This window comes from Lysobacter antibioticus HS124 (assembly GCF_000336385.2).
GTDB classification, from domain to species: Bacteria; Pseudomonadota; Gammaproteobacteria; order Xanthomonadales; family Xanthomonadaceae; genus Lysobacter; species Lysobacter firmicutimachus.
Map to the genome: position 1 here is coordinate 1 of NZ_HG424473.1, position 53986 is coordinate 53986.

Sequence of the window (53986 nt, forward strand, 5' to 3'; positions counted from 1 at the left end):
CCGCGCGGCGTGGCCGGCGCCCGGCGCGAACGCAGGCGCGGCGGCCGGCGGCGGAAACCGCGGCCCGCAAACGCGAACGGCCCGGGATCGCTCCCGGGCCGTCGCCGGAACCGCGGCGGTTCGGCGCGAAGCCTTACGCCGACAGGATCTTGTTCCACTCGGCGACGCGGTCGGCCTTGGCGGCCAGCGCGGCGGCGGCGTCGCCTTCGATCTTGACCGACTTGATCTTGTCGCCCTGCTTGACCGCATCGACCACGTCCAGGCCTTCCACGACCTTGCCGAACACAGTGTGCTTGCCGTCCAGCCAATCGCAGACGATGTGGGTGATGAAGAACTGGCTGCCGTTGGTGCCCGGGCCGGCGTTGGCCATCGACAGCACGCCGCGCTGGTGGGTCAGGCCGTTGCGGGTTTCGTCCTCGAAGCGATAGCCCGGGCCGCCGGTGCCGGTGCCCTGCGGGCAGCCGCCCTGGATCATGAAGTTGGCGATGACGCGGTGGAAGTTCAGGCCGTCGTAGAAGCCGCGCTGGGCCAGGTTGACGAAGTTGGCGACGGTCAGCGGCGCCTTGTCGGCGGCGAGTTCCACGCGGATGGTGCCGCGGTCGGTGTCGAAGTTGGCGATCAGGCTCATGGTCCGGACTCGGTTCGGTGAGGGAGCCGCATAGCATACCGCCATGCCGGCCCCGGGCTGGCCGGGCCGCCGCCGTCGGGCGCAGGCCGCCGGCGCGAACCGCCAGCACGGCCCGCTCGGTCAGGCGTACGGCCCTGTGCGGCGCCCGTACCGGGCCAGCCTGCCCTGCGCCAGCGCGGCGGATTCAGGCTCCGCGCCGCGCAGGGCGGCGCCCGCGGCTTCGCGGAGGCCGGTTCCGACGGAGCCCGCTGCGGCCTGACCCGCTACGGTTTGACCCGCAGCGGTTTCGCCCCCACCAAGCCCCTGCCGGCCCAGCCCGCTCTGGCGAACCCTCTCGAACAAAGCCTGCCCGGGACCGGGCCGGTTCGACCGGGGAAGCCCTCAGAACCGCCGCCCCGCCGCCCCTTTTGCAGGGTGGAGGAAGGACCCTTTCGTACCCTTCGCCCGCACCTTCCGGCCCGCGAATCGCCCCCCTTCCGACGACGATCCGCCTCCGCCTCCCCCGCCCGGCCCGCCTCAACCACCCGAACGTGGCCCGTTTCGGTTGCCGATGCCGCCGCATTGAGCGGACGGTCACCGTTGCCGGCTATAATGGTCGGCTATCTTCCTCAGCTATCGCGCCTCGCGGCGTCCCCTTCGCATGTCCATCGAACGCCTGCGCAATATCGCCATCGTCGCCCACGTCGACCATGGCAAGACCACCCTCGTCGACTGCCTCCTGAAGCAGTCGGGCACCCTGTCCGAACGCACGGTGCTGGCCGAGCGCGCGATGGACAGCAACGACCAGGAAAAAGAACGCGGCATCACCATCCTGGCCAAGAACACCGCCATCACCTGGCAGGGCAACCGCATCAACATCGTCGACACCCCGGGCCACGCCGACTTCGGCGGCGAGGTCGAGCGCGTGCTGTCGATGGTCGACTCGGTGCTGATCCTGGTCGACGCGATGGACGGCCCGATGCCGCAGACCCGCTTCGTCACCCAGAAGGCCTTCGCGATGGGCTTCAAGCCGATCGTGGTGGTCAACAAGATCGACCGCCCGGGCGCGCGTCCGGACTGGGTCATCGACCAGGTGTTCGACCTGTTCGACAAGCTCGGCGCCACCAACGAGCAGCTCGACTTCCCGATCGTCTACGCCTCGGCGCTGCACGGCTACGCCAGCCTCGACGACGCCGCCCGCTCGGGCGACATGACCCCGCTGTACGAAGCGATCATGAAGCACGTGCCGCCGCCGCAGGTCGATCTCGACGGCCCGTTCCAGATGCGCATCAGCCAGCTGGACTACAGCAACTTCGTCGGCCTGATCGGCATCGGCCGCATCCAGCGCGGCAAGGTCAAGAAGAACATGCCGGTCAGCGTGGTCGACCGCGAAGGCAAGAAGCGCCAGGGCAAGATCGTGCAGGTGCTGGGCTTCATGGGCCTGGAACGCATCGAGGCCGAGGAGGCCGAGGCCGGCGACATCGTCGCCATCGCCGGCGTCACCGACCTGTCGATCTCCGACACCGTGTGCGCGCTCGACGCGCCGGAAGCGCTGCCGGCGCTGACCGTGGACGAGCCGACCATCAGCATGACCTTCCAGGTCAACAACTCGCCGTTCGCCGGCCACAAGGAATACAGCGGCGGCAAGTTCCTCACCAGCCGCCAGCTGCGCGAGCGCCTGGAACGCGAGACCCTGCACAACGTCGCGCTGAAGGTCGAGGAAGGCTCCGACCCGGACAAGTTCCTGGTCTCCGGCCGCGGCGAGCTGCACCTGTCGGTGCTGATCGAGAACATGCGCCGCGAAGGCTTCGAGCTGGCCGTGTCGCGTCCGGAAGTGATCATCAAGGAAATCGACGGCCAGCTGATGGAGCCGATCGAACAGTTGGTGGTCGACATCGAAGAGCAGCACCAGGGCGGCGTGATGGAGAAGCTCGGCATCCGCAAGGCCCAGCTGAAGAACATGGAACCCGACGGCAAGGGCCGCGTGCGCCTGGACTACACCATCCCGGCGCGCGGCCTGATCGGCTTCCAGAACGAGTTCCGCACCCTGACCCAGGGCTCGGGCCTGCTGTTCCACGTGTTCGACCATTACGGCCCGAAGGAAACCGGCGCCATCGCCAAGCGTCCGAACGGGGTGATGATCGCCAACGCCGCCGGCGCCACTCCGGCCTACGCGCTGGGCCCGCTGGAAGAGCGCGGCCGCCTGTTCGCCGCCGAAGGCGACAACGTGTACGAAGGCCAGCTGATCGGCATCCACTCCAAGGACAACGACCTGACCGTCAACGCGATCAAGACCAAGCCGCTGACCAACATGCGCGCTTCGGGCAAGGACGACGCGATCAAGCTGACCCCGGCCATCAAGTACACCCTGGAGCAGGCGCTGGACTTCATCGAGGACGACGAGCTGGTCGAAGTCACCCCGAAGGAAATCCGTCTGCGCAAGAAGTTCCTCACCGAGAGCGATCGCAAGCGCGCCTCGCGCGCGGCCTGATCCTCGCTACCGTCGCCTTGCCCGCAAGGCGACCGGGCCCCGCCTCTCCCGCCCGCGCGGGGAGGCAGGGGCCAGGAAACGCGCGCTCCGGCGCGCGTTCCGGTTTTCGCCGCCGGCGCGATCGACCCGACACAATCGGCGCCGCCAGCGGGAACCCCCACCGCGCCACGAAGATCGAACGCCGCATGCCCATGCACGATCTGATCGCTCCCGCTTCCCGCCGGCGCCCGCCGCCCGGCCCCGCCCGCGCCTGCGGCGCGCCGCCGCGATGACGCCGGCCGATCCCGCCTACGACCACGATCCCAAGGCCCACCCGGGCCTGCACGCCATCGCCGCGCTGGAAGCGGCCAAGGGCGTGCTGGCGCTGTCGGCGGCGAGCGGCCTGGAACTGCTCGGCCCGGCGCCGTTGCGGCGCTGGATCGACGAACTGATCCGCCATTTCCACCTCGACCCGCGGCACGGCTCGCTGGCCTGGCTCGCCAACGGCATCGGCCCGGATTCGATCCACCTGGCCGCGGCGATCGCGTTCGGCTACGCGCTGCTGCGCTTGCTCGAAGCCTGGGGCCTGTGGAAGGCGCGCGCCTGGGCCTCCTGGCTGGGCTGCATCGGCGCGGCGATCTACCTGCCGGTCGACCTGTACGCGCTGTGGAAGCACCCGGGCTGGCTGTCGATCGCGGTGCTGGCGATCAACGTGATCGTGGTCTGGATTCTCGCCCGCGACCTGGTCAAGCGGCGTCGCTGAGCGCGCCGCGACCGCCGCCGGCGGCCATGCGCGAGGCCGCGATCCGGCCGTCAATCACAGGCGCGGCCGCGGATCGCGGTGTATCGTCGGCAAGTCGCGGCCGCTGCGCCGCGACCGGCCCACTCCCCAACGAGGAACGCTCATGAAGACCTGGTCCAAGCCTCAGATCCGCGAGATCTCGGTCGGCTGCGAAATCAATTCGTACTCGTCCGGCGATCTGTTCTGAGCATGTCCGCTTCCGCCGCCGCGACGCGCGCGAGGCCCGGTGCCGATGCCCAAGGCCGGCGATGATGCGCATCGTCGTGCTCGGAGCGGCGGCCGGAGGCGGCTATCCGCAGTGGAACTGCAACACCCCCGGCAGCCGCCAGGCCTGGCGCCAGGCGCCGGGGCATAAGCGCCGCACCCAGGCCAGCATCGCGGTCAGCGCCGACGGCGAACGCTGGCTGCTGATCAACGCCTCGCCGGATTTCCGCCAGCAGGTGCTGGCCGCGCCCGCCTTGTGGCCGCGCGACGGCCTGCGCCATTCGCCGATCGAAGCGGTGCTGCTGAGCAGCGGCGAGATCGACCACATCGCCGGCCTGCTGTCGATGCGCGAACGCCAGCGTTTCGACCTGTGGGCCAGCGCGCGCGTGCATCAGCTGCTGCGCGACAACCCGATCTTCGACGCGCTGGACCCGGCCTACGTGCGCCGGCGTGCGCTGGCGCTGGACGCGCCGCTGGAGATCGACGGCCTGGAGCGCCCGCTCGGCCTGCGCGTCACCGCCTTCGCCGTGCCCGGCAAGGTGCCCTTGTTCATGGAGTCGCGGGTCGCGGACCTGGCCGGCGACGCCGAGCACACGCTGGGCCTGGAGATCGACGACGGCCGCGAGCGTTGCTATTACATCCCCGGCTGCGCGGCGATGACCGACGCCCTGCGCGAACGCGTGCGCGGCGCCGCGCTGGTGTTCTTCGACGGCACCGTCTGGCACGACGACGAACTGATCCGCGCCGGCGTCGGCAGCAAGACCGGCGCGCGCATGGGCCACATGAGCGTGGCCGGCGAGCGCGGCACCTTGGCGGCGTTCGCCGACCTGGCGGTGGCGCGCAAGGTCTTCGTCCACCTCAACACCACCAACCCCCTGCTCGACGACGCCTCGTCCGAGCGCGCGCACGCCGCCGCGCAAGGCTGGGAAGTCGCCGAGGACGGCATGGAGATCCAGCTGTGAGCGCCCGCCCCGTCCCCTCGCCGCTCGACCGCTCCGACGCCCGTGCCGATACCGATGCCGCCCGCCCGTTGAGCGCGGCGGAACTGGAGGCGCGGCTGCGCGCGATCGGCGCCGAGCGCTACCACGACCGCCACCCCTTCCACGCCCTGCTGCACGGCGGCCGGCTCGACCGCGGCCAGGTCCAGGCCTGGGCGCTGAACCGCTACGAGTACCAGCGCTGCATCCCGCTCAAGGACGCGGCCTTGCTGGCGCGGATCGAGGATCCGCAGCTGCGCCGGGTCTGGCGCCAGCGCATCGTCGACCACGACGGCGACGGCCCCGACGAAGGCGGCATCGCCCGCTGGCTGCGCCTGACCGACGCGCTGGGCCTGGACCGCGAGCTGGTCGAATCCGGGCGCGCCCTGCTGCCGGCGACCCGCTTCGCCGCCCAGGCCTACATCCGGTTCGTGCGCGAGCGCAGCCTGCTCGAAGCGATCGCGTCCTCGCTGACCGAACTGTTCGCGCCGACCATCATCGGCCAGCGCGTCGCCGGCATGCTCGCCAACTACGACTTCGTGTCCAAGCAGGCGCTGGCCTATTTCGACTCGCGCCTGCACCAGGCGCCGCAGGACGCGAACTTCGCCCTCGACTACGTGCTGCGCCACGCCCGCACCCGCGAGCAGCAGGAGGCGGTCTGCGCCGCGCTGCGCTTCAAGTGCGATGTGCTGTGGTCGATGCTCGACGCGCTGCACTTCGCCTATGTCGAGCCGCGTCTGCCGCCGCCCGGCGCGTTTTTGCCGCAGGCATGCTCGCCGGAGTCGGACGCATGAGCGCGCTGCCGCAAACGCCGGCGCCCGACGCGATTCCGCGCTTCCCGCCCGGCGTGCGCCTGCAATACGACCGCGCGCGCGATCAGTGGGTGCTGCTCGCCCCGGAGCGCGTCGTCGAGCTCGACGAGATCGCCCACGCCGTGCTCGCGCGCGTGGATGGCGCGACCCGCGTCGACACGATCGTGGCCGCGCTCGCCGCCGAATACGGCGCCGAGCCGTCCGAGGTCGGCGCCGACGTCGGCGAGTTGTTCGCGACCTTGCTCGAGCGCCGCCTGCTGGCCCTGGCGCCGGCGACATGAACGCCGTGCCGTCGGCGCCGGACCCGATCGCGCGCCGCGCGCCGGCACCGCCGCTGGCGGTGCTGCTGGAACTCACCCACCGCTGCCCGTTGGCGTGCCCGTACTGCTCCAACCCGCTGCGCCTGGTCGGCCAGCGCGAAGAACTTGCCACCGCCGACTGGCTGCGCGTGCTCGACCAGGCGGCCGAACTCGGCGCGCTGCAGGTGCACTTCTCCGGCGGCGAACCGACCCTGCGCCGCGATCTGCCCGAACTGGTCGCGCGCGCCCGCGCGCTGGGCCTGTACGCCAATCTGATCACCTCCGGCATCGGCCTCGACCGCACACGCCTGCAAGCCCTGCAGCAGGCCGGGCTCGACCATTTGCAACTGAGCCTGCAGGACAGCGAAGCCGCCGGCGCCGACCGCATCGCCGGCTACGACGGCGCGCACCGGCGCAAGCTCGCGCTGGCGCAATGGTGCCGCGAGTTGGACCTGCCGCTGACCCTCAACGCGGTGATCCATCGCCACAATGCCGGACGCGTGGCGGCGATGATCGAACTCGCGCTCGAACTCGGCGCCGGCCGGCTGGAAGTCGCGCATACCCAGTACTACGGCTGGGGCTTGAAGAACCGCGCCGCGCTGATGCCGACCCGCGAACAGCTCCAGGCCGTGACCGCCGCCGTCGAAGCCGCGCGCGAACGCCTGCGCGGCCGCCTGACCATCGACTACGTCACCCCCGACTATTACGCGCGCCGGCCCAAGGCCTGCATGGGCGGCTGGGCGCAGCGTTTCGTCAACATCAGTCCGGAAGGCAAGGTGCTGCCTTGCCACGCCGCCGAAACCATCGACGGTCTGCGCTTCGAATCGGTGCGCGAGCGCAGCCTCGGCGAGATCTGGCGCGAGTCGGAAGCGTTCGCGCGCTTCCGCGGCAGCGACTGGATGCCCGAGCCGTGCCGCGGCTGCGAACACCGCGAGCGCGACTGGGGCGGCTGCCGCTGCCAGGCGCTGGCGCTGAGCGGCCGCGCCGATACTCTCGACCCGGTCTGCGAGCGCTCGCCCGACCATGCCCGGGTGCGCGCGCTGGCCGAACGCGAGTCGCAGGCGCCGGCGCCGGACTTCGTCTACCGCCGCCCGTCGCGGCCGGTCGCCGCCGTGGACGACGACGCGGACGGCGACGCGCCCGCCTGAGCGCACGGCCGCCCGGCGCCGGGCATACTCGACGGCGAGCCACGCAGGGGAGCGCTCGCATGCCCAGCCCGTCCTTCGTCCTCCGCCTCGGCGCCTTGGCGCTGGTCCTGGGCTTGGCCGCTTGCGCCAGCGCGCCTTCGACCGCGCCGCGCACCGGCGCCGCCGAGCCGGCGGCCGGGCGGGCACCGGCCGACCCGCTGCGCATCGTCGAAGCCGACCTGGCGACCTTGAGCGCGCGCATGGCCGGCGGCGACCTCAGCAGCGCGCGCCTGACCGAGGCCTACCTGGACCGCATCGCCGCGCTCGACGACGCCGGTCCGCGCCTCAATGCGGTGATCGAACTCAATCCCGACGCGCTCGGCGAAGCGCGCGCGCTCGACGCCGAACGCAAGGGCGGGCAGGTGCGCGGGCCGCTGCACGGCATCCCGGTGCTGCTCAAGGACAATATCGACGCGCTGCCGATGGCCAACTCGGCCGGCTCGCTAGCCCTGGCCGAACACCGCCCGCGCCGCGACGCGCCCCTGGTCGCCGCGTTGCGCGCGGCCGGCGCGGTGATCCTGGGCAAGACCAATCTCAGCGAGTGGGCCAACTTCCGTTCGACCCGCTCGACCTCGGGCTGGAGCGCGCGCGGCGGCCAGACCCGCAATCCGTACGCGCTGGACCGCAGCGCCTGCGGCTCCAGTAGCGGCACTGGCGCGGCGATCGCCGCCAGCCTGGCCGCGGTCGGAGTCGGCACCGAAACCGACGGCAGCATCCTGTGCCCAGCGGCGATGAACGGCCTGGTGGGCTTCAAGCCCAGCGTCGGTCTGGTCAGCCGCGCCGGCATCATCCCGATCTCGTCCAGCCAGGACAGCGCCGGGCCGATGGCGCGCAGCGTCGCCGACGCCGCGCAGTTGCTCAACGTCCTCGCCGCGGCCGAGGCCGGCGGCGACCGCGCCGCACAGGCCGCCGCCGGCAAGCGCGCGCCGGACTACGTCGCCGCGCTCGACGCCGACGCGTTGCGCGGCGCGCGCTTGGGCCTGTTGCGCGACAGCGGCGTGCGCAGCCACCCGGACCAGGACGCAGCGCTGCAGCGCGCGCTGCAGCGCATGCGCGAAGCCGGCGCGACCGTGGTCGAGGTGCGCATGCCGACCCAGGGCAAATGGGACGGGCCCGAGTTCGAGGTGCTGCTGTACGAATTCAAGGACGGCCTGCAGCGCTATCTGCGCGACAGCGACGCGCCGATCAAGACGCTGGACGAATTGATCGCGTTCAATCGCGCCCAGGCCGAGCGCGAGATGCCGTTTTTCGGCCAGGAGCTGTTCGAACAGGCAGCGAAGAAAGGCCCGTTGACCGAGCCGGCCTATCGCAAGGCCGCGGCGCGGGCGCGCCAACTCGCCGGCACGCAGGGCATCGATGCCTTGGTGAACAAGCACCGCCTCGACGCCTTGATCGCGCCCGCGACCACCCCGGCCTTCATGGCCGACCCGGTCAACGGCGACGCCTTCGGCGGCGCCAGCTGGGGCGCGGCCGCGGTCGCCGGGTATCCCAGCCTGACCGTGCCGATGGGCGAAGCCCAGGGCCTGCCGGTCGGCCTAGCCTTCATGGGCCCGCGCTGGAGCGACGCGCGCCTGCTCTCGCTCGGCTACGCCTTCGAGCAAGCCACCGGCACCCGCCGCGCGCCGCGGTATCCGGTCAGCGTCAATCCGTAGCAGCAAGAGCACATCGACCCGGCGTTCTCCCAAACCCGAGACAGCGGCAGCCGAGCGAGACGGACAGCCCATCGGCTGTCCGCATCTCTTCCCGGAGCCCAAGCCGCAAATGCAATTCGAACCGTCGCTCCAAGCAATCCCCAATCCCCAATCCCGCCCAAAAGAAAAAGCCCGCCGAAAGGCGGGCTGTTTTCTCGGGGCATCCGGTTCAGGCCGGCGCCGCGATCTGCGCCTGCTTGCGCACGATCAGCATCGCCACCTCCAGCGCCTGCTCGTAGTTCAGGCGCGGATCGACGGTGGAGCGGTAGGCGCGTTCCAGATCGCTCTCGGTCAGCTCGCGCGCGCCGCCCAGGCACTCGGTGACGTCCTCGCCGGTCAACTCCAGGTGCACGCCGCCCAGGCGCGTGCCGGCGGCCGCGTGCAGCTCGAACGCGGTCTCGATCTCGGCGCGGATATTGCGGAAGCGGCGGGTCTTGTAGCCGTTGCTGGTGCTCTCGGTGTTGCCGTGCATCGGATCGCACACCCACAGCACGCGGCGGCCGTCGCGGCGCATCGCGTCGAGCAAGGTCGGCAGCTTGTCCGCGATCTGGCTCGCGCCCATGCGATGGATGAAGGTCAACCGGCCCGGCTCGTCGTCGGGGTTGAGCAGGTCCACCGTGCGCAGCAGCTGGTCCGGCGTGACCGACGGGCCGACCTTGAGCGCGATCGGATTGCGGATGCCGCGGAAGTACTCGGCATGGGCGCCGTCGACCGCCGCGGTGCGCATGCCGATCCACGGGTAATGGGTGCTGAGGTTGAACCAGCCCCAATGGCGCGGCACCTGCCGGGTCAGCGACTCCTCGTACGGCAACAGCAGGGCTTCGTGCGAGGTGTAGAAGTCGACCCGGTTGAGGTTGTGCACTTCCGAACCCGACAGGGTTTCCATGAAGCGCACCGCGTCGCCGATCGCGTTGACCATGCGCCGGTACTCGTCGGCCAGCGGCGAGTGGCCGACCCAGCTCAGGTTCCAGTACTCGGGGTGGTGCAGGTCGGCGAAGCCGCCGTCGATCAGCGCGCGGACGAAGTTCATCGTCATCGCCGAACGCGCGTGCGCCTTGATCATGCGCCGCGGGTCGGGCTTGCGCGCGGTCTCGTTGAAGGCCGGGCCGTTGACCATGTCGCCGCGGTAGCTCGGCAAGGTCACGCCGTCGATGGTCTCGGTGTCGGCCGACCGCGGCTTGGCGTACTGGCCGGCGAAGCGGCCCACGCGCACCACCGGCTTGCGCATGCCGTGCACCAGCACCAAGCTCATCTGCAGCAGCACCTTGAGCCGGTTGGAGATCACGTCCGAGCTGCACTGGTCGAAGCTCTCGGCGCAATCTCCGCCCTGCAGCAAAAATCGCTTGCCTTCCTGGGCTTCGGCCAGTTGCTGCTTCAGCGACAGGATCTCCCACGAGGTCACCAGCGGCGGCAGCTGCCGCAGCTCCTGCAAGGCGCTGTCCAACTCGGCCGCGTCCGGATAGCTCGGCAACTGCAGTGCGGTGCGCTCGCGCCAGGAGGTCGGGCTCCAGTCGGCGGGCAGATTGACGGCACGGAGGTTGCTGCGATCGGAGGCGCTCATTTCCTTGGATTCCGTTTGGGGCTTGCGAGGGAGGGAGTGGTCGGGTGAATGGGAGGGCGGCGGGACGGGTAGCGGGAAAGCGTCGGTACTACTGGGGTCAACGGCCGCGGAACGCGGCATAGGCCGCCCACACGGCCAGCACGATGAAGCAGATCAGGCTCCAGGCCGGCATGGCCAAACCGAGGAAGGTCCAGTCCACCGCCGCGCACTCGCCCGAGCCGGTCATGACCTTGCGGATGACGCCGGCGATCGGCATCGCCTCGAGCATGTAGTCCAGGCCCGGGCCGCAGGCCGGCACCTGACCCGGCGGGAGGTGCTGCAGGCGGACATGGTTGCCGGCCACGGCGATGCCGGCCAGCGCGGCCAGCAGGCTCAGCACGCCGTAAGCGCGGCGGCCGCCGGGCTTGCGCGGGCCGTGGATAGCGCCGAGCAGGAACACCAGGCCGAGAGCGAAGAACGCCACCCGCTGGAAGATGCACAGCGGGCACGGCTCCAGATGCTGGTAGAGCTGGAGATAGAAGGCGTAGGCGAGCAGACCCGCGCAGGCCAGGAAGCCGAGCAGGAATTGGATCCGGAAGGAGGCTTTGAAAGGGTTCATGTACACACCATACGGGTCGGGGTTGGGTCGTGCCAATGTCCAATCGGCATGAATTCGAGCAACGCTGCGTCGCGCCGCAGCCCGAATGGACTGCGCCGGCGGCACGAAAGTTGCCGCCCTGCGACGATTCGTCCTCGCAGCCGATGCTGCGGATCGATGCGACCGGATTCCCGTCTGCCCAAGCCCTCTTGTAGTCCCAGGTCGGACCATACCGGCTCGCGACATTTACCGTGGTAACCGTTGCCGGCGTAACCGTCGCCGGAAAGCAAAAACCCCGACCTCTCGGCCGGGGTTTTCGCTCGCATGGGCCCCGACCGTCGTGCGGCCGAGACCCAGTGTGCTGGCTGTTCGTCGCGCCGGCTACGGCGCGGACGTCTTACTCGGCCGCCGCTTCCGGACGGTCGACCAGCTCCACATAGGCCATCGGCGCGTTGTCGCCGGCACGGAAGCCGCACTTCAGGATGCGCAGGTAGCCGCCCGGACGGCTCGCGTAACGCGGGCCCAGGGTGGTGAACAAGGTGCCGACGGCTTCCTTGTCGCGCAGGCGCGAGAAGGCGAGGCGGCGGTTGGCGACGCCGTCCTGCTTGGCCAGGGTGATCAGCGGCTCGGCGACGCGGCGCAGTTCCTTGGCCTTGGGCAGGGTGGTGCGGATGAGGCCGTGCTTGATCAGCGAGGCCGCCATGTTGGTGAACATGGCATCGCGGTGAGCGCTGGTGCGGCTGAACTTGCGGCCGGCTTTCTGGTGACGCATGGCTATGATTCCTGATGAATGTTGGGACGGTTGGACTTCGCTGTCGCCATCCAGGCGTTGGAGCATTGGACTGCGGGTGGTCCGAACCGGCCATCCTTGACCGGCAGGCCGCGGACTTCGGTCCGTCGGCGGTGGTGCGGTGGTGCTGGACTACGGTGTCGCTTGAATCAAGAATCCACGCTTCGGCTGACCTCGGCGTGGACTCTTGTCGTTCCCCGGCCCGGCGCACTGCGTCGGGCGTTCGCCCCGGCCGCGCGGCGGCGCCGCGCAGCGAGGCTTGGGCTCACCCCATCATCCCGTGCGAAGCGATACCGGCCGGCGGCCAGTTCTCGAGCTTCATGCCGAGGGACAGGCCGCGCTGAGCCAGCACTTCCTTGATCTCGGTGAGCGACTTCTTGCCCAGGTTCGGGGTCTTGAGCAGCTCGACTTCGGTCTTCTGGATCAGATCGCCGACGTAGTAGATGCTCTCGGCCTTGAGGCAGTTGGCCGAACGCACGGTCAGCTCGAGGTCGTCGATCGGGCGCAGCAGGATCGGATCGATGCCGCTGGTGGCCGGCTTCTGCGCACCGCGGTCGCGGTGGGTGAAGTCGCCGAACACCGACAGTTGATCGGTGAGGATGTCGGCGGCGGTGCGCACGGCTTCCTCGGCGTCGATCGTGCCGTTGGTTTCGATGTCCAGCACCAGCTTGTCGAGGTCGGTGCGCTGTTCGACGCGCGCGGCTTCGACGGCGTAGGCGACGCGACGGACCGGCGAGAAGCTGGCGTCCAGCATCAGGCGGCCGATGGCGCGGGTTTCTTCGTCCGGACGACGGCGGGCGGCCGCCGGCTGGTAGCCGAAGCCGCGCTCGATCTTCAGACGCATGTTGATCGCCGTGTCCTTGGTCAGGTGGCAGATCACATGGTCGGTGTTGAGGATTTCGACGTTGTGGTCGGTCTTGATGTCGCCGGCGGTGACGATGCCGGGGCCCTGCTTGGCCAGCGACAGCGTCGAGGACTCGCCGGTGTGCATGCGGATGGCGACGTCCTTGAGGTTCAGCAGAACCTCCAGCACGTCCTCTTCCAGACCTTCGACCGTGGTGTACTCATGCAGCACGCCGTCGATTTCGACCTCGGTGATGGCGAAACCCGGGATCGACGACAGCAGCACGCGGCGCAGCGCGTTGCCCAGCGTGTGGCCGTAGCCGCGCTCCAACGGTTCGATCACGACTTTCGCGCGATTGCCGTTGAGGCGTTCGATCTGCGGACCGCGCGGGCGCAGTACCTGGTTGGCGGTAACCGTCATGTTTCGGTGTCTCCAATGACCTCCGCCGGGGGGCGACGGAAGGCTTTAGCTCTTGGAGCCCCCTCGATTCGAGGGAGCGGCCGGCGCGTATGCCGCGCCGACCTGGGTTGCCGGCGAAGGCGGTGCCGTTGCGGAACCGCCTTCGCCCAGCACTATTACTTGCTGTACAACTCGACGATCAGCGCTTCGTTGATGTCGGCCGGCAGGTCCGCGCGATCCGGAACCGCCTTGAACACGCCGCTGAACTTCTTGCTGTCGACTTCGACCCACGACGGCGACAGGTCCATCTGCGAGGAGACGGTCAGCGATTCCTGCACGCGCAGCTGCTTCTGGGCGCGTTCGGACAGGGCGATCGCGTCGCCGGCCTTGACCTGGTACGACGGCAGGTTCACCGACTTGCCGTTGACCGTGACGCCGCGGTGCGAGACCAGCTGACGGGCGGCCGGACGGGTGACGGCGAAGCCCATGCGATAGACGACGTTGTCCAGACGGGTTTCCAGCAACTGCAGCAGGTTCTCGCCGGTGTTGCCCTTCTTGGTCGAGGCCTTCTTGTAGTAGTTGCGGAACTGACGCTCCAGCAGACCGTAGATACGCTTGACCTTCTGCTTTTCGCGCAGCTGGGTGGCGTAGTCGGACAGCTTGCCCTTGCGGGCGGTCGGGCCATGCTGGCCGGGCTTCTGCTCGAGCTTGCACTTCGAGTCGAGCGCGCGCGCGGACGACTTCAGGCCGAGGTCGGCGCCTTCGCGACGGGCGAGCTTACAGGTGGGGCCAATATAACGAGCCATGGTTCTTCAGCTCCTCAGACGCGACGCTTCTTCGGCGGACGGCACCCGTTGTGCGGGATCGGCGTCACGTCGATGATGTTGATGATCTTGTAACCGACGTTGTTCAGCGAACGAACGGCGGACTCACGACCCGGGCCCGGGCCCTTGATGCGGACTTCCAGCGACTTGACGCCGTAGTCGAGCGCAGCGCGGCCGGCCTTTTCGGCGGCGACCTGGGCGGCGAACGGAGTCGACTTGCGCGAGCCGCGGAAACCCGCGCCGCCCGAAGTCGCCCACGACAGCGCGTTGCCCTGGCGGTCGGTGATCGTGATGATGGTGTTGTTGAAAGAAGCGTGGACGTGGGCGATGCCGTCGGTGACGACGCGCTTGATCTTCTTCTTGGTCTTGACTGCTGCCGGCTTGGCCATGGTCTAGGTCCCCTTACTTCTTGATGGCCTTGCGCGGACCCTTACGGGTACGAGCATTGGTCCGGGTACGCTGACCGCGCAGCGGCAGGCCGCGACGGTGACGCAGGCCGCGATAGCAGCCCAGGTCCATCAGACGCTTGATGGCGATGCCGATTTCGCGGCGCAGGTCGCCTTCGACCACGAACTTGCCGACCTCGGCGCGCAAGCGCTCGACTTCCGGCTCGGACAGGTCGCGGATCTTGGTGGTCGAGGTCACACCTGCGGTTTCGCAGATCTGCTTCGAACGGGTACGGCCGATGCCGTAGATGCTCTGGAGCCCAACCCAGACATGCTTCTGGGCAGGCAAATTGACGCCCGCAATACGCGCCATAACGCGATCTCCAACTGGTTTGGCGGCCAGGACGGATTAATCCTGGCGGAGTGAACTGGAAATTGTATCTAGGTCTCGGGTTAATAGGAAGCCCCGCGGCACCAGAGGTGCCACGGAACTCCGGCATGGGGAGTGTGCCCATGCTCCGGCGACGAGTCTGAACTGGCTGAATGAGGCGATGCCCTGCCCCCCCCTCAGCCCCGCGCGCTACTCTGGCGCGCGAACCGGTCCTGACTCACCCGCGCGCGAGACCGCCGCGCGAGCCGCCCTTCAAGTTCGCTTTCTTCAACAGGCTTTCGTACTGATGCGACATCAGATGAGCCTGGATTTGAGCGATGAAATCCATCACCACGACCACCACGATCAGCAGCGACGTGCCGCCGAAGTAGAACGAGGTGCCCAGTTGGGTACGCATGACCTCCGGCAGGAGGCAGACGATCACCAGGTAAATCGCGCCGGCCGCCGTCAAGCGGGTCAGCACGCCATCAACGTAGTCCGCCGTCGCCTTGCCCGGACGGATGCCCGGAATCAACGCACCCGACTTCTTCAGGTTGTCGGCGGTTTCCTGCGAGTTGAACACCAGCGCCGTGTAGAAGAACGCGAAGCCGACGATCAGACCAGCATACAGGATCATGTGCACGGGTTCACCCGGATTCAGCCATTGGCTGAGCCGTTGCAGGAACCCGGAGAAGCCGCTGCCGCTGTTGTTCTGGGCGAACCAGGTCGCGGCGGTGGCCGGGAACATGACGATGCTGGAGGCGAAGATCGCCGGGATCACGCCCGCCATGTTGAGCTTCAGCGGCAGGAACGACGCCTGGTTCATGTAGGCGTTGCGCCCGCCCTGGCGCCGGGCGTAGTTCACCGTGATCCGGCGCTGGCCGCGTTCGACGAACACGACCAGGTAGGTGAAGCCGACCACCAGCAGGACCACGACGATGGCCGCGATCGCGCTCATGTCGCCGTTGCGGATCTGCTCGAACATCTGCAGCAGCGCGGCGGGCAGGCCCGCGACGATACCGGCGAAGATGATCAGCGAAACGCCGTTGCCGACGCCGCGCTCGGTGATCTGCTCGCCCAGCCACATCAGGAACATGGTGCCGGCGGTCAGCGCGATCACCGCGGTCAGGATGAAGCCCATGCCCGGCGAATACACCACCGGCACGCCATTGGGCGCCATGCTCGACTGCAGGCCCGCGGCGATGCCCCAGGCCTGGAACACGGCCAGCGGAATCGCGCCCATCCGCGACCACTGGTTGATCTTGCGCCGGCCCGATTCGCCTTCCTTCTGGATGGCCTTCAGGCTGGGCACGATCTGCACCAGCAGCTGGACGATGATCGATGCCGAGATATACGGCATCACGTTCAGCGCGAACAGGCTGAAGCGATGCAGGGCGCCGCCCGAGAACATGTTGAACATGTCCACGATCGTGCCCTGCTTGGTCGACATGAATTCGACCATCGCCTGCGGGTTGACGCCCGGCACCGGGATGTAGCTGCCGATGCGGTAGACGATCAAAGCGCCGATCACGAACAGCAAACGCTGACGGAGCTCGGTGAACTTACCGAGCCCGCCACCGAGGCCAGCCATCGCGTTGCCGCTCCGCGCCATGCGTCGGTTACTCCTCGACCTTGCCGCCGGCCGCTTCGATCGCGGCCTTGGCGCCGGCCGTGGCCAGCACACCCTTGAGCACGAACTTCTTGGTCAGCTCGCCCTTCTTGACGATCTTGGCCTGCTTGGCCGTGCTCGGGACGAGCTTGGCGGCCTTCAGCGCGGCGAAATCGACGTCGCCGGCGTCCAGCTTGTCCAGCTGGTACAGCAGCACTTCGGCGGTGTCCTTGGCCAGCTTCGAGCGGAAGCCGATCTTCGGCAGGCGGCGCTGCATGGGCATCTGGCCGCCTTCGAAGCCGGCCTTGATCTTGCCCTTACCGGCGCGCGCGAACGAACCCTTGTGACCGCGACCGGCGGTCTTGCCCAGGCCCGAACCGATGCCGCGACCGACGCGAGTACGCTCCTGACGAGCGCCGTCGGCCGGCTTGAGAGTGTTGAGACGCATGATGATTACTCCTCGACCTGGACGAGGTAGTGAACCTTGTTGATCAGGCCGCGCACCTGCGGGCTGTCCTTCAGTTCACGCACGTCGTTGAGCTTGTTCAGGCCCAGCGCCTTCACCGACAGGCGGTGACGCGACTGGGTGCCACGCAGACCCTTGACCAGACGCACCTTGACGGTGCCGGTACCGGCTTCGTTCTTAGCCATTGAGGAGATCCTCCACCTTCTTGCCGCGCTTGGCCGCGATCTTGGCCGGCGAATGCATGTCGGTCAGGCCCTTCAGGGTAGCGCGGACCAGGTTGATCGGGTTGCGCGAACCCACGGCCTTGGCCAGCACGTTCTTGACGCCGACCGCTTCGAGCACGGCGCGCATCGCGCCGCCGGCGATCACGCCGGTACCTTCCGAAGCCGGCTGCATGAACACGCGGGCGGCGCCGTGACCGGCCTTGACCGAGTGCCACAGGGTGCCGTTGTTGAGCTCGACGTTGGCCATGCTCTTGCGGGCGTACTCCATCGACTTCTGGATCGCGACCGGCACTTCGCGCGCCTTGCCGTAACCGAAACCGACCTTGCCGTTGCCGTCGCCCACCACCGTCAGCGCGGTGAAGGTGAACTGGCGACCGCCCTTGACGGTCTTGCTGACGCGGTTGACCGCGATCAGCTTCTCGATCATGCCGTCGTCGATCTCTTCGCGGTTGCGATCGCGATCGCGACCCCGCGGTTCACGTTCGTTAGCCATTGCTATATCTCTGTAGTTGAAAGGATTTGCGACTTGGCCGCTTATCGTTGTGGGCTGCAGCGGATGTTTCGCCGACGGGGCACTAATCCTGTCGGCGCCCGACCCTGAACCCGAGCCGGCGGGGAATGCGTTCAGGCGTGGGGGCGAGCCCCCACGCCTTCAAGCCTTAGAACTGCAGGCCGCCTTCGCGAGCGGCTTCGGCCAGCGCCTTGATGCGGCCGTGGTAGCGGTAGCCCGAGCGGTCGAACGCGACCTTCTCGATGCCCGCGGCCTTGGCGCGCTCGGCGATGATCTGGCCGACCTTGGTCGCGGCGTCGGCGTTCTTGCCGTTCTTCAGGCCTTCCTTGACTTCGGCCTGCACGGTCGAGGCCGAGGCCAGGACGCGCGAACCGTCGTGGGTGAAGACCTGGGCGTACAGGTGCTGACCGGTGCGCAGCACGGTCAGGCGCGGCACGCCGAGTTCACGGATGTGCGCACGGGTCGACTTGGCGCGGCGCAGGCGGGCGATGTTCTTCTTCATGATCTGGTCTCCGAAAGCTGAAAGCTTGGTGTCTCGGGGGCCGGCGAGGGGCCGGCGCCCTACCCGTTAGGCCTTCTTGGCTTCCTTACGGATGATGACTTCGCCGGCGTACTTCACGCCCTTGCCCTTGTAGGGCTCCGGCGGACGGAAACCGCGAATCTTGGCGGCGACTTCGCCGACGCGCTGCTTGTCCGCGCCCTGGACCAGGATCTCGGTCTGGGTCGGGGTGGCCAGCGTGATGCCTTCCGGCGCCTTGAACACGACCGGATGGGAGAAGCCCAGGGCCAGGCTCAGGTCCTTGCCCTGCATCGAGGCGCGGTAACCGACGCCGACCAGCTCGAGCTTGCGCTCGAAGCCTTCCGACACGCCCTTCACCATATTGGCGAGGATGGCGCGCAGGGTGCCGGTCAGCGGGATCAGCGCGGCGTCTTCGGTCACGAAGACGGCCTCGTTGTTCTCGACCTTCAGGTTGATGGCGGCCGGCTTGGCGATCGACAGCGAGCCCTTCGGGCCCTTGGCGACGACGGCGTCGGCCTGAACGTTGATTTCGACGCCCTTCGGCAGGGCGATCGGCTTCTTGGCAACTCGGGACATGGGTCTATTCCTCCCTTAGGCCACGAAGCACAGGACTTCACCGCCGACGCCCTGCTGGCGCGCCTGCGCATCGGTCATGATGCCCTTCGAGGTGGAGATGATGGCCACGCCGAGGCCGCCGAGGACCTTGGGCAGCGCGTCCTTGCCGCGGTACTGACGCAGGCCCGAACGGGAGTAGCGCTCCAGGCGCTCGATCACCGGCTTGCCTTCGTAGTACTTCAGCGAGATTTCGAGTTCGGACTTGCCGCCACCGAGATCGGTGACGCGCGAATCCAGGATGTAGCCCTCGTCCTTCAGCACGGCGGCGATGGCCACCTTCACCTTGGACGACGGCATCTTCACCGTCTGCTTGCGCACAGCGGCCGCATTCTTGATGCGGACCAGCATGTCGGCGATGGGATCAGTCATGCTCATTAAAAGTCACCTATGAGTAGCACCGATATCCGCGGGATTGCGAATTTCAGTTGTATTTGCAACGTTGCAACAACGCCAGCGCGGCCCGGAGGCCGCGCTGGTGGGTCCGTCCCCGGGCTGGAGCCCGGGGAGCCGGCAAGCATAACAGACTTTTACCAGCTTGCCTTGCGCAGGCCCGGAACGTCGCCGCGCATGGTGGCTTCGCGCAGCTTGTTGCGGCCGAGGCCGAACTTGCTGTACACGCCACGCGAGCGGCCCGACAGGGCGCAGCGGTTGCGCTGACGGCTCGGCGAGGAGTCGCGCGGCAGCTTCTGCAGCTTGACCACGGCGTCCATCTTCTCTTCGTACGAAGCCGATTCGCTGGAGATGATCTTCTTCAGCGCTTCGCGCTTGGCGGCGAACTTCTTCACCAGCTTGGTCCGCTTGAGGTCGCGGTTGACCATGGAGGTCTTAGCCATTGTTCGATCCTAGCCTCAGTTGCGGAACGGGAAGCGGAAGGCTTCGAGCAGGGCCTTGGCCTCGGCGTCGGTCTTCGCGGTCGTGGTGATCGCGATGTCCATGCCGCGCAGGGCGTCGACCTGGTCGAAGTCGATTTCCGGGAAGATGATCTGTTCCTTGACGCCCATGTTGTAGTTGCCGCGGCCGTCGAACGAACGGCCCGACACGCCGCGGAAGTCGCGGACGCGCGGCAGCGAGATGTTGATCAGGCGGTCCAGGAACTCGAACATCTTGGCGCGGCGCAGGGTGACCTTGGCGCCGATCGGCCAGCCGTCGCGGATCTTGAACGAAGCCACCGACACGCGGGACTTGGTCACGATCGGCTTCTGGCCGGCGATCTTGGTCATGTCGGCGACGGCATTTTCCAGGATCTTCTTGTTGGTGGCGGCTTCGCCCACGCCCATGTTCAGCGTGATCTTGACGAGGCGCGGCACTTCCATCGGGTTCTTGTAGCCGAACTTTTCAGTCAGCGCCGGAACCACTTCTTTCTTGTAGAACTCTTCGAGCCGGGTGGTCATTTCAGCATTCCTCAGGCGTCGACCGCCTCACCGCTGGAGCGGAACACGCGCAGTTTGCGTCCATCCTCCAGCACCTTGAAACCGATGCGTTCGCCCTTGCCGGTGGCCGGGTTGAACAGCATGACGTTGGAAATGTGGATCGGCGCTTCGCGCTCGACCACGCCGCCCGGCTGGTTGGCCTGCGGGTTCGGCTTGGTGTGGCGCTTGACGACGTTGATGTTCGCGACGACGACCTTGTCGCCGAGCACGCGCACCACGTCGCCCTTCTTGCCCTTGTCCTTGCCGGCGGTGACGATCACCTGATCGCCCTTCTTGATACGGTTCATGGTCTAGTTCCTCCGCTCAGAGCACTTCGGGCGCGAGCGAAACGATCTTCATGAACTTCTCCGAGCGCAGCTCGCGAGTCACGGGCCCGAAGATACGGGTGCCGATCGGCTCATGCTTGTTGTTGAGCAACACCGCAGCGTTGCCATCGAAGCGGATCAGCGAACCGTCCGGGCGACGAACGCCCTTGCGGGTGCGGACCACGACGGCGTCGTAGACGTCGCCCTTCTTGACCTTGCCGCGCGGAATCGCGTCCTTCACGGTGACCTTGATGATGTCGCCAATGTGCGCGTAACGGCGCTTGGAGCCGCCGAGCACCTTGATGCACATCACTTCCTTGGCACCGGAGTTGTCGGCCACGTCGAGGTAGCTTTGCATCTGGATCATGGTTCAGCCCTCCTCTTATTCGGCCGCGCGGCTGACGATTTCAACCACGCTCCAGTTCTTGGTCTTGGACAGCGGAGCGATCTCCTTCACGCGCACGATATCGCCTTCCTTGCAGGCGTTCTCGGCGTCGTGAGCGTGGAGCTTGGTCGAGCGACGGATGTACTTGCCGTACAGCGCGTGCTTGACCTGGCGCTCGACGAGCACGGTGACGGTCTTGTCCATCTTGTTGCTGACGACCCGGCCTTCAACCGTGCGCAGCGCCTTCTCTGTCTTGTTGTCGGTCATGGCGGATCCTTACTTCTTCTCGCCCAGCAGCATGTTCACGCGAGCGATCTCGCGGCGAACACGGCGGGCCTCATGGGTCTTGGCGAGCTGACCGGTGGCCTTCTGCATGCGGAGAGCGAAGCTCTCCTTATGCAGTTCGACCAGGTGAGCCTTGAGCTCGTCAGCCGACTTCTCGCGCAGTTGCTTGAGTTCCATTAGCGCACCGTCCGGGTAACGAAAGTGGTGGTCACCGAGAGCTTGGCGGCGGCCAGGCGGAACGCTTCGCGCGCCACGTCTTCGGCCACGCCTTCGATCTCGTAAATCATGCGACCGGGCTGGATCTGGGCGACCCAGTACTCGACGTTGCCCTTACCGGAGCCCATTCGGACTTCGATCGGCTTCTTGGTGATCGGCTTGTCCGGGAACACGCGGATCCACATCTTGCCGCCGCGCTTGACGTAGCGGCTGATCGAGCGGCGGGCCGCTTCGATCTGACGCGCGGTCAGCTGGCCGTGAGCGGTCGCCTTGAGGCCGTATTCGCCGAAGCTGACGGCATTGCCGTTCCAGCTCAGGCCCTCATTGCGGCCCTTGTGTACCTTGCGGTACTTGGTTCGCTTGGGTTGCAACATGGCGGATTACCTCTGTTCGCGGGCAGGACGGCCCGGGCGGTCGTTACGATCACCGCGATCGCCGCGGTCACCACGCTCGCTGCGCGGCGAATCGTCCTGCTTCTCCTGGCCGACCTGGGAGAAGTCGAACACTTCGCCCTTGTAGATCCAGGTCTTGATACCGATGATGCCGTAGGTCGTCTTGGCTTCGGCGAAGCCGTAGTCGATGTCGGCGCGCAGGGTATGCAGCGGCACGCGGCCTTCGCGATACCACTCCGAACGCGCGATCTCGGCGCCGTTCAGGCGGCCGGCGACGTTGACCTTGATGCCCAGGGCGCCGAGGCGCATCGCGTTGCCGACCGCACGCTTCATCGCGCGGCGGAACATGATGCGGCGCTCGAGCTGCTGCGCGATCGACTCGGCGACCAACTGCGCGTCGAGTTCCGGCTTGCGGACCTCGGTCACGTTGATGTGCGCCGGAACGCCCATCAGCGCGCTGACTTCCTTGCGCAGCTTCTCGATGTCCTCGCCGCGCTTGCCGATCACCACGCCCGGACGGGCGGTGTGGATCGTGACGCGGGCGTTGTTCGCCGGACGCTCGATGAAGATCTTCGAGATGCCGGCCTGAGCCAGCTTCTTGCGCAGCATTTCGCGAACCTTCAGGTCAGCCGCCAGGTACTCGGCGTACTGCTTCTTGTTGGCGAACCACTTGGAATTCCAATCCTTGGCGATGCCCAGGCGGATTCCGGTCGGATGAACTTTATGACCCATTGTCTACTCCGCCTTACTTGCCGGCGCCCACAACCACAGTGATGTGGCTGGTGCGCTTGAGGATGCGGGTGCCGCGGCCCTTCGCACGCGCCATGAAGCGCTTCAGTGCGGGACCCTCGTCAACCATGATGGTCTTGACCTTGAGCTCGTCGACGTCGGCGCCCTGGTTGTTCTCGGCGTTGGCGATGGCGGACTCCACGACCTTGCGGATCAGTGCAGCAGCCTTCTTGTCCGAGAACTTCAGCAGGTTGACGGCGCGCTCGGCGGACAGACCGCGCACCTGGTCGGCGACCAGGCGGGCCTTCTGCGGGGAGATGCGCGCGGTGCGCAGGATGGCTTTCGCTTCCATGGTCATCTCCTTACTTGCCCGACTTCTTGTCGCCGCCGTGACCCTTGAACGTACGGGTCAGGGCGAACTCGCCAAGCTTGTGGCCAACCATGTTTTCGTTGACCAGCACCGGGATGTGGTTCTTGCCGTTGTGGACGGCGATCGTGAAGCCCACCATCTCCGGCAGCACCATCGAACGGCGCGACCAGGTCTTGATCGGCTTCTTGTTGTTGCCCGCCGTTTCGACCTTCTTCATCAGATGATGGTCGACGAACGGGCCCTTCTTCAGTGAACGTGCCATGTTCGATTAACCCCTGCGATCGCGCACGATGAATTGCGTGGTGCGCTTGTTCTTGCGCGTCTTGTAACCCTTGGTCGGAACACCCCACGGGGTGACCGGATGCGGGTTGCCCTGGCCAGCCTTCGCCTCACCGCCACCGTGCGGGTGGTCGACGGGGTTCATGGCCGCGCCGCGAACGGTCGGCTTGATGCCGCGCCAACGCTTGGCGCCGGCCTTGCCGAGCTTCTCCAGGTTGTGCTCGTCGTTGCCGACTTCGCCGATGGTGGCGCGGCACTCGACCGGCACCTTGCGCATTTCGCCGGAGCGAAGACGCAGCGTGGCGTAGCCCTGCTCGCGAGCCACCAGGTAGGCGCTGGCGCCGGCCGCGCGGGCCAGCTGGGCGCCCTTGCCCGGCTTCATTTCGACGCAGCACACGGTGGAGCCGACCGGGATGTTGGTCAGCGGCAGCGTGTTGCCGACGCGGATCGGGGCGTCGCGGCCCGCGATCACCTGGTCGCCGTCCTTCAGGCCCTTCGGGGCGATGATGTAACGACGCTCGCCATCGACGTAGCACAGCAGCGCGATGTGCCCGGTGCGGTTGGGATCGTATTCGATCCGCTCCACGCGCGCCGGAATACCTTCCTTGTCGCGCTTGAAGTCGATGATGCGGTAGTGCTGCTTGTGACCACCACCGATATGACGGGTGGTGATGCGGCCGTGGTGGTTACGACCGCCGCTCTTGCTCTGCTTTTCGACCAGCGCCGCGTGCGGCGCGCCCTTGTGCAGGCCCGGCGTCACGACGCGGACCGCGTTGCGGCGGCCGGCGGAAGTGGGCTTGAAAGTCATCAATGCCATGGATCTTTCCTCAGGCCTTGGCCATCACGTCGATCGACTGGCCTTCGGCCAGCTTCACGTACGCCTTGCGCCAGTCGCCGCGACGGCCCATGCGGAAACGGAAGGCCTTGTTCTTGCCCTTCACGTTGACCACGTTGACCGCCTCGACCTTGACGTCGAACAGCTTTTCCACGGCGACCTTGATGTCGGCCTTGGTAGCTTCGGTCGAGACTTCGAAGACGTATTGGTTGGAAACTTCCTGCAGACGGGCGGTCTTTTCGGACACGCGCGGCGCGCGGATGATGCTGTAGAGCTTGGCGTCGTTCATGCCAGCCACTCCTCGATCTTCTTGACCGCCTCGGCGGTGAACACGACCGAGTCGGCGCCGACGAGGGCGACCGGATCCAGGCCCTGGACATCACGCACTTCGACGTACGGCAGGTTGCGGGCCGAGAGGTACAGATTCTCGGTCGCGTCTTCGGTGACGATCAGCGGACGCTGGCCGACCGACAGACCCTTCAGCTTCTCGATCAGGCCCTTGGTCTTCGGAGCGTCGATCTCGAAGCTCTCGACGACCGTGATGCGGCCCTGACGGTTCAGCTCGGACAGGATCGCGGCGATCGCGGCGCGATACATCTTGCGGTTGACCTTCTGCGCGAAGCTGCGCGGCTTGGCCGCGAAGGTCACGCCGCCGCCGACGAAGATCGGAGCCGTCAGCGCGCCATGACGCGCGCCGCCGCCCTTCTGCTTCTTCGACTTCTTGGTCGTGCCGTTGACTTCGGCGCGGGTCTTCTGCGCCTTGGTGCCGGCGCGACCGGCGTTGCGGTAGGCAACGACCACCTGGTGGACCAGGTCTTCGCTGAACTCGCGGCCGAAGATCGCGTCGGAGACCGACAGCGTCTTGCTGCTGTTGTTGATGGTGAGTTCCATCGTCATCTCTCCTTATGCCTTGCTCGAGGGACGGACGATGACGTCGCCACCCGGCGCGCCCGGCACGGCGCCCTTGATCGCGATCAGGCCGCGCTCGGCGTCGACCTTGACCACTTCAAGACGCTGGGTGCTCTGCTGCACGGCGCCCATGTGGCCGGACATCTTCTTGCCCGGGAAAACGCGGCCCGGGGTCTGGCGCTGGCCGATCGAGCCCGGCGCGCGGTGCGACAGCGAGTTGCCGTGCGTCGCGTCGCCCATGCGGAAGTTCCAGCGCTTGATCGTGCCCTGGAAGCCCTTGCCCTTGGTCACGCCCTGGACGTCGACCAGCTGGCCGGCTTCGAAGATGTCGGCCTTGATTTCGCCGCCGACTTCGAAAGCGCCGATCTGGTCGGCTTCCACGCGCAGCTCCCACAGGCCGCGACCGGCTTCGACCTTCGCCTTGGCGAGGTGACCGGCTTCCGGCTTGTTGACGAGCGCAGCGCGGCGCACGCCGACCGTGACCTGCACGGCGCTGTAGCCGTCGGTGTCTTCGGTCTTGATCTGGGTGATGCGGTTCGGGGTCGCCTCGATCAGGGTCACCGGAACCGACTTGCCGTCTTCAGTGAAGAAACGGCTCATGCCGGCCTTGCGACCGACGATGCCCAACGAATACTTCTTCGCGGTCATGGTGGTTGCCTCAGGTCAGCTTGATCTGGACGTCGACGCCCGCCGCGAGCTCGAGCTTCATCAGCGCGTCCACGGTCTTGTCGTTGGGGTCGACGATGTCGAGCACGCGCTTGTGCGTGCGGGTCTCGTACTGGTCGCGCGCGTCCTTGTCGACGTGCGGGGAGACGAGAACGGTGTAGCGCTCGATCTTGGTCGGCAGCGGGATCGGGCCGCGCACTTGCGCGCCGGTCCGCTTGGCCGTCTCGACGATCTCGCTGGCCGAGCGGTCGATCAGTCGATGATCGTACGCCTTCAGCCGGATCCGGATCTTTTGGTCCGCCATGACGGAATTCCTTGGTTAAAAGAGCGACGGGACGGCTTCTGGGTGCGCCGGCCCCACGAAAACGCAAACACTCCAGGGCAACACCCTCGCCCCGGAGCTTCCTTGCCTGGAAAAGCTAAGGCGGCCCGGTCACCCGGCCCGCCCAGACTGAGCAGAACGCACGAAGCGCCCCGTCTAGCGTTCCTTGGAAGCCCTGCATTCGGGGCCCGGAACGTACGGAGCGCGGCCGTGCGACATATCCCTGTCTGGCGAATACGAGGCGCATCCTGCCCCTCATTTCGCTGGTTGCGCCCGACCCTAAAAACGAGCCGGACGCGGTGGTCGCGCATTCTAACCGCATCGAACCGGGCAGCGCAAGTCGACGCCCTGCCCCGCCCTAGCGGCGAATCCTGACCCCATTCAGCCAACCCGCCAGCGACGGGCGGGAGGCCGGAAACGCCTGCGGCGACCCGAGGGTCGCCGCAGGAATAAAGCGATCGAGCGAACCGACCGACCGGACCTGCCGGCCGGAACGGATTACTTGATGATCTTCGCCACCACGCCGGCGCCGACGGTGCGGCCGCCTTCGCGGATCGCGAAGCGCAGGCCTTCGTCCATCGCGACCGGGTTGATCAGGGCGACGGTCATCTTCACGTTGTCGCCCGGCATCACCATTTCCACGCCTTCCGGCAGGGTCACGGCGCCCGTGATGTCGGTGGTGCGGAAGTAGAACTGCGGACGGTAGCCCTTGAAGAACGGGGTGTGACGGCCGCCTTCGTCCTTCGACAGCACGTACACCTCGGCTTCGAACTCGGTGTGCGGGGTGATCGAACCCGGCTTGGCCAGCACCTGGCCGCGCTCGACGTCGTCGCGCTTGGTGCCGCGCAGCAGCAGACCGGCGTTGTCGCCCGCCTGACCCTGGTCCAGCAGCTTGCGGAACATTTCGACGCCGGTGACCGTGGTCTTCTGGGTCGGACGGATGCCGACGATTTCGATTTCGTCGCCCACCTTGATGATGCCGCGCTCGATACGGCCGGTCACCACGGTGCCGCGGCCCGAGATCGAGAACACGTCTTCCACCGGCATCAGGAACGGCTTGTCGATCGCGCGCTCCGGCTCCGGAATGAAGGTGTCCAGCGCGTCGACCAGCTTCAGGATCGCCGGCACGCCGATTTCGCTCTGGTCGCCTTCCAGCGCCAGACGGGCCGAACCGTGGATGATCGGGGTGTCGTCGCCCGGGAACTCGTACTTGGTCAGCAGCTCGCGCACTTCCATCTCGACCAGCTCGAGCAGCTCGGCGTCGTCCACCATGTCGGCCTTGTTCAGGAACACGACGATGTACGGCACGCCGACCTGACGCGACAGCAGGATGTGTTCGCGGGTCTGCGGCATCGGGCCGTCAGCGGCCGAGCACACCAGGATCGCGCCGTCCATCTGCGCCGCACCGGTGATCATGTTCTTCACGTAGTCGGCGTGGCCCGGGCAGTCGACGTGCGCGTAGTGGCGCGTCGCCGATTCGTATTCCACGTGCGCGGTCGAGATCGTGATGCCGCGAGCCTTTTCTTCCGGCGCCGCGTCGATCGCGTCGTACGCCTTGAACTCGCCACCGAAACGCTCGGCGCCGACCTTGGTCAGAGCGGCCGTCAGCGTGGTCTTGCCGTGGTCGACGTGACCGATCGTGCCGACGTTCACGTGCGGCTTGGTGCGCTCGAATTTACCCTTGGCCATGGCTGTCGCTTCTCGTATGTGGGTCTAGATGTCGCGGTGGCTGTTGGTAAAGCAGCCGGTACTGCAATGAATGGTGCTCACGACTGGAATCGAACCAGCGACCTCCTCCTTACCAAGGAGGTGCTCTACCGACTGAGCTACGTGAGCGTGAAACTCGGTGACTGCTACGGCGCGTTGCGGCGGCGATTCAATGGAGCGGGAGACGGGAATCGAACCCGCACCATCAGCTTGGAAGGCTGAGGTTCTACCATTGAACTACTCCCGCGCCGCGTACTGCCGTTACAGCGTTGGAACTTGCTTTGTTGCCCGCCCCGAACCGCTGGAGCGTCGCGCCGAATCCTACTGCCGACCGTCGCGTTGAAACTGGTGGAGGGAGGTGGATTCGAACCACCGAAGGCGTGAGCCAGCAGATTTACAGTCTGCCCCCGTTGGCCGCTTGGGTATCCCTCCGAAGAGCCCGTAATTCTGGCGTGCGATTTTCGACTTGTCAACGCGTTTTCACGCAAACTTTTCGAAACCGCCGCCGCCTCCGGCCGCCCTGCCCGGCGCCCGAAACCGGGGCGCCGCGCGAGGCCGCACAGTCTACTCAAACATTGAACCGGAAGTGCAACACATCGCCTTCCTGGACGCGATATTCCTTGCCCTCCAGGCGCAGGCGACCGGCGTCGCGGGCGCCGGCCTCGCCCTTGTACTTGATGAAATCGTCGTAGGCGATGGTTTCGGCGCGGATGAAGCCCTTCTCGAAGTCGGTGTGGATCACCGCCGCGGCCTGCGGCGCGGTCGAGCCGGCCTTGACCGTCCAGGCGCGCACTTCCTTCACCCCGGCGGTGAAATAGGTCTGCAGGCCCAACAGGGCGTAGCCGGCACGGATCAGGCGGTTCAGGCCCGGCTCGTCCAGGCCCAGGTCGGTCAGGAAGGCGTCGCGGTCGGCGTCGTCGAGCTGGCTCAGCTCCTCCTCGATCGCCGCCGAGATCGGCACCACCTGGGCGCCCTCGGCTTGCGCGCGGGCGCGCACAGCGTCGAGGTGCGGATTGTTCTCGAACCCGTCCTCGAGCACGTTGGCCACGTACATGACCGGCTTGAGGGTCAGCAGGAACAGGTCGCGCAGGGCGGCCTTGTCGTCGTCCGACAGGTCCAGCGCGCGCGCCGGCTTGCCGGCGTCGAGCCCGGCACGGACCCGGCCGAGGATCTCCTTGCGCGCCACGGCCTCCTTGTCGCCGGTCTTGGCCGAGCGCTCGGCGCGCTGCAGCGCCTTCTCGACGCTCTCCAGGTCGGCCAGGGCCAACTCGGTGTCGATGGTCTCGATGTCGGCGATCGGGTCGACCTTGTTGTTGACGTGGATCACGTCCGGGTGCTCGAAGCACCGCACCACGTGGGTGATCGCATCGACCTCGCGGATGTGGGCCAGGAACTTGTTGCCCAGGCCCTGGCCGCTGGCCGCACCGGCGACCAGCCCGGCGATGTCGACGAACTCGACCGCGGTCGGGATCAGCTTCTGCGGCTTGACGATCTCCGCCAGCGCATTGAGGCGCGGGTCAGGTACCGGCACCGCACCGACGTTCGGCTCGATGGTGCAGAACGGGAAGTTGGCCGCGGCGATGCCCGCCTTGGTCAGCGCGTTGAAAAGGGTCGACTTGCCGACGTTGGGCAGGCCGACGATGCCGCATTTGATGCCCATGTTTTGGTCCGTGATTCGAGATTCGGGATTCGGGATTCGCAAAAGCCCAGCGTTGGCTCTTGCCAATCCCGAATCCCCAATCCCTAATGCCGCTGCGTGTGCAGACGCGTCATCGCGTCCAGGAAATTGCCCTGCACGGCCAGTGGCATGACGTCGATGGCGTCGTCGATGGCGCGCAGGATGACGGCCTCGTCGTCCTTGCCGGGACGGCCGAGCACCCAGGGGGTGACCCTGTCCTTGTGGCCGGGATGGCCGATACCCAGGCGCAGGCGGTGGAACTTGCCGTGCCCCAGGTGCTGGACGGTGTCGCGCAGGCCGTTCTGGCCGCCGTGGCCGCCGTCGAACTTGAGCCGCGCGGTGCCCGGCGCCAGGTCGAGTTCGTCGTGCGCCAACAGCGCCTCGTCCGGCTCGATCTTCCAGTAGCGCAACGCCGCGGCCACCGACTTGCCGGAGAGGTTCATGAAGGTGGCCGGCTTGAGCAGCCACACCGGCCGGCCGGCGATCTCGATCTTCGAGGTCTCGCCGAACAGCTTGGACTCCAGGCCGAAGCGGCCGCCGAACTTCTCGTTCAGGGCGTCCACAAACCAAAACCCGGCGTTGTGCCGGGTCCGGGTGTATTCGGCGCCGGGGTTGCCCAGGCCGACGATCAGGCGCAGTCCCGCCATGGATCAAGACAATCCGCGAACGCGAGCCGGCGCGCCCGAAAGAGCGCGCCGGCGAGCGATCACTTCTTGTCTTCGTCCTTCTTCGAGACCTTGGCGGCCGGCACTTCGGCGGCCGGGGCCTCGGCGTCGGAGACGACCTCTTCCTTGCCGTGCTTGGCGATCACGACGGCGACGTCGTGTTCCTTGCCCAGCTTCAGCTCGGGGATTTCCACGCCCTTCGGCAGCTTCAGCTCCGACAGATGGACGATGTCGCCGACCTTGAGCGCCGACAGATCGACTTCGATGAACTCCGGCAGGTCCTTCGGCAGGCAGCTGACTTCGACTTCGTTGAGCTCGTGGGTGACCACGACATCGGCGGACTTGCCGGCCGGCGACTTGTCTTCGTTGAGGAAGTGCAGCGGCACGGCCACGCGCAGCGCCTGGTTGGCGTCGACGCGCTGGAAGTCCAGGTGCATGATGATCTGCTTGAACGGGTGGCGCTGCATGTCGCGCAGCAGAACCTGCTCGACCTTGCCGTCGACGTCCAGGCTCAGGATCGAGGAGTAGAACCACTCGTGCTGGCTGGCCAGCCAGATCTTCTCGTGGTCGAGCTGGACCGGCTGCGGAGCGGCGGTGCCGCCGTAGACGATGGCCGGGATGCTGGCGGCACGACGCAGGCGGCGGCTCGCACCCTTCCCCTCGACGTTGCGGCCAGTGGCCTTGATGATGTGTTCGGACATTTGCTTGTACTCGGTTTTACAGCGTTGAGACCGCCTCGCGGCGGCTTGGAGACTCACCCGCGACCAGGTGAGCCTTTGGAGCGGGGAATGGGAATTCGGGATTTGGGATTCGCAAGGCGGTGGCGCCGCCCCTGCTTCAACGAATCCCTAATCCCGAATCCCCAATCCCGAAATCAGTCGACGTACAACGAGCTGACCGACTCGCCGAAGGCGATGCGGCGGATCGTTTCGGCCAGCAGCTCGGCGACGCTGAGCTGGCGGATGCGGCCGGTGGCCCGCGCCGCGGCGGTCAGCGGGATGGTGTCGGTCACCACCAGCTCGTCCAGCTGCGACTTGGTCACGTTGTCGATGGCCGCGCCCGACAGCACCGGGTGGGTGCAGTAGGCCACGACCTTCTGCGCGCCCTGCGCCTTGAGCGCCGCCGCGGCGGCGCACAGGGTGCCGGCGGTGTCGACGATGTCGTCGACCAGCACGCAGGTCTTGCCCGACACGTCACCGATGATGTTCATCACCGTGGCGACGTTGGCGCGCGGACGGCGCTTGTCGATGATCGCCAGGTCCGCGTCGTCCAGGCGCTTGGCGATCGCTCGCGCGCGCACCACGCCGCCGACGTCCGGGGACACGACGATCAGGTTGTCGGTGCCGTGCGCGCGCCAGATATCGGCGAGCAGCAGCGGCGAGGCGTAGACGTTGTCGACCGGGATGTCGAAGAAGCCCTGGATCTGATCCGCATGCAGATCGACCGTGAGCACCCGGTCGGCGCCGACCGCGCCGAACATCTTGGCCGCGACCTTGGCCGTGATCGGCACGCGCGAGGAACGCGGGCGGCGGTCCTGGCGGGCGTAGCCGAAGTACGGCACCACCGCGGTCACGCTGGCCACCGAGGCGCGCTTGAGCGCGTCGATCAGGACCAGCAGTTCCATGAAATTCTCGGCCGTCGGCGCGTTCGTCGGCTGAATGACGAACACTTCCTGACGACGCACGTTCTCTTCGATCTCGACCTGCACTTCCCCATCGGAGAAGCGGCCCACCAGGGCCTTGCCGAGCCGGATGCCGAGCTCCTTGCACACCGCTTCGGCAAGCGGACGGTTGGCGTTGCCGCTGAACACCAACAGGTTGCGATCGTTTTGCACTGTCTTTGACCGGGATTCGGGATTTGGGATTCGGGATTCGTAGCGGCGGCTGCGATGTCGTGCCTTGGTACGAATCCCGAATCCCAAATCTCCAATCCCACGAAATGGCAGGGGCGGTAGGATTCGAACCTACGAATGCCGGGATCAAAACCCGGTGCCTTGGGCCACTTGGCGACGCCCCTGTGTGTTCACGCGTGTTTTCAGCTTCTCGCTTCGAGCGCATCGCGCAGCGGCGAGCGCGCTGCGCCGCCGGCTGCCCAGGCCCGCAGGCCGGAGGGCAGTTCCGCCAGCGCCGCCTGCGCCGATTCGCGACTCGCGAACTCGACGAAACAGCCGCTGCCGGAGCCGGTCAGGCGTGGCGAACCGATCCGCGACAGAGCGGCGAAAGCGGCCTCGACGGCGGCCTCGCGCTGACGCAGCACCGGCTCGAACGCATTCCCGAGCGGCGAACCCGAAACGAAGTCCGATATTGTCGCGGGCGCGGCATCCCGCGTCAATTCAGGGGATTGAAACAGGGCCGCGGTGGGGGCATGGACGCCGGGGTCGGCGAGCACATACCAGGCCGGCGCCAGCGCGATCGGGCGCAGGTCCTCGCCCACCCCCTCGGCCCAGGCGTTATCGCCGCGCACGAACACCGGCACGTCGGCGCCCAGGCGCAAGCCCAGCGCGGCCAGGCGCTCGACGCCGAGGTTGGTGCCCCAAAGCGCATCCAGGGCCACCAGCACGGTCGCCGCGTCGGACGAGCCGCCACCGAAGCCGCCGCCGGCCGGAATACGCTTTTCGACGACGATGTCGACACCTTGACTGCATTTTGACTCCGCTTGCAGCAGGCGAGCGGCGCGCACGGTGAGGTCGTCGGCCTCGGCCACGCCGGCCACCGAGCCGCCGTGGCGGACCACCCGGCCGTCGCTGCGCAGGCGCAGGCGGATCGTGTCTCCCCAATCCAGGAGACGGAACACGGTTTGCAACAGGTGATACCCGTCGGCGCGGCGGCCGACGATGCGCAGGAACAGGTTCAGCTTGGCCGGGGCAGGCCAGATCGACCAGCCAGGCTCGGTGTTGGCGGCGAAGGGAAGCGGATCGGACATGGCGGGGCGCAACGGCGAGTCGGGTGAACCGGCGATCGTCAGGGACGGGGCGAGCGGGACGGATGCGCGCGCAACCAGTCGCCCAGGGCCCGGTTGTAGGCGGTGGCATAGGCCCGGGCCTGTTCGATCAGGCGTTCATGGCGCTCGCCTTCGACCACATCGCCGGTACCGGACAAGATCCGCAGGCCCTGCCGCTGGGGCTGCTCGCCCTGAGGCAGCCCCGGCGCCAGGCAGGCGAAACCGCACACGCCGATCGGGCGCCGGTCGCCTCGGGCGACGTTGCGGCGCAGGTCGGCGGCCGGATCGTTCAGATCCAGCTGCGACAGCTCGCGCTGCAGTTGCTCGGCCTGGCTCTCGGCAGCGGGCTCGGGCATGCTGGAATCGGCGTCGGCCAGCCCCTGCCACTGGTCCACGATCAAGCGCACCCGGGCACCGTCGCGGCGCGCGTCCAGCCGCGCCGGCAAGTCGCCGGTCGCCGGCCATTCGTAGCCGATCCGCCAACCGCCCTGCTCGATCGATTGCGGGCGGCCGTCGGCCTCCGGGGCGATCTGCGCCTGCGCGCCGCCGCCGGCCGGCAGCGCGCGCAGCCAGTCGGCCAAGGCCGCGACCGGGATCTCCCAGCCGGTGGCTTCGCGCAGCAACGCGGCGGCGTCGCCGCCCTCGCGCGGACCGCCGTCCAGCCCTTCCAGGCGGGCGCCGTCGGGGCCGCCGCTCAGCCGCCAGCTCTGCCGGGTCACCGGCGCGCTCAGCGCCACGTCGAAGGCGTCGCCACGTTGGTTCCATTCGATCCGGCCGCTGCCGCCCTTGCCGGCGTTGGACACGGCGATGCGGCCGCTCAACGCCCACGCGTCCTGGCCGCGCAGGCGGGCGACGCGCGCGGCCTCGCGCGCAGCGGCGTCGGCGGCCGGCACGACCTGCCCTGACGGCGGCGAACGCTTGCCCGGCGCGCTGGCGCAGGCGCCGAGCAGCAGCGCCAAGGCCGCGACACCGAACAGGCGCGCCGCAGGACGCGGCGCGGACAGAGGGGCTGCGGCGCTCATAAACCCAGCTTCTTCAGCGCGCGCAGCAGCGAGCGGTTGTCGGGATCGATCTGCTTGGCCTGATCGAAATACTTGCGCGCTTCCTCGCGCTTGCCGGTCTGCCACAGCACTTCGCCCAGGTGGGCGGCGACTTCGGCGTCCTTCTGCAGGGTCAGGGCCCGGCGCAGTTCGGTTTCGGCCTCGGCGACCCGGCCCAGGCGATACAGCACCCAGCCGTAGCTGTCGATCACCGCGTAGTTGTTCGGCTCGGCGGCACGGGCGCGCTCGATCAGCTCCAGCGCTTCTTGGTAGCGGGTGGTGCGGTCGGCCAGGGTGTAGCCGAGCGCGTTCAGCGCGGCGCTGTTGTCCGGTTCGGCGACCAGGATCCGGCGCAGATCGGCCTCGGCGCGGGCGATGTCGTCGCGGCGCTCCCAGCTCAGAGCGCGGGCGTAGAGAATTTCCGGCTCGTCCGGGAACGCCGCCAGGCCGCGGGCGAAGGCATCGCTCTCGCCGGCGTCGTTCTTGTCGTCGGCGCGCAGGTTGGCTTCCAGCAGATAAGCGTCGCGGCGCGCGTCGTCCTGGATCGCGGCGTCGGCCTGCATCGCGCGCAGGTTGGCATAGGCCTCGTCGGCGCGGTCGAGCTTGTGCAGCACGTTGCTGCTGCGCAGGCGCGCCAGCGAACGCTGCGAACCGCCCGGCACGCCCTGGTACCAGGTCAGCGCCTCTTCGTTGCGCTCCAGGAACTCGGCCAACTGCCCCAGCAACAGACGCCGCGCCGGATCGGGCTTGGCCGCGCTGGCGCGCAGCTCGTCATAGAGCCGGGTCAGGGTCGGCTTGTCTTCGGCGCGGGCCAGATAGGACGCGCGCAACGCGTAGGTCTGCTCGTCCTGCGGGCCGCGCCCGAGCACGGCGGCGACCGCCTGGAAGTCCTTCAGCGCCTCGTACTGTTCGGCGACCAGCGCGCGCAGGCTGGTGTCGCGGTCGGCCTGCGGCTCCAGGGTCTGCAGCAGCTTGCGCGCTTCGTCGGTCTTGCCGTCTTCGCGCAACTGGCTGACCCGCAGCAGGGCCACGCGCGGCTCGCCCGGAAAACGCTCGACCACTTCCTCGACGATGCGCTCGGTCAGCTTGGGCCGGTCCAGGCGCTGCGACAAGCCGCCGAAGGCGACCCAGGCCATCAGATTGCGCGGCGGGATCTTGCCGCCGTCGACGATCTTCTCCAGCACGCGCCCGGCCTGTTCCGGGTTCTTCGAGCCGGTGGTCAGCACCACCAGCACCTGGCGCCAGCCGGCCTCGGGGTCGGCGGCCATCAATTCGTTGAGCTGGCGCAGGGCCGCGCGATCGTCGCCGCGGCGCAGCGACAAAGTGGCCTCGGCCGCGGCCACCCCGCCGCCCTGGCCGCCGAGCTTGCGCCACAGCGCCAGGGCCTCGCCGGCGACCTGGTCCTGTTTGGCCAGCACGGCGATGTTGGTCGCGCGTTCGGCCAGCTCGCGGTCGCCGGCCGCGCGCGCGGCCTTGAGATAGGCCGCGGCGGCATCGTTCAGCTTGCCGGCCTGAAGGGCGAATTCGCCGCTCATCAGCGCTTCCAGCGAGGCGCCGGTCGGGTCGGCGGCGGCGCGCTCGCGGATGGTGGTCCGGGCGGCGGCCAGCGCGGCGGCAGACGGCGCCGAGGGCACGGTCGCGGCCAGCGCCGGGGCGGCGAGCAGCAGGCCGACCAGGGCGGCGCCGATGCGCCGGGCCAGCGCCGTCGCGCGCGGCGCGGGGGCGGCGTTCCTGCCGTCGCCGGCCGCGTCGCAGGCGGCGTCTATGGGACCGATCGGGAAAATCGATGCGTAGAAAACCACGTCGGGACCAGTGGGCCGGTAGAATGGCGGCCTTCAGCAGCCCGCAGCTTATCGCAAGCACCTGAACCGATGTCCCGCCGCCCTCGCCGAACGATGAAACTTTTTCGCCGCGTTGCGACGGCGATGCGCCCGGCCGGCGCGACGATGGGAAACCGCTCGCACCGATGAGCCTGTTCGTGCTCGGGATCAACCACCAGACCGCGCCGGTCAGCCTGCGCGAACGGGTGGCGTTCTCCGGCGACGCGGTGTCGGCGGCGCTGGCCGCGCTGCGCGCTCTGGCGCCGGTGCGCGAAGTCGCGCTGCTGTCGACCTGCAACCGCACCGAGGTCTATGCGGTCGCCGACGACGACGGCGGCGCCCTGGCCGAGTGGCTGGCTACGCATCCCGACGATGCCGGCGATCTGCACGCTTATTTGTACCGTCACCGCGACGCCGATGCGGTGCGCCACCTGTTCCGGGTCGCCACCGGGCTGGACTCGCTGGTGCTCGGCGAGCCGCAGATCCTCGGCCAGGTCAAGGACGCCTGGGCGGTGGCGCGCGCCGCCGGCAGCCTCGGCAGCCAGCTCGACCGACTGTTCCAGCAAGCCTTTTCGACCGCCAAGCGCGCCCGCACCGACACCCGCATCGGCGCCAATCCCGTCTCGGTGGCTTCGGCCGCGGTACGGCTGGCGCAGGAATCCTTCGCCCGGCTGGAAGACTCGACCGTGCTGCTGATCGGCGCCGGCGAGACCATCGAGCTGGCCGCGCGCCACCTGGTCCAGGCCAAGGCCAAGCGCCTGCTGATCGCCAACCGCACCCTCGCCCACGCCCAGGACCTGGCCAGCCGCCACGGCGGCTTCGCCCTGCCGCTGAGCGAACTCGACCGCCACCTGGGGGAAGCCGACATCGTCCTGTCGGCGACCGCCAGCCGCGAACCGATCCTGCGCCGCGCCGACGTCGCCGCCGCGCGCGCGCAACGCAAGCATCGGCCGATGCTGCTGCTCGACCTGGCCGTGCCGCGCGACATCGCCGCCGACGTCGCCGACCTGGAAGACGTGTTCCTGTACACCGTCGACGATCTGGAGCGGGCGATCGAAGACAACCGCCGCAGCCGCCGCGAGGCCGCCACCGAAGCCGAGGCCATCGTCGAGCTGCAGGTCGCGCGTTTCGTCGAAACCCTCGCCGCCAGCACCCGCACCGCGCCGATCAAGCGCCTGCGCGAGCACGGCGAAGTCGCGCGCGCCGAAGTCCTGGCCAAGGCCCAGGCCCAGCTCGCCGCCGGGCAGGACCCGGCCCAGGTGCTGAACTTCCTCGCCAACACCCTGACCAACCGCCTCCTGCACGCCCCGACCGTGGCCCTGCGCGAGGCGGCACTGACCGGCAATCCGGAGCTGGCGCGGGCGGCGGACAAGATGTTTCCGGCGGTGAAGCCGGGAATGGGGAATGGGGAATGGGGAATGGATACGGCGGATTCGCCGGACGCCGACGAGCGTTAGCGTCGTTGCGCTGCTGCCGTTTCGATTCCCTATTCCCTGTTCCCCATTCCCGGCCCGCCAATGACCCCCACCCTGCGCCGCAAACTCGAAGCGCTCGTCGAACGCCGCGAAGAACTCGAGCGCCTGCTCGCCGACCCGGGCGTGATCGGCGATAGCGAGCGTTTCCGCAAGTTCTCGCGCGAGTTCGCCCAGCTCGAACCGGTGGCGCTGGCGTTGGCCGAGGAGACCCGCGCCAAGGCCGACCTGGCCGCGGCCGAGGCGATGCGTTCGGACCCGGAGCTGCGGGAGCTGGCGGAGGAGGAGATCGCCGCGGCGCAGGAGCGATTGCAGCGCCTGGACGTGGAACTGCTCGCCCACCTGATCCCCAAGGATCCGCGCGACGAAGGCGATTTGTACCTGGAGGTGCGCGCCGGCACCGGCGGCGACGAGGCGGCGATCTTCGCCGGCGATCTGTTCCGCATGTATGCGCGCTACGCCGAGCGCCAGGGCTGGAAGGTCGAGATCGAATCGACCAACCCCGGCGAGCACGGCGGCTACAAGGAAATCATCGCCCGGGTCGAAGGCCGCGGCGCCTATTCCAGGCTCAAGTTCGAGTCCGGCACCCACCGCGTGCAGCGGGTGCCGGAAACCGAGTCGCAAGGCCGCATCCACACCTCGGCGGCGACGGTGGCGATCATCGCGGTCGAGCCGGAAGGCGAGCCGATCGAGATCAACCCGGCCGACCTGAAGATCGACACCTTCCGCTCCTCCGGCGCCGGCGGCCAGCACGTCAACAAGACCGAATCGGCGATCCGCATCACCCACGTCCCGACCGGCACGGTGGTGGAGAACCAGACCGAGCGCAGCCAGCACGCCAACCGCGACAAGGCGCTCAAGCGCCTGCAGGCGATGCTCGCCGATGCCGCGGCGGCCAAGGCCGCGGCGGCGCAGGCCCAGGACCGGCGCTTGCAGGTCGGCAGCGGCGACCGCAGCCAGCGCATCCGCACCTACAACTTCCCGCAAGGCCGGATCACCGATCACCGTGTCGAAGGCCTGACCCTGTACGACCTGCCCAACATCGTCGCCGGCGATCTCGACGCGCTGATCGGCCGCCTGATCCACGAGCACCAGGCCGACGAGCTGGCGCGGCTGTCGGCCGATTGAATCCGCTCCCGCTGTAGGAGCGGCGTCCCTCCAGGGATTTCTTCCGGCCATAAGCCGCGACAACCGCAGCGACGAACGGAAGCGAACGATCCACCGCCCGGAAGATCGGTGGGTTTTCCGGCCACGCTCGCCCCCGGTCTTCTACCGCATCACTTGCGCACACCGCTGCGGTGGGTCGCGGCCAACGCCCGTGCTACAACGTCGCTGCGGATTCGCAGCCGGCGGTCATGACGCCGCACGACGGCTGCGGCCATAATCGGGCCTCCCCGATCGGACCGCCTCCCGCATGAGCCTTTCCGTCCGCCGCGCCGGCCCCGGCGACCTCGATCTGCTCGCGCCGCTGTTCGAGCGCTACCGCTGTTTCTACACCCGCCGCGAAGACGCCGGCCGCTCGCGCGACTTCATCGCCCAACGCCTGCAACGCGGCGATTCGGCGCTGTGGCTGGCGAACCTGGACGGCCGCGACGGTGCCGGCTTCGTGCAGTTGTATCCGACGTTCTCCTCGGTGCGCGCGGCGCGGGTGTGGGTGCTCAACGATCTTTACGTCGACGCCGACGCGCGCCGCCGCGGCGTCGCCCGCGCCTTGCTCGACGCGGCGGTCGAGTTCGCCCGCGCCGACGGCGCGGTACGGCTGGAACTGGAAACCGACCACGATAATCGCCAGGCCCAGGCGCTGTACGATGCCGCCGGCTGGCAACGTTACGACGGCACCCAGCGCTATCACCTGCCGCTGGCCGCGGCGTGAGCGCCGCACGGAACTCGACGCGATGAACGATCCGCGCCTGCCGCTGCGCCAGGCCTTGCAGCGAAATCCCGGCGATGCGATGGCCTGGATAGTTCTGGCCGAGCACGAACTCGACGCCGGCGACGCGCGCAGCGGCGAGACCGCCGCGCGGCGCGCGCTGGCGCTGCGGCCCGGGCATCCGGAGGCGCTGGCGCGGCTGGGCCGCGCGCAATGGATGCAGGGGCGGCGCGAGGACGCGGTCGCCAGCCTGCGCGAGGCCGCACGCGCGGCGCCGCAACATCCGGGCATCGCGGTCTGGCTGGCGCATGCGCTGGAAGACGTAGGCGACGCCGAGGGCGCGCTCGACGCCTACGGCCGCGCCTATGCGCTGGCGCCGCGCGAGCCGCAGCTGGCCGCCTATCTGCTGGCCTGGCGGCGCAAACTATGCGATTGGCGCGAGCTGCCGGCGCTGTCGCGGCTGGTTCGCGGAGCGGTGGCGCAAGGCCGCGCCTCGGTCGAACCCTTCGCCTTTCTCAGCGAAGACGCCAGCGCCGCCGAACAACGCCGCTGCGCCAGCCTGCGCGCGCAGTTGGTCGCGCAATCGGTGCGACCGCTGCCGCCGGCGCCTGCGCGCGAGGCCGCGGCGCCGGTACGCGCCGGCTTTTTGTCCAACGGTTTCGGCGCCCATCCCACCGGCCTGCTGACGGTGGCCCTGTTCGAGGCCCTGCACCGCCGCGGCGGCCTGTCCGTGCATCTGTTCGCGCTCAACCGCGACGACGGCAGCGCGATCCGCAAGCGCCTGCACGCCGCCTCCGACGCATTGCACGACGTGTCCCAGCAGCCGCATGCGCAAATCGCCGCGACCGTCCGCCGTGCCGGCATCGACGTGCTGTACGACCTGCGCGGCTGGGGCGGCGGCGGCACGCCGGAAGTGCTGGCGATGCGGCCGGCGCCGGTGCAGGTCAACTGGCTGGCCTATCCGGGCACTTCGGGCGCGCCGTGGATCGACTATGTGCTCGCCGATCGCTACGTGCTGCCCGAATCCCTGGCCGCCGACTTCAGCGAAACCCCGGCCTGGCTGCCGCGTTGCTTCCAGCCCTCCGACACCCGCCGCGTGCCGGCCCCGGCGCCGACGCGCGCCGAGTGCGGCCTGCCGGACACGGGCGTGGTGTTCTGCTGTTTCAACAACAGCTACAAGTTGAACCCGCGCAGCGTCGCGCGCCTGTTGGCGGTGCTGCGCGCCGTGCCCGGCAGCCTGCTGTGGCTGCTGTCGGGCCCAGGCCGCGCCGACCAGCGCCTGCGCGAATTCGCCGCGGCCGAAGGCGTGGCCGCGGAGCGGTTGGTGTTCATGCCCAAGCAACCGCAGGCCGAGTACCTGGCCCGGCTCGGCCACGCCGACCTGTTCCTCGACACCGGTCCCTACAACGCCCACACCACCGCCTCCGATGCGATCTGGGCCGGCTGCCCGGTGCTGACCGCGCCCGGCGCGACCTTCGCCGCGCGCGTCGCCGGCAGCCTCAACCACCACCTCGGCCTGGACTCGCTCAACGTCGCCGACGATGCCGCCTTCGTCGAACGCGCCGCCGCGCTGGGCAACGACCCCGCCGCACTGGCCGCATTGCGCGCCGAGCTGGCCGCGCGCCGCGCCGACAGCGGCCTGTTCGACATGGACGGCTTCGCGGTCGACTTCGCCGCGATGACCCTTGCGCTGGCGCGGCGCCAGCGCAAGGGCCTGGCGCCGGCGCCGCTGCAGGGGCCGGAGCGCTGACCCGCGCGGCCCACTTCGCCGCCTGCGTTTTGCGCTAGGCTGCGCGCATGACCGCCGAACGCGATTTCATTCCCCTGAATCTGTGCGTGTTGACCGTGTCGGACACGCGCACCCTGGCCGAAGACAGCTCCGGCGACTATCTGGTGCAATCGCTGAGCGACGCCGGCCACCGCCTGGCCGAGCGCGCGCTGTTGCCCGACGACCGCTACCGGATGCGCGCGGTCGTCTCGCAGTGGATCGCCGATCCAGCGGTCGACGGCATCCTGGTCACCGGCGGCACCGGCTTCACCGGTCGCGATTCGACTCCGGAAGCGCTGCTGCCGTTGCTGGACAAGGAGATGCCGGGTTTCGGCGAGCTGTTCCGCGCGATCAGCTTCGATGAGATCGGCACCTCGACCCTGCAATCGCGCGCGTTCGCCGGCCTGGCCAACGCCACCTTCCTGTTCTGCCTGCCGGGGTCGACCTCGGCCTGCCGCACCGCCTGGGACAAGATCGTCCGCGCTCAGCTCGACGCGCGTACCAAGCCGTGCAATCTCGCCACCCTGCGTCCGCGCCTGAAGGAGTGATCGGCATGTCGTTGGACACGACCTTGCGTTTGCTGGCCAAGGCCAGCGGCCTCAGCGTCGCCGACCTGGCCACCGCGATACCGCGCGCCGGCGCGGCGACGGTCAGCGCCTGGCTGCGCGGCGAGAAACTGCCCGGCAAGGATCAGCTCGATGCGCTCGCGCGCGCCTTCGGCGTGCCGGCCGGCGCCCTGCTGGCCGAACTGGCCAGCACCCTGGACCCGGCCCGCACCCAGGGCGAACACGATCTGCTCGCCGCCTACCGCGCGCTCAACTCGCGCCAGCAAGGCGCCCTGCTCGAGGTCGCCGCCGGCATGGCCGGCACCCGCCGCAGCGCGCCGCCGCGCACGCCGCGCAAACGCGCAAGCAAGAAGGCCGCCCGATGAGCAAGCCGCTCAAGCGCAAGGAATACGAAGCCCAGCTCGAACCTTTGCAGCTGGAGCTGGTGGCGATGGCGCGCTGGCTGCAGCACAGCGGCCGGCGCGTGGCGGTGCTGCTGGAAGGCCGCGACACTGCCGGCAAGGGCGGCGTGGTCGGCGCCCTGTCCGACCACCTCAACCCGCGCCAGTGCCGCATCGTCGCGCTGTCCAAGCCCAGCGAACGCGAGAGCGGGCAGTGGTATTTCCAGCGCTACGTGCCGCATCTGCCGGCCGCCGGCGAGATCGTCCTGTTCGATCGCAGTTGGTACAACCGCGCCGGCGTCGAACGGGTAATGGGCTTCGCCACGCCGGAGCAGGTCCAGGCCTTCCTGCGCCAGGCGCCGGCGTTCGAGAAGTTGCTGACCGACGACGGCATCCTGCTGTTCAAGTATTGGCTGTGCTGCGACCAGGAACAGCAGGAGCAGCGCTTCGCCGAACGCCTGGAAGACCCGCTCAAGCGCTGGAAGCTGTCGCCGATCGACTTGGGCGCGCGGAAGCACTACGACGATTACACCCAGGCGCGCGAAGCCATGCTCGAAGCGACCCACACCGCGCATGCGCCGTGGACCCTGGTCGATTTCAACGATCAACGCCAAGGCCGGCTGAGCCTGATCCGCGATCTGCTCTCGCGCTTGCCGGATACCAAGATCGAACCGGCGCCGCTGAAGTTCCCCAAGCTCAAGGGCAAGCCGTCGACGGAACGCTACGGGGTGGTGCAGCCGATCCCGGCGACCGGCAACAAGCGCAAGAAGACCGATTGACGCCGCCCTTATGTAGGAGCGGCGTGAGCCGCGACCAACCGAAGAGATGTGCGAAAGCGCGTTCCCCCCGAAGCCCGGATCTGCGGCCGCGCGTCGGCGAATCCAAAGCCCGCATCCGGTCTTCCGCCGAAACGCTGGCGTACACCGCTGCGGTTGGTCGCGGCTCACGCCGCTCCTACAGGAAGGCGGACAACGCGAGAAACCGGTTATCAGCCCGACGGCTGCGGCCCGTCGCCCTGCGAACGCCGGAACGGGTGGAACAGTTGCAACAGCCAGGGCTTCTGCGCCAGCACCAGGCTGACGCCGACCCGCTCCTGCGCGCTCAGGGCCGCGTCGCGCGCCAGCAGCGCGTCGAACTCGCGCGCCACTTCGCCCAGGCGCTGCTTGAGTTCGCGGATGCCGGCGATGCTCAGCGAGCCGCTGAGCAGCAACAGCACGTCCTGCTCGCCGTCGAAGGGGTCGGCGAAAAAGTCGCCGAGCAGATGGTGGCGGAAATAGCGTTCCATCGGGCCGTCCGCGCGCCAACGGAAGTTGCGTGCGGTCAGCGGCCGGCCGCGGTTGCCGGGCATCAGCTCGATGATGCCGAGCCGGTCCAGGCGCACCATCAGCTGGGTCCAGCGCACGTCGTCGAAGACGAAATGCGCCTGCACGTCGGCCTGCTTCCAGCGGTTCAGAGTCAGGAACAGCGCCACCAGCAGCGCCGGGTCGTCGACCAGGGCCTGTTCCTGCGCCTCGCTGAGCATGGCCATCGGCGCGCGGCCGCGCCCGGCCTCGGCGCTGAGTTCGGCCAGGCCGATGTCGAGCACTTCGCAGATCTGCTCCAGGCGGCGCAGGCTCATCGCCCGGCGCGAGAACATGCGCTTGACCGCCGCCTCGCTGAGCTTGAGCCGGCCGGCCAGGTCGCGATAGGTCAGCTCCTGCGCGCGCAGGAACCGCTTGAGGGCATCGACGAGTTCGAGGGTAAGCGCCATGGGTAGCAAAATACGCTACTGACGATGGAAATCCGAGCCACCTTGTCGATGATTGTTGCCAGTCGCCGCGGGGCGTCCGAGTCTGGCCACGGTCCCGAACGAGGTGGCGCGAGTGCCAAGGATTGCCGACCGTCTGCTTCCCCTGGTTCTGGCCGTTTCGGCAGCCGCTGGCCCGCTGGCAGGGACGCCAGCCTTTGCGGCGGTGCAGTCCGACGGCCTGAGCCGTCAGTCCGAGGCCAGTCTGGCGGCCTCGGTGGACGTCCCGGCCGCCGCGGCGCAGGCCTTGTCGCAAGGGGCGCGCTTCTCGGTCGCGGCGATCGAAGCCAGCGCCCAGGGCGCCGCGGTCACGGTCTCGGCCGCCGCCGCAGGCACCTCGATCGTGATCGCCTTGTCGGCGCAGCAGGCCGCACGGCTAGGCCTCAAGGTCGGCCAAGCGGTGGTGGTGACCGTGGTCGCCTCCGGCTGGCTGATCGGCACCGTCGCCGGCGAGGCGCTGTGCTTCGTCCCCAACGAGCGCGCCCGCGCGCTGATGCACAGCGAGCGCATGGGCTCATGAGCGCCGCCCTCCGCCCTCGCGTACTGCGCGCCCTGCTGTGGGCCGCCTCATTGACCTTGCCACTGCATCCGCTCGCCGCCGCGGCCGGCACCGGCTGCGAGCACCGCAGCCTCGGCGCGGACAAGCTCGCCGCCGCGGCGCAAACCGCCCTGACCGTCGCCGACGCGCTGGAGCGGCGCGATGCGCCCCTGGCCCTGGTGGCGCGGGTCGGCACCGACCTGTCGGCGCAGGGCTTGGTCTACAGCCATATCGGCTTCGTGGTCCGCGACCATCGCGCCGGGCGCTGGACCGCGGTGCATCTGCTCAACGAGTGCGGCAGCGATCGCTCCGGCCTGTACACCCAGGGGCTGGTGAATTTCTTCGCCGACGACCTGGTCAACCAGGACGCGCGCATCGTCTGGCTGGAGCAGGCACTCGCGCAGCGCCTGGCCAATCGCCTGCGTGCGCTGCCGCAGCAATCGCTGCATCAACCGCATTACAACCTGATCGCTCGCCCGGGCAGCGCCGCGTACCAGAACTCCACCGCCTGGGTGCTGGAAACCGTGGGCGCATCCTTGAACGAAGGCGTTTCCGGCGCCGGCCGCGGCCCGGCCTATCGCGCCGCCGAGCGCGACGGTTTTCGTCCCGACCGGGTGCGCATCCCCTATTCCAAACGCGTGCTGGGCGGTCTGTTCGGCAGCAATATCGCTTTCACCGACCACCCGGTGAGCACGCGGCTGGGCGGCGACTATCCGGTGGTGACGGTGCGCGCGATCGTCGAGTACCTGGTACGCAGCGGACGGGTGCAGGCGCAACAGGAGTGGCGCGGCGGGTATGAAATGGAGCGGCTGGGGGCGTTGTGATCGGTGGGCCGGTGCCTGATCGCGCAGGCGGCAGCCCAGCGTCCCGACCCTTTTTCAAAGAACGAACCGCCCGCGAGGACGGGAGGGCGACGCGGCTGATTCAGCCGCAGAGGAAGCCGGAGCCGGCTTCGGTTTCGTCGGCCGGCTCGCGCTGCAGCGAGTCCACGCGCGCGTTCGGCGGCCCCTGCCGCAGCCACTGCGCCAGACGTTCGATCGCGGCTTCGTCGCCGGCGGCGAGCACTTCGACCCAGCCGTCGGCGAGGTTGTTGGCATAGCCGCGCAAGCCCAGGGTTCGCGCCTGTTCGCGGGTGCTGGCGCGGAACCACACGCCCTGCACCTTGCCGCTGACGAAGAAGCGCGCGGCGCTCACGTGTTACCGCCCGAAGGGCCTCCATCCCGGCCCGCTTGCGGCGCCGCTGCTGCTGCGGATTTCTCGCCCGGCTTCGGCGCTGCCGGCGCCTCGCCGGGTTTCGGCCCACCCGCCCTGGCGATCGCCTCTTCGATCTTCTTCGCGTCGACCGGGCCGAGGAATTTCTCGGCGACCTTGCCGTCCGGCGCGATCAGATACGACATCGGCAGGCCGCGCGGCGTGTCGAAGGCCGGCGGCGGCGAGGCCACGTCGACCAAGGCGATCGGGTAGGACACCGGATGCTCCTTGAGGAAGGCCTGCATGTCCGCCGGCTCGATCTCCTCGTAGGCCAGGCCGATCACTTCGATGTGCTCGCGCATGGCGTCCAGCGCCGACAGCTCCGGCATTTCCTTGATGCAGGGGCCGCACCAGGTCGCCCAGAAGTTGATCAGCACCCAGCGCCCGCGATGCTCGGCCAGATCGAACGTCTTGCCGTCCAATGTGGCGATGCGCAGCCCCGGGGTGTCGCTCGTCGACGCTGCTGCCGGTGCCGGTGCCGGTGCTGGTGCTGGTGCTGGTGCCGGCGCAGCCTGCGCCGCGGGCGCCGGCTTGGCGGTGTCGGCCGGCGGCGTTTGCGGCTGGCAGGCCGCCAGCGCCAATGCGGCGACCGGCAACAGGCATCGGATGTACGGACGGATCATGGTCACTCCTCTTCGGCGTGGATGCTGGACACGCGCCGCTTCATCAGCGCGCGCAGCGGCACCCGCAACTCGTCCATCGCCGCCATCGCCGACTGGCCCAGCGAGTCGTCGCGGCAGGGCAGCACCGCCTCGGCGATGGGGATGCGCAGGTTGCAGGCTTCGTACAGTTCGCCCAGCGACAGCTCGTCGAGGTCGCGCGCCAGCAGCCATTCGCCGTTCTCGGCCCGGCGCACCACGTTGATCTCGCCGAGTTGCTCCAGCATCTGCTGGATCAGGGCGTCGGTCAGCATCGGCTCGAGCTGCTGGATCTCGTCGATGTGCAGGCCGCGGCCGAGCTTGCGCGCGCCGTTGAAGCGCGCCAGCAGGCGCAGCAGGCCGTACATCTCGAAGCCCAGCGGCAGCCGCATCGACGCCGGCTGATAGCGGAAGGCCGAAATCGAGGAGGACAGCGAAGCGCCGAGCAGTACCGCGATCCAGCTCAGGTAGATCCACAGCAGGAAGATCGGCACGAAGGCCAGGGTGCCGTAGATCTTCGAGTACGAACCGAAGCTGCCGAGGTAGAAGCCGATGCCGCTCTTGATCAGCTCGAACAACACCATCGCCAGGAACGCGCCGGCGATCGCGTGCCGCCATTTGATCGTGCGGTGCGGCACCACCCGGTAGATCGCGGCGAAGGCGATCCACTCCAGCGCCATCGGCGCGGTGCGCAGCAGCAGGCCCTCCAGCCAGCGCCCGGGCTCGGTGGCGAACACGTCCATGGCGAAGAAACGCGCCGAGATCGCCAGGCTGGCCGCGGCCAACAGCGCGCCCAGGGTCAGCACGGTCCAATACACCAGGAAACGGCCCAGGCGCGGCCGCGGCGAGTGGATGCGCCAGATCCGGTTGAATGCCGCCTCGACCCCGTTGAGGGTGATCAGCAGCGACACCACCAGGGCGATCACGCCGGCGGTGGTCAGCTGGCCGGCATTGGCCGAGAACTGTTTGAGATAGCTCTCCACCGAACGCGCTGCGGAGGGCACGAAGTTGGAGAAGATGTAGTCGCTGAGCCGGTCGCTCCACTCGCCGAACATCGGGAACGCCGACAGCACCCCGAACACCACCATCGACAGCGGCACCAGCGCGAACACGGTGGTGTAGGACAGGGCGCCGGCGGCCTGGAACAGATTGTCGTCGAGGAAGCGCCGGGCCAGGAAGCGGAAGAACGTGCCGATGCGGGCGCGGTCGCGCACCCGTTCGCTCCAGCGGTAGATCGAGTCCAGGGGTTCCATCCGCCGCAGGGTAACCGATGCGACGTGGGCGGGACATGCAGGCCGCAGCGCCAAGCCCGGCCCGCTCCCGTATCCTGTGCGGCGCAGAGGAGACTCCGATGAGCGAAGTACTAGTGCTCTATTACAGCCGCGGCGGTTCGGTCACGCGACTGGCGCGGCAGATCGCGCGCGGGATCGGCGAAGTCGACGGCGTCGCCGCGCGCGTGCGCAGCGTGCCGCCGGTGGCCGCGATCACCCAGACCGCGGCGCCGCCGGTGCCGGACGAAGGCGCCCCCTACGTGGAAGCGCGCGATCTGGCCGAATGCGCCGGCCTGGTGCTCGGCAGCCCGACCCGGTTCGGCAACATGGCCGCGCCGGTCAAGCATTGGCTGGACGGGCTCGGCGCGGAATGGGCCAGCGGCGCCCTGGTCGGCAAGCCGGCGGCGGTGTTCACTTCGACCGCGACCCAGCACGGCGGCCAGGAATCGACCCTGCTGACGATGATGGTGCCCCTGCTTCACCACGGCTGCGTCCTGCTCGGCATTCCCTACACCGAACCCGCGCTCAGCCACACCCGCAGCGGCGGCACTCCTTATGGCGCCAGCCACGTCGCCGGCGCCCAGGACGACCCGCAGCTCAGCGAGGACGAAGCCATCCTCGCGCGCGCGCTCGGCCGCCGCGTCGCCGAACTGGTCGTCAAGGTGAGCCGGTGACCGCGCAACCGCCGCGCAGCCTCGCGCAGACATTGCTGCTGGCCGCCCTGCTCGCCCTGAGCGCGCTGTTCTCGCTGTGGTATCTGCTGCCGCAGCGGCATGTGCTGGCGGGGCTGCTGGTGTTCGTGCTGCCGCCGGCCTTGCTGGCGTTCGGCGTGTGGCGGCGCAGCCGCCGCGCCGCCTACTGGTCGGGCGTCTGCGCCCTGGCCTGGTTCTGCCACGGCGTGATGCTGGCCTGGTCGTCCCCGCCCGAACGCCTCTACGCCTGGATCGAACTGGTCCTGGCCCTGACCGTGATCTTCGCCGCCAACCAGCCCGGCCTGGCCGCCCGATTCGGCAAGCGGGGCCGCCACTGACCCCGTCCCGCCGCGCCTGATGGGGATACGCGTGCGGACGGTGCCCGCCGCGGGCCGGCGCCCGCGCTGCGGGCCTATAATCGGGGCCCGTTCCCGACCACGCGACTCACCCGAGATGGACAAGCTCTGCATCGTCACCACCGGCGGCACGATCGACAAGATCTACTTCGACGACAAGTCCGATTACCAGATCGGCGAACCGCAGATCGGCCACATCCTCGACGAGCTCGGCGTCGCGTTCCGTTACAGCGTGATTCCGATCATCCGCAAGGACTCGCTGCACATCACCGCGCAGGACCGCGAGCTGATCCGCGCCACCATCGCCGCCCAGGACGCGCAGCACGTGCTGGTCACCCACGGCACCGACAGCATGGTCGAAACCGCCAAGGTGCTGGCGACCATCCCCGGCAAGACCATCGTCCTGACCGGTGCGCTCAACCCGGCGCGCTTCCGCGGCTCCGACGCCGAGTTCAACATCGGCACCGCGGTCGGCGCCGTGCAGTCGCTGCCGGCCGGCGTCTATATCGCCATGAACGGCCGCATCTGGGATCCGGCCAAGGTGCGCAAGAACGTCGAGGCCAACCGCTTCGAAGCGATCTGACCCGCGGACGACACCCGCAGGTTGCCGGTCCAGCGGGCGCCGCCCAGTGGCGCCCGTTCTTCGAAACGATTCCGCAACGCCGCTTGCGGCACCCGCCCGCTACTCGGGCCCTCGCACCGGATCGCGGCGCCCTCACACGGCGATAGCTACAGCTCCCCTCCTCCAGCCGCAACGCTGGTCTTTTCCAGTCCGCGACTCACCCTCGCCCACCCGGTCGCCTCCCGCCATGCGCGGCGGGGAAACCGACGCGTATGGCGCATCGGCCCCGCTCGGCAGCGCCATGCACCGGCGCCTGGGCATACTTGGCGTACCGCCCGGGGCCTGACCAGTCCCAGCAGCGGGTTGGGCTGGCGGAGTGTGCGGATGAGCGGTTCGCGTTCCCAGGCAAGCCGGGCGCAAGAATGGGCTTTTCTGCACTGATCCCCCCCAAAGCCCCGCTCGTCGCCCTGAGCACGGCCAAGGGTGGCCTAATTTGGTGATAGAAATCACAATTCAAATTGCTTCCAAGCCTGGAGCCGCTTCTACCATGCCCGCCGCCCAACCCGTGTGGTCCCTGCCGGATGCTACGGTCGAGTCGGTGACCGTCCTGCTGCACCAGGCCCGCGACGGACGCAGCGATGCCTGGGACCTGATCTACACCCGGATCTACCAGGACCTGCACCGGCTCGCCCGCGCCCAGCTGCGCCAGCGCCAGCGCCGCGCCCCCCTGTCGCCGACCTCGCTGATCAGCGAGGCCTGGCTGAAGATGGCCGGCGCCGCAGCCTCGGCCGAGAGCCGCTTCCATCTCATCGCCCTGATCGCCCGCGCGATGCGCTACGCGATCCTCGACGAAACCAAGAAGGCCGTCGCCGACAAGCGCGGCAGCCGGATCGAATTCGTCGCCCTTGAGGGCGAGCATCGGATCGGCGAGAACGCGCGGATGGAGCAACTGGTGCTGATGGACCAACTGCTGGAGCATCTGGGCAAAGTCGACGAACGGCTGGTCTCGATCGTCGAGCTGCGCTACTTCGGAGGCTTGAGCGACAAAGAGATCGGCCACCTGCTGGGAGTCGGCGAAGACCGGATCCGACGTGAGTGGCGTACCGCGCGCAGCTACCTGATCGCACGCCTGGGCCAGGGCGACTCGCTGGACCTTCCAGCGAACTGAACGGCGCGCATGAGCTCGGTCGACGCCCGCGTCCTGTCCCTGTTCCGCGCCTACGTCGACCTGGAGCCGCGACGTCGGTCGCGCTTCCTTGAGGATGCGCGCCGCGACGACCCGCAGGCCCACGTCCTGCTGGCGGCGATGATCGCCGCCGACTCGGGCGAGCACGCGCTGGATCTGTCGCTGCCGTCGCTGTCCGACGGGCTGCGGACCGGCAACGAGGACGCTGCCGACGCCGACGAGAACGACGAAAGCGAGGGCGAAAACCGCATCGGCACCCGGCTCGGGCCATGGCGGTTGGTGCGCAAGATCGGCCAGGGCGGCATGGGCATCGTCTACGAAGCGATGCGCGACGACCGCCAGTACGAGCAACGCGTCGCACTCAAGTGCGCACGCGCCGAGCTGTCGTCGCCGCGCCTGAGCGAAGCCTTGCTGGCCGAACGCCGCCATCTGGCGCGCCTACAGCACCCCAATATCGTGCCCTTGCTCGACGGCGGCGTGGATGCTCAAGGCCATCCCTGGTTCGCGCTGCAATACGTCGAAGGCGAAGCCATCGATCTGTGGTGCGATCGCCGCCGCAAGAGTTTGCGCGATCGCGTCGCGCTGCTGGGCCAGGTCTGCGACGCGCTGGCCTATGCGCACGCCCAGGGCGTGGTGCATCAGGACCTCAAACCGTCCAACCTGTTGGTCACCGACGACGGCCGGGTGCAGTTGCTCGACTTCGGCCTGTCCGCGCCGCTAAACCTGGGCGCGGACACGCCGGCGCCGCCGGTCGCTCTCACGCCCGGCTACACTGCCCCGGAGATCGTGTTCCGAGGCGCCGCGCCGTGCATCGCCTCGGACCTCTACTCGCTGGGCGTGGTCCTCGCACAACTGCTGACCGGCGACGGCCCTTCGCGCTCCCTACTGGCACAGGCCAGCCAATGGCTGGCGACGACGAGTTCCGAGGCGGGCGCCGAACGTCTGGTCCGGTCCGCCGCGACTGCGACGTCCGAAGCGATAGCGAACCGAGGGCTGTCGGACCGCCGCTCCCTGGCCAAGCAGATCAGCGGCGATCTTGCGGCGATCGTCGAACGCTGCCTACGCGCCGATCCGACGCAGCGCTACCGCAGTGCGGGCGAACTGGGCGAAGATCTGCAACGCTGGCTGCAGCACCGGCCAGTGCGCGCTCGCGACGGCGGCCGACTGTACCGGACCGGGCGTTTTCTGCGCCGTCACCGGCTCGCGATGGGGTTGGCGGGAGTGACCGCGCTGACTGCGGCGATCGGCGGCGGCGCGACCTGGTGGCAGGCTTACCGGGTCGAACGCGAAACCCAGGCCACCCTCGCCGTAAGCCGGCTGTTCGAGGAAACCCTGGGCTCGGCGACCCTGTCCGGGCTCAGCGACACTCCGTTCTCCTCCAGTGCCTTGCTGCGCGACGTCGAAACCAAGGTCCGAGGACTCGATTTATCGGCGCAACCGCGCACACTCGCCGGTGCGCTGACCTCGCTGGCGCGCAGCCGTGCCGTGATCGGCGACTACGCCAGCGCCACCCGCCTGGCCGACGAAGCCGCTCGCCTGCTCGACCGCGACGGCGCACCTTCGCTGGAAACCCGCGCCACCCTCGCCTCGCTGCTGAATCTGCAGGCGCGCCATCGCCAGGCGCGCAGTGTCGCCGAGCAGACTTTAGATCAGGTTCCCCACGATCAGCTCCATCGGCCCCTGCGCGTGCGTCTGCTGACCGAGATCGCACGCAGCGATTGGGAACTGTTGCATCATCGCGACGCGCAGGGTGCGCTCGACGCCGCACTGGCATTGACCCGGAATCAGCCCGAACGCGGGCCCTACGCCGAGTTGCTGACCTTGCGTGGCTACTGGAACGCTCGCCTGTTGAACCTGCCTCAAGCCGAGGCCGATTTTCGCCGCGCCATCGCGGTCGCCACCGACGCGCAACCGGCCTTGGCCAATCAAGCGCGCGAGAAACTCATCCAGTTGCTGACCCTGCAGGAACGCTTCGCCGAAGCGCAGGGCCTGGCCTTGCAGCTGCTCGAACAGCGTCGCCGCTCGCTCGGCGACCGCCATCCCGATACCGGACGCGCCTGGGTGGCGCTGGCAGACAGCCAGTGCGGCGGCGGCCGCCCCGCGGATTGCCGGGCCTCGATCGAGCGCGGCAAGGACATCCTGCGCGCGCGCTACGGCGAATCGCATCCCGAGTACGCCGAGGCCTTGCGCGTCTCGACGCAACTGTACTTCCTCGACGAACACAGCTACGCCGAACGTCTGTCGGAGATGCGGCGATCGGCATCGATCCTGCAAGAATCTTACGGACCAGCACACGAAGCCGCGCTACGGGCCCGAGCCGATCTGGGCGTGATGCTGCTGCACCGCAAGCCGGCATCCGTCCCGGACGAAGAGCAGCGGCGGTTGCGAGACGAAGGTCTGGCGCTGCTGGATTCGGTGCTGTCCGCGTCCGACCGGCAGAAGGTGCCGATCTTCACTCCCAAGCTGTACTACGCCATCGCAATCGCCCGGCGCAATCGCGGCGATGACCGCGATACGGCGCGACGACTGCTCGTCGAAACCCAGACGGACGCCGAACGCTATTTCGGCGACTCGCGCGGCTTGCATCTGCGCATTTCCTATTATCTGGCCTTGCTCGCCTATATCCAGGGCGATTTGGCCACGGCAGATTTGCAGATGGCGGACATCGCGGCGCAAGCCGAAACCGCTCCCCCTCACCTTCGCATTCGGCTCGCGCTTTGCAACATTCTCAATGTTCGCGCCAATATCGCCTTGCATCGCGGCGACCGCGACAGTGCCCGCAACCACCTCATCCGCCTGCGCGATACCGCCATGCGCTGGTTCGGACCGGAACATCCGTGGGTCAAGCAAGCCCAGCGCGACCTGGACTTGCTGGCGCGTACCGGCCGATTCCCTACCTGAGCCCGCAGTATCACGCCGGTCGTGCAGCGTCGACAAAAGTCCGTTCACGACGCCCGGGGGGACGGCGTGGCGACGCTAGGCTTCAGCGCCTGACACAGAAAACGCGTACGCAGCGCGGCGAACGCCGGCGCTTACGACAACGTGGAACAGCGGTAAAGCGTCGCGTCCGGCTCCTCATGCCGACGCAACCGCCGCTTCGGCAGGGGCGGGCCGGGGGCCCGCGCCTGCCGGACCGCACACAGCGATCAGAAGGTGATGCTCCAGGTATCGATGCGGCCGGTGTCCTGGCTCGCGTTGTCGTTCACCCGCAGCTTCCAGGTGCCGTTGAGGGGTTCGCTGGACAGGTTGAAGTTGAAAGTGCCGCTGAGGTTGTCGGCGCTGCCGCCGGCGCGGTTGCTGATGTTGTAGAGCGAGCCGTCCGGCGCGACCAGATCGACCTTCAGGTCGCCGCGGTAGGTATGAACGATGTTCACCGACACCGAAGCGCTGCTCGGCGCGTTGCCGGTCCGGCCGGAGACGGTGATCGGGCTGTCGACGGTGGCGTTGTCGTTGATCGCGTAGTCGGTGCCGTTGGTGTAGGTCTGCGTGCCCGGACCCGGGCCCGGACCGGTACCGGCGGTCTTGCCCAACTCGCCCAGGAAGGCCAGGCCCAGCTTGGCGAAGGGCACGCTGTTGCTCGCCGAGTTGCCCATGTTGGACAGCTTGTCGTTGGGCGTGTGGATCGAGGAGAAGTAGCCGCCGCTGCTGGTGCCGCCTTCGAAGTAGATCGCCGCCGGGAAGCCGGCCGAGGTCCAGGAGGCGTGGTCGGAGCAGCCGTAGCCGCAGGTGTAGCTGCCCAGGGTGCCGCCGAGGTAGGTCGAATGCAGGTCGCGCAGGAACTGCTGCAGGGCCCCGTTCGAGTAGTCGCTGACCAGACGCACCTCCGGCGTGCCGCTGGTGCGGTAGTTGGTCATGTCCAGCTGCAGCACGCCGACCACGTTGATGCCGCGGTTCTTGAAATCGGTGGCGATCGCCTTGGACCCGCGCAGGCC

General features: G+C 68.4%; 64 protein-coding genes, 4 tRNA genes and 1 pseudogene (1 of these 69 cut by a window edge). 22 read left to right on the plus strand and 47 right to left on the minus strand.

Annotated elements, in window-relative coordinates:
- Positions 1-133: 133 nt before the first annotated feature.
- Complete coding sequence (locus TX83_RS07360; RefSeq protein WP_064747294.1) at positions 134-628, minus strand: peptidylprolyl isomerase; 495 nt, start codon at positions 626-628, stop codon at positions 134-136.
- 640 nt (positions 629-1268) lie between these two features.
- On the opposite strand from TX83_RS07360, the gene typA reads away from it, so the two are divergent.
- The 8 genes from typA (at position 1269) to TX83_RS07400 (ending at position 9010) form a co-directional block, all read left to right on the plus strand.
- On the plus strand, positions 1269-3098 hold the full coding sequence (gene typA, locus TX83_RS07370; protein ID WP_064747296.1) for a translational GTPase TypA: 1830 nt from the start codon (positions 1269-1271) through the stop codon (positions 3096-3098).
- A gap of 268 nt (positions 3099-3366) precedes the next feature.
- Positions 3367-3840 (plus strand): DUF2127 domain-containing protein, encoded by a 474-nt coding sequence (locus TX83_RS07375; RefSeq protein ID WP_064747297.1) that lies wholly within the window; start codon positions 3367-3369, stop codon positions 3838-3840.
- Between the two features lie 142 nt (positions 3841-3982).
- Positions 3983-4066, plus strand: a complete 84-nt coding sequence (gene pqqA, locus TX83_RS24195) for a pyrroloquinoline quinone precursor peptide PqqA (RefSeq protein WP_036111709.1) — start codon at positions 3983-3985, stop codon at positions 4064-4066.
- Positions 4067-4130: 64 nt separating this feature from the next.
- Positions 4131-5045 (plus strand): pyrroloquinoline quinone biosynthesis protein PqqB, encoded by a 915-nt coding sequence (gene pqqB / locus TX83_RS07385; protein WP_064747352.1) that lies wholly within the window; start codon positions 4131-4133, stop codon positions 5043-5045.
- 68 nt (positions 5046-5113) lie between these two features.
- Positions 5114-5854 (plus strand): pyrroloquinoline-quinone synthase PqqC, encoded by a 741-nt coding sequence (gene pqqC, locus TX83_RS07390; RefSeq protein WP_064747353.1) that lies wholly within the window; start codon positions 5114-5116, stop codon positions 5852-5854.
- Positions 5851-6153 (plus strand): pyrroloquinoline quinone biosynthesis peptide chaperone PqqD, encoded by a 303-nt coding sequence (gene pqqD / locus TX83_RS23785; protein WP_064747298.1) that lies wholly within the window; start codon positions 5851-5853, stop codon positions 6151-6153. The genes pqqC and pqqD overlap by 4 nt, the downstream gene beginning before the upstream one ends.
- Complete coding sequence (gene pqqE / locus TX83_RS07395; RefSeq protein ID WP_064747299.1) at positions 6150-7319, plus strand: pyrroloquinoline quinone biosynthesis protein PqqE; 1170 nt, start codon at positions 6150-6152, stop codon at positions 7317-7319. Before pqqD ends, pqqE begins: the two co-directional genes overlap by 4 nt.
- A 59-nt stretch (positions 7320-7378) precedes the next feature.
- A complete protein-coding gene (locus TX83_RS07400) occupies positions 7379-9010 on the plus strand; it encodes an amidase (protein WP_079248105.1) in 1632 nt (543 codons plus the stop codon).
- Positions 9011-9218: 208 nt separating this feature from the next.
- Here TX83_RS07400 and TX83_RS07405 read toward each other — a convergent pair whose 3' ends face one another.
- From TX83_RS07405 to TX83_RS07605, 41 genes are all read right to left on the minus strand, one after another.
- Positions 9219-10610, minus strand: coding sequence for a class II 3-deoxy-7-phosphoheptulonate synthase (locus TX83_RS07405; RefSeq protein WP_064747300.1), 1392 nt, complete (start codon positions 10608-10610; stop codon positions 9219-9221).
- A 97-nt stretch (positions 10611-10707) separates the two neighbouring features.
- Positions 10708-11208: a disulfide bond formation protein B gene (locus TX83_RS07410; RefSeq protein WP_064747301.1), complete on the minus strand. Its 501-nt coding sequence runs from the start codon at positions 11206-11208 to the stop codon at positions 10708-10710.
- Positions 11209-11584: 376 nt separating this feature from the next.
- Entirely contained in the window at positions 11585-11959 is a 375-nt protein-coding gene (gene rplQ / locus TX83_RS07415) for a 50S ribosomal protein L17 (RefSeq protein WP_064747302.1), read from the minus strand.
- A gap of 283 nt (positions 11960-12242) precedes the next feature.
- Entirely contained in the window at positions 12243-13241 is a 999-nt protein-coding gene (locus TX83_RS07420; RefSeq protein ID WP_064747303.1) for a DNA-directed RNA polymerase subunit alpha, read from the minus strand.
- A 155-nt stretch (positions 13242-13396) separates the two neighbouring features.
- Positions 13397-14026 carry a 30S ribosomal protein S4 gene (gene rpsD / locus TX83_RS07425; protein ID WP_036111747.1) on the minus strand — a complete coding sequence of 210 codons (630 nt, stop codon included), beginning with the start codon at positions 14024-14026 and terminating at the stop codon, positions 13397-13399.
- A gap of 14 nt (positions 14027-14040) precedes the next feature.
- Positions 14041-14433 carry a 30S ribosomal protein S11 gene (rpsK, locus tag TX83_RS07430; protein ID WP_057948535.1) on the minus strand — a complete coding sequence of 131 codons (393 nt, stop codon included), beginning with the start codon at positions 14431-14433 and terminating at the stop codon, positions 14041-14043.
- Positions 14434-14446: 13 nt separating this feature from the next.
- Positions 14447-14803: a 30S ribosomal protein S13 gene (gene rpsM / locus TX83_RS07435; RefSeq protein ID WP_064747304.1), complete on the minus strand. Its 357-nt coding sequence runs from the start codon at positions 14801-14803 to the stop codon at positions 14447-14449.
- Positions 14804-15038: 235 nt separating this feature from the next.
- Positions 15039-16412: a preprotein translocase subunit SecY gene (secY, locus tag TX83_RS07440; RefSeq protein WP_064747305.1), complete on the minus strand. Its 1374-nt coding sequence runs from the start codon at positions 16410-16412 to the stop codon at positions 15039-15041.
- 7 nt (positions 16413-16419) lie between these two features.
- On the minus strand, positions 16420-16863 hold the full coding sequence (rplO, locus tag TX83_RS07445; protein ID WP_064747306.1) for a 50S ribosomal protein L15: 444 nt from the start codon (positions 16861-16863) through the stop codon (positions 16420-16422).
- Positions 16863-17060, minus strand: coding sequence for a 50S ribosomal protein L30 (gene rpmD, locus TX83_RS07450; protein WP_064747307.1), 198 nt, complete (start codon positions 17058-17060; stop codon positions 16863-16865). The genes rplO and rpmD overlap by 1 nt, the downstream gene beginning before the upstream one ends.
- Positions 17053-17592, minus strand: a complete 540-nt coding sequence (gene rpsE / locus TX83_RS07455; protein ID WP_064747308.1) for a 30S ribosomal protein S5 — start codon at positions 17590-17592, stop codon at positions 17053-17055. The genes rpmD and rpsE overlap by 8 nt, the downstream gene beginning before the upstream one ends.
- Before the next feature lie 166 nt (positions 17593-17758).
- Complete coding sequence (gene rplR, locus TX83_RS07460) at positions 17759-18112, minus strand: 50S ribosomal protein L18 (protein WP_064747309.1); 354 nt, start codon at positions 18110-18112, stop codon at positions 17759-17761.
- 66 nt (positions 18113-18178) lie between these two features.
- The gene (rplF, locus tag TX83_RS07465) at positions 18179-18706 is read right to left on the minus strand and encodes a 50S ribosomal protein L6 (RefSeq protein WP_064747310.1); all 528 of its coding nucleotides are present in this window, start codon (positions 18704-18706) and stop codon (positions 18179-18181) included.
- Between the two features lie 15 nt (positions 18707-18721).
- Positions 18722-19120, minus strand: a complete 399-nt coding sequence (gene rpsH, locus TX83_RS07470) for a 30S ribosomal protein S8 (RefSeq protein WP_064747311.1) — start codon at positions 19118-19120, stop codon at positions 18722-18724.
- 152 nt (positions 19121-19272) lie between these two features.
- On the minus strand, positions 19273-19578 hold the full coding sequence (gene rpsN, locus TX83_RS07475) for a 30S ribosomal protein S14 (RefSeq protein ID WP_064747312.1): 306 nt from the start codon (positions 19576-19578) through the stop codon (positions 19273-19275).
- A gap of 15 nt (positions 19579-19593) precedes the next feature.
- Complete coding sequence (rplE, locus tag TX83_RS07480) at positions 19594-20136, minus strand: 50S ribosomal protein L5 (protein WP_057948545.1); 543 nt, start codon at positions 20134-20136, stop codon at positions 19594-19596.
- An 11-nt stretch (positions 20137-20147) separates the two neighbouring features.
- The gene (gene rplX, locus TX83_RS07485; RefSeq protein ID WP_064747313.1) at positions 20148-20462 is read right to left on the minus strand and encodes a 50S ribosomal protein L24; all 315 of its coding nucleotides are present in this window, start codon (positions 20460-20462) and stop codon (positions 20148-20150) included.
- Positions 20463-20478: 16 nt separating this feature from the next.
- Positions 20479-20847, minus strand: a complete 369-nt coding sequence (rplN, locus tag TX83_RS07490) for a 50S ribosomal protein L14 (protein WP_064747314.1) — start codon at positions 20845-20847, stop codon at positions 20479-20481.
- A gap of 15 nt (positions 20848-20862) precedes the next feature.
- On the minus strand, positions 20863-21132 hold the full coding sequence (gene rpsQ, locus TX83_RS07495; RefSeq protein ID WP_064747315.1) for a 30S ribosomal protein S17: 270 nt from the start codon (positions 21130-21132) through the stop codon (positions 20863-20865).
- Between the two features lie 9 nt (positions 21133-21141).
- The gene (gene rpmC, locus TX83_RS07500) at positions 21142-21327 is read right to left on the minus strand and encodes a 50S ribosomal protein L29 (RefSeq protein WP_064747316.1); all 186 of its coding nucleotides are present in this window, start codon (positions 21325-21327) and stop codon (positions 21142-21144) included.
- Positions 21327-21740 (minus strand): 50S ribosomal protein L16, encoded by a 414-nt coding sequence (gene rplP, locus TX83_RS07505; protein ID WP_055902334.1) that lies wholly within the window; start codon positions 21738-21740, stop codon positions 21327-21329. Before rplP ends, rpmC begins: the two co-directional genes overlap by 1 nt.
- Positions 21741-21746: 6 nt before the next feature.
- Positions 21747-22490 carry a 30S ribosomal protein S3 gene (gene rpsC / locus TX83_RS07510; protein WP_064747317.1) on the minus strand — a complete coding sequence of 248 codons (744 nt, stop codon included), beginning with the start codon at positions 22488-22490 and terminating at the stop codon, positions 21747-21749.
- 13 nt (positions 22491-22503) lie between these two features.
- Complete coding sequence (gene rplV / locus TX83_RS07515) at positions 22504-22839, minus strand: 50S ribosomal protein L22 (protein WP_056176302.1); 336 nt, start codon at positions 22837-22839, stop codon at positions 22504-22506.
- Positions 22840-22849: 10 nt separating this feature from the next.
- Positions 22850-23119: a 30S ribosomal protein S19 gene (gene rpsS / locus TX83_RS07520; RefSeq protein ID WP_057943874.1), complete on the minus strand. Its 270-nt coding sequence runs from the start codon at positions 23117-23119 to the stop codon at positions 22850-22852.
- Between the two features lie 6 nt (positions 23120-23125).
- Positions 23126-23953, minus strand: a complete 828-nt coding sequence (gene rplB / locus TX83_RS07525; protein WP_064747319.1) for a 50S ribosomal protein L2 — start codon at positions 23951-23953, stop codon at positions 23126-23128.
- Positions 23954-23963: 10 nt separating this feature from the next.
- The gene (gene rplW / locus TX83_RS07530) at positions 23964-24260 is read right to left on the minus strand and encodes a 50S ribosomal protein L23 (RefSeq protein ID WP_064747320.1); all 297 of its coding nucleotides are present in this window, start codon (positions 24258-24260) and stop codon (positions 23964-23966) included.
- The gene (gene rplD, locus TX83_RS07535; RefSeq protein ID WP_425605950.1) at positions 24257-24868 is read right to left on the minus strand and encodes a 50S ribosomal protein L4; all 612 of its coding nucleotides are present in this window, start codon (positions 24866-24868) and stop codon (positions 24257-24259) included. The genes rplW and rplD overlap by 4 nt, the downstream gene beginning before the upstream one ends.
- Before the next feature lie 6 nt (positions 24869-24874).
- On the minus strand, positions 24875-25528 hold the full coding sequence (gene rplC, locus TX83_RS07540; protein ID WP_064747321.1) for a 50S ribosomal protein L3: 654 nt from the start codon (positions 25526-25528) through the stop codon (positions 24875-24877).
- Positions 25529-25538: 10 nt separating this feature from the next.
- On the minus strand, positions 25539-25850 hold the full coding sequence (rpsJ, locus tag TX83_RS07545) for a 30S ribosomal protein S10 (RefSeq protein WP_022968186.1): 312 nt from the start codon (positions 25848-25850) through the stop codon (positions 25539-25541).
- A 516-nt stretch (positions 25851-26366) separates the two neighbouring features.
- Positions 26367-27557 (minus strand): elongation factor Tu, encoded by a 1191-nt coding sequence (tuf, locus tag TX83_RS07550; RefSeq protein WP_064747322.1) that lies wholly within the window; start codon positions 27555-27557, stop codon positions 26367-26369.
- 71 nt (positions 27558-27628) lie between these two features.
- Positions 27629-27704 (minus strand) — tRNA-Thr (locus tag TX83_RS07555).
- Between the two features lie 44 nt (positions 27705-27748).
- Positions 27749-27822: transfer RNA gene (locus tag TX83_RS07560), tRNA-Gly, on the minus strand.
- Between the two features lie 99 nt (positions 27823-27921).
- Positions 27922-28007, minus strand: a tRNA-Tyr gene (locus TX83_RS07565).
- 136 nt (positions 28008-28143) lie between these two features.
- Entirely contained in the window at positions 28144-29235 is a 1092-nt protein-coding gene (gene ychF, locus TX83_RS07570) for a redox-regulated ATPase YchF (protein ID WP_064747323.1), read from the minus strand.
- Between the two features lie 83 nt (positions 29236-29318).
- A complete protein-coding gene (gene pth / locus TX83_RS07575; protein WP_064747324.1) occupies positions 29319-29900 on the minus strand; it encodes an aminoacyl-tRNA hydrolase in 582 nt (193 codons plus the stop codon).
- A gap of 59 nt (positions 29901-29959) precedes the next feature.
- A complete protein-coding gene (locus TX83_RS07580) occupies positions 29960-30619 on the minus strand; it encodes a 50S ribosomal protein L25/general stress protein Ctc (RefSeq protein WP_064747325.1) in 660 nt (219 codons plus the stop codon).
- 173 nt (positions 30620-30792) lie between these two features.
- Positions 30793-31752, minus strand: a complete 960-nt coding sequence (locus TX83_RS07585) for a ribose-phosphate diphosphokinase (RefSeq protein WP_064747326.1) — start codon at positions 31750-31752, stop codon at positions 30793-30795.
- Between the two features lie 105 nt (positions 31753-31857).
- A tRNA-Gln gene (locus tag TX83_RS07590) sits at positions 31858-31934 on the minus strand.
- Between the two features lie 18 nt (positions 31935-31952).
- On the minus strand, positions 31953-32840 hold the full coding sequence (ispE, locus tag TX83_RS07595; RefSeq protein ID WP_064747328.1) for a 4-(cytidine 5'-diphospho)-2-C-methyl-D-erythritol kinase: 888 nt from the start codon (positions 32838-32840) through the stop codon (positions 31953-31955).
- Positions 32841-32878: 38 nt separating this feature from the next.
- Positions 32879-33880: a lipoprotein insertase outer membrane protein LolB gene (lolB, locus tag TX83_RS07600; protein WP_075575044.1), complete on the minus strand. Its 1002-nt coding sequence runs from the start codon at positions 33878-33880 to the stop codon at positions 32879-32881.
- Entirely contained in the window at positions 33877-35532 is a 1656-nt protein-coding gene (locus TX83_RS07605; protein WP_425606099.1) for a tetratricopeptide repeat protein, read from the minus strand. The genes lolB and TX83_RS07605 overlap by 4 nt, the downstream gene beginning before the upstream one ends.
- A gap of 332 nt (positions 35533-35864) precedes the next feature.
- Between TX83_RS07605 and hemA the strand changes: the two genes are divergently transcribed.
- The 7 genes from hemA to ppk2 all read left to right on the plus strand — a co-directional run bounded on the left by hemA (position 35865) and on the right by ppk2 (position 42553).
- Entirely contained in the window at positions 35865-37175 is a 1311-nt protein-coding gene (gene hemA, locus TX83_RS07610) for a glutamyl-tRNA reductase (RefSeq protein ID WP_064747329.1), read from the plus strand.
- A 60-nt stretch (positions 37176-37235) separates the two neighbouring features.
- A complete protein-coding gene (gene prfA / locus TX83_RS07615; RefSeq protein ID WP_064747331.1) occupies positions 37236-38318 on the plus strand; it encodes a peptide chain release factor 1 in 1083 nt (360 codons plus the stop codon).
- 286 nt (positions 38319-38604) lie between these two features.
- A complete protein-coding gene (locus tag TX83_RS07620; protein ID WP_064747332.1) occupies positions 38605-39063 on the plus strand; it encodes a GNAT family N-acetyltransferase in 459 nt (152 codons plus the stop codon).
- A 22-nt stretch (positions 39064-39085) separates the two neighbouring features.
- A complete protein-coding gene (locus tag TX83_RS07625; protein ID WP_064747334.1) occupies positions 39086-40810 on the plus strand; it encodes a tetratricopeptide repeat protein in 1725 nt (574 codons plus the stop codon).
- A gap of 47 nt (positions 40811-40857) precedes the next feature.
- Positions 40858-41376, plus strand: a complete 519-nt coding sequence (gene moaB, locus TX83_RS07630; RefSeq protein WP_064747336.1) for a molybdenum cofactor biosynthesis protein B — start codon at positions 40858-40860, stop codon at positions 41374-41376.
- 5 nt (positions 41377-41381) lie between these two features.
- Complete coding sequence (locus tag TX83_RS07635; protein ID WP_064747357.1) at positions 41382-41759, plus strand: helix-turn-helix domain-containing protein; 378 nt, start codon at positions 41382-41384, stop codon at positions 41757-41759.
- A complete protein-coding gene (gene ppk2 / locus TX83_RS07640) occupies positions 41756-42553 on the plus strand; it encodes a polyphosphate kinase 2 (protein ID WP_064747338.1) in 798 nt (265 codons plus the stop codon). Before TX83_RS07635 ends, ppk2 begins: the two co-directional genes overlap by 4 nt.
- Before the next feature lie 209 nt (positions 42554-42762).
- On the opposite strand, the gene TX83_RS07645 is transcribed toward ppk2, so the two are convergent.
- Complete coding sequence (locus TX83_RS07645) at positions 42763-43524, minus strand: helix-turn-helix domain-containing protein (protein ID WP_064747340.1); 762 nt, start codon at positions 43522-43524, stop codon at positions 42763-42765.
- A gap of 202 nt (positions 43525-43726) precedes the next feature.
- Here TX83_RS07645 and TX83_RS23255 point away from each other — a divergent pair, with 202 nt between their 5' ends.
- Positions 43727-44080 (plus strand): hypothetical protein, encoded by a 354-nt coding sequence (locus tag TX83_RS23255; RefSeq protein WP_064747342.1) that lies wholly within the window; start codon positions 43727-43729, stop codon positions 44078-44080.
- Entirely contained in the window at positions 44077-44922 is an 846-nt protein-coding gene (locus TX83_RS23260; protein ID WP_064747343.1) for a DUF2145 domain-containing protein, read from the plus strand. The genes TX83_RS23255 and TX83_RS23260 overlap by 4 nt, the downstream gene beginning before the upstream one ends.
- 100 nt (positions 44923-45022) lie before the next feature.
- Here TX83_RS23260 and TX83_RS07655 read toward each other — a convergent pair whose 3' ends face one another.
- The 3 genes and pseudogenes from TX83_RS07655 to TX83_RS07665 form a co-directional block, all read right to left on the minus strand.
- Positions 45023-45292 carry an acylphosphatase gene (locus TX83_RS07655; RefSeq protein ID WP_064747344.1) on the minus strand — a complete coding sequence of 90 codons (270 nt, stop codon included), beginning with the start codon at positions 45290-45292 and terminating at the stop codon, positions 45023-45025.
- Positions 45293-45399: 107 nt separating this feature from the next.
- Positions 45400-45972: pseudogene (locus tag TX83_RS07660) on the minus strand (TlpA family protein disulfide reductase); the annotation flags it as partial.
- Positions 45973-45974: 2 nt separating this feature from the next.
- On the minus strand, positions 45975-47240 hold the full coding sequence (locus TX83_RS07665; RefSeq protein ID WP_064747345.1) for a YihY family inner membrane protein: 1266 nt from the start codon (positions 47238-47240) through the stop codon (positions 45975-45977).
- 98 nt (positions 47241-47338) lie between these two features.
- Between TX83_RS07665 and wrbA the strand changes: the two genes are divergently transcribed.
- The 5 genes from wrbA (at position 47339) to TX83_RS07690 (ending at position 52955) form a co-directional block, all read left to right on the plus strand.
- The gene (gene wrbA / locus TX83_RS07670) at positions 47339-47932 is read left to right on the plus strand and encodes an NAD(P)H:quinone oxidoreductase (RefSeq protein WP_064747346.1); all 594 of its coding nucleotides are present in this window, start codon (positions 47339-47341) and stop codon (positions 47930-47932) included.
- Positions 47929-48288, plus strand: a complete 360-nt coding sequence (locus TX83_RS07675) for a DUF2069 domain-containing protein (protein WP_064747347.1) — start codon at positions 47929-47931, stop codon at positions 48286-48288. Before wrbA ends, TX83_RS07675 begins: the two co-directional genes overlap by 4 nt.
- Before the next feature lie 115 nt (positions 48289-48403).
- Positions 48404-48889 carry an asparaginase domain-containing protein gene (locus TX83_RS07680; protein ID WP_064747348.1) on the plus strand — a complete coding sequence of 162 codons (486 nt, stop codon included), beginning with the start codon at positions 48404-48406 and terminating at the stop codon, positions 48887-48889.
- A 526-nt stretch (positions 48890-49415) separates the two neighbouring features.
- Positions 49416-50036 carry an ECF-type sigma factor gene (locus tag TX83_RS07685; RefSeq protein WP_064747349.1) on the plus strand — a complete coding sequence of 207 codons (621 nt, stop codon included), beginning with the start codon at positions 49416-49418 and terminating at the stop codon, positions 50034-50036.
- A gap of 9 nt (positions 50037-50045) precedes the next feature.
- Positions 50046-52955 carry a serine/threonine-protein kinase gene (locus tag TX83_RS07690; RefSeq protein WP_064747350.1) on the plus strand — a complete coding sequence of 970 codons (2910 nt, stop codon included), beginning with the start codon at positions 50046-50048 and terminating at the stop codon, positions 52953-52955.
- A gap of 245 nt (positions 52956-53200) precedes the next feature.
- On the opposite strand, the gene TX83_RS07695 is transcribed toward TX83_RS07690, so the two are convergent.
- Positions 53201-53986 carry the final stretch of a M20/M25/M40 family metallo-hydrolase gene (locus tag TX83_RS07695; protein WP_064747351.1) on the minus strand. It continues 873 nt past the right edge of the window, so 786 of the gene's 1659 nt are visible here — the last part of the coding sequence; its start codon lies off the right edge, out of view — the gene reads right to left on this strand; the stop codon is at positions 53201-53203.

Bases quoted from the DNA above. Each gene is read 5' to 3' on its own strand.
- lolB (WP_075575044.1), bottom strand. From the start codon at position 33,880: ATGAGCGCCGCAGCCCCTCTGTCCGCGCCGCGTCCTGCGGCGCGCCTG.
- TX83_RS23260 (WP_064747343.1), top strand. From the start codon at position 44,077: ATGAGCGCCGCCCTCCGCCCTCGCGTACTGCGCGCCCTGCTGTGGGCC.
- rpsJ (WP_022968186.1), bottom strand. From the start codon at position 25,850: ATGGCGGACCAAAAGATCCGGATCCGGCTGAAGGCGTACGATCATCGA.
- TX83_RS07680 (WP_064747348.1), top strand. From the start codon at position 48,404: ATGGACAAGCTCTGCATCGTCACCACCGGCGGCACGATCGACAAGATC.
- TX83_RS07400 (WP_079248105.1), top strand. From the start codon at position 7,379: ATGCCCAGCCCGTCCTTCGTCCTCCGCCTCGGCGCCTTGGCGCTGGTC.
- TX83_RS07635 (WP_064747357.1), top strand. From the start codon at position 41,382: ATGTCGTTGGACACGACCTTGCGTTTGCTGGCCAAGGCCAGCGGCCTC.
- rpsC (WP_064747317.1), bottom strand. From the start codon at position 22,490: ATGGGTCATAAAGTTCATCCGACCGGAATCCGCCTGGGCATCGCCAAG.
- ppk2 (WP_064747338.1), top strand. From the start codon at position 41,756: ATGAGCAAGCCGCTCAAGCGCAAGGAATACGAAGCCCAGCTCGAACCT.
- pth (WP_064747324.1), bottom strand. From the start codon at position 29,900: ATGGCGGGACTGCGCCTGATCGTCGGCCTGGGCAACCCCGGCGCCGAA.
- rpmC (WP_064747316.1), bottom strand. From the start codon at position 21,327: ATGGAACTCAAGCAACTGCGCGAGAAGTCGGCTGACGAGCTCAAGGCT.
- TX83_RS07685 (WP_064747349.1), top strand. From the start codon at position 49,416: ATGCCCGCCGCCCAACCCGTGTGGTCCCTGCCGGATGCTACGGTCGAG.
- TX83_RS07405 (WP_064747300.1), bottom strand. From the start codon at position 10,610: ATGAGCGCCTCCGATCGCAGCAACCTCCGTGCCGTCAATCTGCCCGCC.
- TX83_RS07620 (WP_064747332.1), top strand. From the start codon at position 38,605: ATGAGCCTTTCCGTCCGCCGCGCCGGCCCCGGCGACCTCGATCTGCTC.
- hemA (WP_064747329.1), top strand. From the start codon at position 35,865: ATGAGCCTGTTCGTGCTCGGGATCAACCACCAGACCGCGCCGGTCAGC.
- pqqA (WP_036111709.1), top strand. From the start codon at position 3,983: ATGAAGACCTGGTCCAAGCCTCAGATCCGCGAGATCTCGGTCGGCTGC.
- rplD (WP_425605950.1), bottom strand. From the start codon at position 24,868: ATGACGATGGAACTCACCATCAACAACAGCAGCAAGACGCTGTCGGTC.
- ispE (WP_064747328.1), bottom strand. From the start codon at position 32,840: ATGTCCGATCCGCTTCCCTTCGCCGCCAACACCGAGCCTGGCTGGTCG.
- rplP (WP_055902334.1), bottom strand. From the start codon at position 21,740: ATGTTGCAACCCAAGCGAACCAAGTACCGCAAGGTACACAAGGGCCGC.
- rplB (WP_064747319.1), bottom strand. From the start codon at position 23,953: ATGGCATTGATGACTTTCAAGCCCACTTCCGCCGGCCGCCGCAACGCG.
- rpsH (WP_064747311.1), bottom strand. From the start codon at position 19,120: ATGAGCATGACTGATCCCATCGCCGACATGCTGGTCCGCATCAAGAAT.
- rpsD (WP_036111747.1), bottom strand. From the start codon at position 14,026: ATGGCTCGTTATATTGGCCCCACCTGTAAGCTCGCCCGTCGCGAAGGC.
- TX83_RS07690 (WP_064747350.1), top strand. From the start codon at position 50,046: ATGAGCTCGGTCGACGCCCGCGTCCTGTCCCTGTTCCGCGCCTACGTC.
- TX83_RS07625 (WP_064747334.1), top strand. From the start codon at position 39,086: ATGAACGATCCGCGCCTGCCGCTGCGCCAGGCCTTGCAGCGAAATCCC.
- TX83_RS07375 (WP_064747297.1), top strand. From the start codon at position 3,367: ATGACGCCGGCCGATCCCGCCTACGACCACGATCCCAAGGCCCACCCG.
- rplW (WP_064747320.1), bottom strand. From the start codon at position 24,260: ATGAACGACGCCAAGCTCTACAGCATCATCCGCGCGCCGCGCGTGTCC.
- typA (WP_064747296.1), top strand. From the start codon at position 1,269: ATGTCCATCGAACGCCTGCGCAATATCGCCATCGTCGCCCACGTCGAC.
- wrbA (WP_064747346.1), top strand. From the start codon at position 47,339: ATGAGCGAAGTACTAGTGCTCTATTACAGCCGCGGCGGTTCGGTCACG.
- rpsS (WP_057943874.1), bottom strand. From the start codon at position 23,119: ATGGCACGTTCACTGAAGAAGGGCCCGTTCGTCGACCATCATCTGATG.
- TX83_RS07410 (WP_064747301.1), bottom strand. From the start codon at position 11,208: ATGAACCCTTTCAAAGCCTCCTTCCGGATCCAATTCCTGCTCGGCTTC.
- ychF (WP_064747323.1), bottom strand. From the start codon at position 29,235: ATGGGCATCAAATGCGGCATCGTCGGCCTGCCCAACGTCGGCAAGTCG.
- rplC (WP_064747321.1), bottom strand. From the start codon at position 25,528: ATGACCGCGAAGAAGTATTCGTTGGGCATCGTCGGTCGCAAGGCCGGC.
- rplQ (WP_064747302.1), bottom strand. From the start codon at position 11,959: ATGCGTCACCAGAAAGCCGGCCGCAAGTTCAGCCGCACCAGCGCTCAC.
- pqqD (WP_064747298.1), top strand. From the start codon at position 5,851: ATGAGCGCGCTGCCGCAAACGCCGGCGCCCGACGCGATTCCGCGCTTC.
- TX83_RS07645 (WP_064747340.1), bottom strand. From the start codon at position 43,524: ATGGCGCTTACCCTCGAACTCGTCGATGCCCTCAAGCGGTTCCTGCGC.
- rpsM (WP_064747304.1), bottom strand. From the start codon at position 14,803: ATGGCGCGTATTGCGGGCGTCAATTTGCCTGCCCAGAAGCATGTCTGG.
- rplE (WP_057948545.1), bottom strand. From the start codon at position 20,136: ATGACCACCCGGCTCGAAGAGTTCTACAAGAAAGAAGTGGTTCCGGCG.
- prfA (WP_064747331.1), top strand. From the start codon at position 37,236: ATGACCCCCACCCTGCGCCGCAAACTCGAAGCGCTCGTCGAACGCCGC.
- rplN (WP_064747314.1), bottom strand. From the start codon at position 20,847: ATGATCCAGATGCAAAGCTACCTCGACGTGGCCGACAACTCCGGTGCC.
- rpsK (WP_057948535.1), bottom strand. From the start codon at position 14,433: ATGGCCAAGCCGGCAGCAGTCAAGACCAAGAAGAAGATCAAGCGCGTC.
- rpsQ (WP_064747315.1), bottom strand. From the start codon at position 21,132: ATGACCGACAACAAGACAGAGAAGGCGCTGCGCACGGTTGAAGGCCGG.
- tuf (WP_064747322.1), bottom strand. From the start codon at position 27,557: ATGGCCAAGGGTAAATTCGAGCGCACCAAGCCGCACGTGAACGTCGGC.
- rplV (WP_056176302.1), bottom strand. From the start codon at position 22,839: ATGGAAGCGAAAGCCATCCTGCGCACCGCGCGCATCTCCCCGCAGAAG.
- TX83_RS07360 (WP_064747294.1), bottom strand. From the start codon at position 628: ATGAGCCTGATCGCCAACTTCGACACCGACCGCGGCACCATCCGCGTG.
- rpsN (WP_064747312.1), bottom strand. From the start codon at position 19,578: ATGGCTAAGACCTCCATGGTCAACCGCGACCTCAAGCGGACCAAGCTG.
- rplF (WP_064747310.1), bottom strand. From the start codon at position 18,706: ATGTCCCGAGTTGCCAAGAAGCCGATCGCCCTGCCGAAGGGCGTCGAA.
- rpmD (WP_064747307.1), bottom strand. From the start codon at position 17,060: ATGGCTAAGAACGAAGCCGGTACCGGCACCGTCAAGGTGCGTCTGGTC.
- pqqE (WP_064747299.1), top strand. From the start codon at position 6,150: ATGAACGCCGTGCCGTCGGCGCCGGACCCGATCGCGCGCCGCGCGCCG.
- rplR (WP_064747309.1), bottom strand. From the start codon at position 18,112: ATGAAGAAGAACATCGCCCGCCTGCGCCGCGCCAAGTCGACCCGTGCG.
- TX83_RS07580 (WP_064747325.1), bottom strand. From the start codon at position 30,619: ATGTCCGAACACATCATCAAGGCCACTGGCCGCAACGTCGAGGGGAAG.
- pqqB (WP_064747352.1), top strand. From the start codon at position 4,131: ATGCGCATCGTCGTGCTCGGAGCGGCGGCCGGAGGCGGCTATCCGCAG.
- moaB (WP_064747336.1), top strand. From the start codon at position 40,858: ATGACCGCCGAACGCGATTTCATTCCCCTGAATCTGTGCGTGTTGACC.
- rpsE (WP_064747308.1), bottom strand. From the start codon at position 17,592: ATGGCTAACGAACGTGAACCGCGGGGTCGCGATCGCGATCGCAACCGC.
- TX83_RS07665 (WP_064747345.1), bottom strand. From the start codon at position 47,240: ATGGAACCCCTGGACTCGATCTACCGCTGGAGCGAACGGGTGCGCGAC.
- secY (WP_064747305.1), bottom strand. From the start codon at position 16,412: ATGGCGCGGAGCGGCAACGCGATGGCTGGCCTCGGTGGCGGGCTCGGT.
- rplX (WP_064747313.1), bottom strand. From the start codon at position 20,462: ATGAACCGTATCAAGAAGGGCGATCAGGTGATCGTCACCGCCGGCAAG.
- TX83_RS07420 (WP_064747303.1), bottom strand. From the start codon at position 13,241: ATGACGGTTACCGCCAACCAGGTACTGCGCCCGCGCGGTCCGCAGATC.